This window comes from Trichocoleus sp. AS-A1 (assembly GCF_039962015.1).
Taxonomy (GTDB): Bacteria; Cyanobacteriota; Cyanobacteriia; order Cyanobacteriales; family FACHB-T130; genus FACHB-T130.
The window spans coordinates 1-53,812 of sequence record NZ_JAMPKG010000036.1; the positions used below are offsets into that span (position 1 = coordinate 1).

46 protein-coding genes are annotated in these 53,812 nt (G+C 44.9%); 29 read left to right on the forward strand and 17 right to left on the reverse strand.

What is annotated here, in order from left to right:
- The first annotated feature begins 185 nt into the window (after positions 1-185).
- The 3 genes from NC994_RS22145 to NC994_RS22155 all read left to right on the forward strand — a co-directional run bounded on the left by NC994_RS22145 (position 186) and on the right by NC994_RS22155 (position 876).
- Complete coding sequence (locus tag NC994_RS22145; RefSeq protein WP_190441347.1) at positions 186-368, forward strand: chlorophyll a/b-binding protein; 183 nt, start codon at positions 186-188, stop codon at positions 366-368.
- A gap of 91 nt (positions 369-459) precedes the next feature.
- Positions 460-657, forward strand: coding sequence for a chlorophyll a/b-binding protein (locus NC994_RS22150; protein WP_190411556.1), 198 nt, complete (start codon positions 460-462; stop codon positions 655-657).
- Positions 658-705: 48 nt separating this feature from the next.
- Positions 706-876 (forward strand): hypothetical protein, encoded by a 171-nt coding sequence (locus NC994_RS22155; RefSeq protein WP_190411555.1) that lies wholly within the window; start codon positions 706-708, stop codon positions 874-876.
- A 169-nt stretch (positions 877-1,045) separates the two neighbouring features.
- Here the strand turns inward: NC994_RS22155 and NC994_RS22160 are convergent, their stop codons facing one another.
- On the reverse strand, positions 1,046-2,380 hold the full coding sequence (locus tag NC994_RS22160) for a cytochrome P450 (protein ID WP_190441349.1): 1,335 nt from the start codon (positions 2,378-2,380) through the stop codon (positions 1,046-1,048).
- Positions 2,381-3,208: 828 nt separating this feature from the next.
- On the opposite strand from NC994_RS22160, the gene NC994_RS22165 reads away from it, so the two are divergent.
- The 3 genes from NC994_RS22165 to NC994_RS22175 all read left to right on the forward strand — a co-directional run bounded on the left by NC994_RS22165 (position 3,209) and on the right by NC994_RS22175 (position 5,998).
- A complete protein-coding gene (locus tag NC994_RS22165; RefSeq protein ID WP_190441352.1) occupies positions 3,209-3,625 on the forward strand; it encodes a XisH family protein in 417 nt (138 codons plus the stop codon).
- Complete coding sequence (locus NC994_RS22170) at positions 3,613-3,948, forward strand: XisI protein (protein WP_190441355.1); 336 nt, start codon at positions 3,613-3,615, stop codon at positions 3,946-3,948. Before NC994_RS22165 ends, NC994_RS22170 begins: the two co-directional genes overlap by 13 nt.
- A gap of 325 nt (positions 3,949-4,273) precedes the next feature.
- Positions 4,274-5,998, forward strand: a complete 1,725-nt coding sequence (locus NC994_RS22175; RefSeq protein ID WP_190441358.1) for an AIPR family protein — start codon at positions 4,274-4,276, stop codon at positions 5,996-5,998.
- Between the two features lie 109 nt (positions 5,999-6,107).
- Here NC994_RS22175 and NC994_RS22180 read toward each other — a convergent pair whose 3' ends face one another.
- The 3 genes from NC994_RS22180 to NC994_RS22190 form a co-directional block, all read right to left on the reverse strand.
- Positions 6,108-6,752, reverse strand: a complete 645-nt coding sequence (locus NC994_RS22180) for a Uma2 family endonuclease (protein ID WP_347276959.1) — start codon at positions 6,750-6,752, stop codon at positions 6,108-6,110.
- Positions 6,753-6,891: 139 nt separating this feature from the next.
- Complete coding sequence (locus tag NC994_RS22185) at positions 6,892-8,493, reverse strand: DUF4419 domain-containing protein (protein WP_190441362.1); 1,602 nt, start codon at positions 8,491-8,493, stop codon at positions 6,892-6,894.
- Between the two features lie 384 nt (positions 8,494-8,877).
- Positions 8,878-9,417: a pentapeptide repeat-containing protein gene (locus tag NC994_RS22190; protein ID WP_190441366.1), complete on the reverse strand. Its 540-nt coding sequence runs from the start codon at positions 9,415-9,417 to the stop codon at positions 8,878-8,880.
- Between the two features lie 804 nt (positions 9,418-10,221).
- Between NC994_RS22190 and NC994_RS22195 the strand changes: the two genes are divergently transcribed.
- Complete coding sequence (locus tag NC994_RS22195; protein ID WP_242032616.1) at positions 10,222-12,717, forward strand: glycogen/starch/alpha-glucan phosphorylase; 2,496 nt, start codon at positions 10,222-10,224, stop codon at positions 12,715-12,717.
- 61 nt (positions 12,718-12,778) lie between these two features.
- Here NC994_RS22195 and NC994_RS22200 read toward each other — a convergent pair whose 3' ends face one another.
- Positions 12,779-13,354 carry a DUF924 family protein gene (locus NC994_RS22200; RefSeq protein WP_190441374.1) on the reverse strand — a complete coding sequence of 192 codons (576 nt, stop codon included), beginning with the start codon at positions 13,352-13,354 and terminating at the stop codon, positions 12,779-12,781.
- Between the two features lie 229 nt (positions 13,355-13,583).
- On the opposite strand from NC994_RS22200, the gene NC994_RS22205 reads away from it, so the two are divergent.
- From NC994_RS22205 to NC994_RS22220, 4 genes are all read left to right on the forward strand, one after another.
- Complete coding sequence (locus NC994_RS22205) at positions 13,584-17,489, forward strand: PAS domain S-box protein (protein ID WP_190441377.1); 3,906 nt, start codon at positions 13,584-13,586, stop codon at positions 17,487-17,489.
- Positions 17,490-17,933: 444 nt separating this feature from the next.
- Positions 17,934-18,326 (forward strand): response regulator, encoded by a 393-nt coding sequence (locus tag NC994_RS22210; protein ID WP_190427114.1) that lies wholly within the window; start codon positions 17,934-17,936, stop codon positions 18,324-18,326.
- Positions 18,319-20,115 (forward strand): diguanylate cyclase, encoded by a 1,797-nt coding sequence (locus NC994_RS22215; RefSeq protein ID WP_190441388.1) that lies wholly within the window; start codon positions 18,319-18,321, stop codon positions 20,113-20,115. The genes NC994_RS22210 and NC994_RS22215 overlap by 8 nt, the downstream gene beginning before the upstream one ends.
- Positions 20,116-20,263: 148 nt before the next feature.
- Positions 20,264-20,665 (forward strand): fasciclin domain-containing protein, encoded by a 402-nt coding sequence (locus tag NC994_RS22220; RefSeq protein ID WP_190411546.1) that lies wholly within the window; start codon positions 20,264-20,266, stop codon positions 20,663-20,665.
- Between the two features lie 141 nt (positions 20,666-20,806).
- Here the strand turns inward: NC994_RS22220 and NC994_RS22225 are convergent, their stop codons facing one another.
- The 4 genes from NC994_RS22225 to NC994_RS22240 form a co-directional block, all read right to left on the reverse strand.
- A complete protein-coding gene (locus NC994_RS22225) occupies positions 20,807-22,108 on the reverse strand; it encodes a CO2 hydration protein (protein ID WP_190441391.1) in 1,302 nt (433 codons plus the stop codon).
- A 271-nt stretch (positions 22,109-22,379) separates the two neighbouring features.
- Complete coding sequence (locus tag NC994_RS22230; RefSeq protein WP_190441394.1) at positions 22,380-23,891, reverse strand: NADH-quinone oxidoreductase subunit M; 1,512 nt, start codon at positions 23,889-23,891, stop codon at positions 22,380-22,382.
- Between the two features lie 199 nt (positions 23,892-24,090).
- Positions 24,091-24,804: a carbonic anhydrase gene (locus NC994_RS22235; protein ID WP_190426520.1), complete on the reverse strand. Its 714-nt coding sequence runs from the start codon at positions 24,802-24,804 to the stop codon at positions 24,091-24,093.
- A 159-nt stretch (positions 24,805-24,963) separates the two neighbouring features.
- Positions 24,964-26,835: an NAD(P)H-quinone oxidoreductase subunit F gene (locus NC994_RS22240; RefSeq protein WP_190426524.1), complete on the reverse strand. Its 1,872-nt coding sequence runs from the start codon at positions 26,833-26,835 to the stop codon at positions 24,964-24,966.
- A 625-nt stretch (positions 26,836-27,460) separates the two neighbouring features.
- Between NC994_RS22240 and NC994_RS22245 the strand changes: the two genes are divergently transcribed.
- From NC994_RS22245 to NC994_RS22255, 3 genes are all read left to right on the forward strand, one after another.
- A complete protein-coding gene (locus NC994_RS22245; RefSeq protein ID WP_190441397.1) occupies positions 27,461-28,447 on the forward strand; it encodes a threo-3-hydroxy-L-aspartate ammonia-lyase in 987 nt (328 codons plus the stop codon).
- A 70-nt stretch (positions 28,448-28,517) separates the two neighbouring features.
- On the forward strand, positions 28,518-29,057 hold the full coding sequence (locus NC994_RS22250; protein ID WP_190441400.1) for a hypothetical protein: 540 nt from the start codon (positions 28,518-28,520) through the stop codon (positions 29,055-29,057).
- Positions 29,058-29,146: 89 nt separating this feature from the next.
- Complete coding sequence (locus tag NC994_RS22255) at positions 29,147-31,165, forward strand: family 10 glycosylhydrolase (protein WP_190441403.1); 2,019 nt, start codon at positions 29,147-29,149, stop codon at positions 31,163-31,165.
- A gap of 156 nt (positions 31,166-31,321) precedes the next feature.
- Here the strand turns inward: NC994_RS22255 and NC994_RS22260 are convergent, their stop codons facing one another.
- The 3 genes from NC994_RS22260 to NC994_RS22270 all read right to left on the reverse strand — a co-directional run bounded on the left by NC994_RS22260 (position 31,322) and on the right by NC994_RS22270 (position 32,991).
- A complete protein-coding gene (locus NC994_RS22260) occupies positions 31,322-31,582 on the reverse strand; it encodes a hypothetical protein (RefSeq protein ID WP_190411538.1) in 261 nt (86 codons plus the stop codon).
- Positions 31,572-32,048, reverse strand: a complete 477-nt coding sequence (locus NC994_RS22265; protein ID WP_190441406.1) for an SRPBCC family protein — start codon at positions 32,046-32,048, stop codon at positions 31,572-31,574. The genes NC994_RS22260 and NC994_RS22265 overlap by 11 nt, the downstream gene beginning before the upstream one ends.
- Positions 32,049-32,325: 277 nt before the next feature.
- Positions 32,326-32,991: a ferritin-like domain-containing protein gene (locus NC994_RS22270; protein ID WP_190441409.1), complete on the reverse strand. Its 666-nt coding sequence runs from the start codon at positions 32,989-32,991 to the stop codon at positions 32,326-32,328.
- A gap of 440 nt (positions 32,992-33,431) precedes the next feature.
- On the opposite strand from NC994_RS22270, the gene NC994_RS22275 reads away from it, so the two are divergent.
- A complete protein-coding gene (locus tag NC994_RS22275) occupies positions 33,432-34,346 on the forward strand; it encodes a histone deacetylase (RefSeq protein WP_190441411.1) in 915 nt (304 codons plus the stop codon).
- A gap of 19 nt (positions 34,347-34,365) precedes the next feature.
- Here the strand turns inward: NC994_RS22275 and NC994_RS22280 are convergent, their stop codons facing one another.
- Both NC994_RS22280 and NC994_RS22285 read right to left on the reverse strand, forming a co-directional pair.
- Entirely contained in the window at positions 34,366-35,808 is a 1,443-nt protein-coding gene (locus tag NC994_RS22280; RefSeq protein WP_190441414.1) for a bifunctional orotidine-5'-phosphate decarboxylase/orotate phosphoribosyltransferase, read from the reverse strand.
- Positions 35,809-35,879: 71 nt separating this feature from the next.
- Positions 35,880-37,751 carry a tetratricopeptide repeat protein gene (locus tag NC994_RS22285; RefSeq protein WP_190441416.1) on the reverse strand — a complete coding sequence of 624 codons (1,872 nt, stop codon included), beginning with the start codon at positions 37,749-37,751 and terminating at the stop codon, positions 35,880-35,882.
- Positions 37,752-37,945: 194 nt separating this feature from the next.
- On the opposite strand from NC994_RS22285, the gene NC994_RS22290 reads away from it, so the two are divergent.
- Both NC994_RS22290 and NC994_RS22295 read left to right on the forward strand, forming a co-directional pair.
- On the forward strand, positions 37,946-38,827 hold the full coding sequence (locus NC994_RS22290; protein WP_190441418.1) for an alpha/beta hydrolase: 882 nt from the start codon (positions 37,946-37,948) through the stop codon (positions 38,825-38,827).
- Between the two features lie 83 nt (positions 38,828-38,910).
- Positions 38,911-39,765 carry a rhodanese-like domain-containing protein gene (locus NC994_RS22295; protein WP_190441421.1) on the forward strand — a complete coding sequence of 285 codons (855 nt, stop codon included), beginning with the start codon at positions 38,911-38,913 and terminating at the stop codon, positions 39,763-39,765.
- Positions 39,766-39,850: 85 nt separating this feature from the next.
- Here the strand turns inward: NC994_RS22295 and ubiG are convergent, their stop codons facing one another.
- Entirely contained in the window at positions 39,851-40,606 is a 756-nt protein-coding gene (gene ubiG, locus NC994_RS22300) for a bifunctional 2-polyprenyl-6-hydroxyphenol methylase/3-demethylubiquinol 3-O-methyltransferase UbiG (RefSeq protein WP_190441424.1), read from the reverse strand.
- Between the two features lie 123 nt (positions 40,607-40,729).
- Positions 40,730-40,852, reverse strand: coding sequence for a hypothetical protein (locus NC994_RS22305; RefSeq protein ID WP_277877524.1), 123 nt, complete (start codon positions 40,850-40,852; stop codon positions 40,730-40,732).
- Positions 40,853-40,944: 92 nt separating this feature from the next.
- On the opposite strand from NC994_RS22305, the gene NC994_RS22310 reads away from it, so the two are divergent.
- From NC994_RS22310 to NC994_RS22365, 12 genes are all read left to right on the forward strand, one after another.
- Positions 40,945-41,256, forward strand: coding sequence for a carbon dioxide-concentrating mechanism protein CcmK (locus tag NC994_RS22310; RefSeq protein WP_190411530.1), 312 nt, complete (start codon positions 40,945-40,947; stop codon positions 41,254-41,256).
- Positions 41,257-41,470: 214 nt separating this feature from the next.
- Positions 41,471-41,806, forward strand: a complete 336-nt coding sequence (locus NC994_RS22315; protein WP_190411529.1) for a carbon dioxide-concentrating mechanism protein CcmK — start codon at positions 41,471-41,473, stop codon at positions 41,804-41,806.
- A gap of 459 nt (positions 41,807-42,265) precedes the next feature.
- A complete protein-coding gene (locus NC994_RS22320) occupies positions 42,266-43,513 on the forward strand; it encodes a nucleotidyltransferase family protein (protein WP_190441427.1) in 1,248 nt (415 codons plus the stop codon).
- 309 nt (positions 43,514-43,822) lie between these two features.
- Entirely contained in the window at positions 43,823-44,284 is a 462-nt protein-coding gene (locus NC994_RS22325) for a PqqD family protein (RefSeq protein WP_190411527.1), read from the forward strand.
- Between the two features lie 107 nt (positions 44,285-44,391).
- On the forward strand, positions 44,392-45,474 hold the full coding sequence (locus NC994_RS22330) for a serine kinase (protein ID WP_190441429.1): 1,083 nt from the start codon (positions 44,392-44,394) through the stop codon (positions 45,472-45,474).
- 3 nt (positions 45,475-45,477) lie between these two features.
- The gene (locus tag NC994_RS22335) at positions 45,478-46,248 is read left to right on the forward strand and encodes a glycosyltransferase (RefSeq protein WP_190441432.1); all 771 of its coding nucleotides are present in this window, start codon (positions 45,478-45,480) and stop codon (positions 46,246-46,248) included.
- 55 nt (positions 46,249-46,303) lie between these two features.
- On the forward strand, positions 46,304-47,011 hold the full coding sequence (locus tag NC994_RS22340) for a glycosyltransferase family A protein (protein WP_190441435.1): 708 nt from the start codon (positions 46,304-46,306) through the stop codon (positions 47,009-47,011).
- 8 nt (positions 47,012-47,019) lie between these two features.
- Entirely contained in the window at positions 47,020-47,910 is an 891-nt protein-coding gene (locus NC994_RS22345; RefSeq protein ID WP_190441440.1) for an SDR family oxidoreductase, read from the forward strand.
- Positions 47,911-47,986: 76 nt separating this feature from the next.
- Positions 47,987-48,901 carry an SMP-30/gluconolactonase/LRE family protein gene (locus NC994_RS22350; protein ID WP_190441455.1) on the forward strand — a complete coding sequence of 305 codons (915 nt, stop codon included), beginning with the start codon at positions 47,987-47,989 and terminating at the stop codon, positions 48,899-48,901.
- Positions 48,902-48,946: 45 nt separating this feature from the next.
- Positions 48,947-50,071 (forward strand): nucleotidyltransferase family protein, encoded by a 1,125-nt coding sequence (locus NC994_RS22355; RefSeq protein WP_206753547.1) that lies wholly within the window; start codon positions 48,947-48,949, stop codon positions 50,069-50,071.
- Positions 50,072-50,291: 220 nt separating this feature from the next.
- Positions 50,292-51,185 (forward strand): M48 family metalloprotease, encoded by an 894-nt coding sequence (locus NC994_RS22360; RefSeq protein ID WP_190441458.1) that lies wholly within the window; start codon positions 50,292-50,294, stop codon positions 51,183-51,185.
- An 80-nt stretch (positions 51,186-51,265) separates the two neighbouring features.
- Positions 51,266-52,021, forward strand: a complete 756-nt coding sequence (locus NC994_RS22365; protein ID WP_190441446.1) for a TIGR04283 family arsenosugar biosynthesis glycosyltransferase — start codon at positions 51,266-51,268, stop codon at positions 52,019-52,021.
- Between the two features lie 177 nt (positions 52,022-52,198).
- Here the strand turns inward: NC994_RS22365 and NC994_RS22370 are convergent, their stop codons facing one another.
- The gene (locus NC994_RS22370) at positions 52,199-52,903 is read right to left on the reverse strand and encodes a DUF547 domain-containing protein (RefSeq protein WP_190441448.1); all 705 of its coding nucleotides are present in this window, start codon (positions 52,901-52,903) and stop codon (positions 52,199-52,201) included.
- Positions 52,904-53,812 lie beyond the last annotated feature (909 nt).

The window sequence follows — 53,812 nt, forward strand, 5'->3', positions numbered from 1 at the left end:
GTATTTCATTAGCTTTACTTATGAATTACCAGGGGTGAGCGTAGAAGACAGGTGAGCGAGCGCATAATTTCAGACCTCATATTACCCCAGCGACGACTTTTGCAAGAGGTCTACTACTTTGGAAAGAACATTATAAGATTTGTTTCAAATAATATAGTTAAAGGAAAACCGTTTAGAGCGAGCTTATGCAGATTGTAGATAGAGAAGAAAGTTTGAGCTACAAACATTACAGCAGCGAATGGAAATGGGGTTTTACCCCTAGCGCTGAGATTTGGAATGGTCGTTTGGCAATGGTGGGCATTGTGATTGCTGTCCTTATTGATTTAGTTAGCAATCAGGGAGTCCTGCACTTTTGGGGAATCCTATAAGCAAGGCGATCTCTTGCTAATTTCTCTTACCGTTACCCGCCTTTAAATCTGACTTTCTTTTTTTTACAAAGTTGCGTTTGAAATTTAAATAATGCAAATTTCGCAAGATAAAACAGAACAACAATACACGGAAGCTGCTATTAACATAGAACAAGGCTTCACCCCAAATTCTGAAATTTGGAATGGTCGCTTTGCCATGCTCGGTTTTGTATCCATCCTCACTATAGAGGCATTAAGTGGGCAAGGCATCGTTCATTTCTGGGGCGATATCCTCAGCAATCTTTGGTAATTGTTCTAATCAATTAAACTCATTGAAATCTAAATTTGGAGCATCATTATGACATCTGAACAACCAAAAAATCCCAATCAAACTGACGCTGTGCAACACGATAGCGAAACCCCTTTTGCAAAGAAACCTTCTGTTCTATTTATCCTTAGCACTTCAATAGGAGTTATCACCATTCTCACGGTGGTTATAAGTGTTTATCGCGGAGTTGCTGGTTTCTAGTTCTACTCAATAGAAGTTCTAAAGGCTGGCATTTTCTGAAGGAAGTGTCAGCCTTTAGATATTTCTAAAAAATTAAGTCACTCAACTTAAGGTTGCTAACGCAAGGTAGTGATATTAAATCGGGCTAAACACTTTCTCACCAAAACTCTAAAATGTAGTGCGCGATCGCTTATCGCTGAGTCACCAACATCTTCATCCCATGTTTTGGGCGGAGTGTTAACGAGGGTTGCAGCACCACCGGATACTCTGGTTGTAGCGTCAGGCGAAACTTTTGCGCGATCGCTGCCAGTAGTAAACTTGCCTCCATCATCGCAAATGCCTTGCCAATGCAGATTCGCGACCCGCCACCAAAGGGAAAATAGGCAAAGGTAGGCAACTTCTTGATGAAATTATCTGCCCAACGATCCGGGTTAAAAACTTCTGGATTTTCAAAGAAGCGAGGATCTCGGTGCATCGCCCACTGATTGATAAACACAGTTGTACCCGCTTTGACCTCATACCCCCCCAGAACGCAGTCTTCTACGGCACGTCGGCTCATTCCCCACACTGGCGGATACAGTCGCATTGATTCCAACACCACTCGCTCTGTATAAGGCAACTGACGTAAATCGGCAACCGTGGGTGCGCGATCGCCCAACACTGTCTTTAATTCTTCTTGCAATTTCGCTTCTACTTCTGGGTGTTGTGCAAGTAGAAACCATGTCCATGTCATGGCGTTAGCAGTCGTTTCATGACCCGCCAAAAAGAGAGTCATTGCCTCATCTCGCACTTGGCGATCGCTCATCCCAGTTCCATCAGATTCATCCCGCACTTGAAGCAATAAAGAGAGTAAATCGCCTGTGTCCTTACCGCTAGCTCGCCGCTCGTTAATAATGCGATAGACAATCGCATCCAATTTTTCAATTGCTCGTTGGTAGCGTAAGTTACTAGGAGTAGGCACCCAACCAGGAAGGAAATATTGATTAGCAAGATTGGAATTAAAATCCATCACTGCATTTAGCGCCGCCTGCACTCCTTCCGCTTCATCTTTAATATCAACATCAAACAGTGTTTTTGACACAATTTCTTCGGTCAGCAACATCATATCTTGATGAATATCGCGGATTTCGCCATCGCGCCATTGGTCAATTAATTGCTCAGTATAGTCAACCATTACCTTCCCATAGGCGACAATTCGTTCCTGATGAAAAGCTGGTTGAACCAGGCGGCGTTGACGCTGCCAAAAGTCCCCTTCACTGGTTAATAAGCCATTGCCTACAACGCGCAATCCGCGTCGGTATACGCTACTTTTCACAAAGTTTGGGTATTGAGTAACCAACACTTGCTCGATCAAGTCAGGATGGTTGACTAAAAAAGCTGGAAATGGCCCAAACTTCCAGCAAACAAGATCGCCATACTCTCTAGCACATTTGCTAAGGAACTTAAGCGGGTCGCGGTTTATCTCTGGAAGATTACCCACAAGGAAATGAGCTTTAGGGCCAGGTGGTAAACGTACTGCGGGCATAAACAACTCGGTTAAAAATGCTTTTGTGAATAATCAAATGGTTTTATGGCTGCTCATGCCGAAAGGTAGCTATTATCTCGGTTTTGTTGAGTTCTAGCTGTAAAAAAACACTTTCAAGCCTTACCCGACAGAACAGCGACGATTACAGCGAGCGCTACTTTTTCTTAAAGAGCGCCTATCTAAATTTTAACCAAAACAAATTTGTCCCAAGTCAAATGGCACTTGCATCGAACGCGAACATCCTGGGGACGCGCTTTGCGATCGCTTCTGCCATCCCTCGTCTGCAAAAGTGCAGGTCAGCACAAGCGTAAGCAATAGTAATTAACCAAAGCAACCTAATTAAGGTAAGACTTTGGGACGGAATAATAAATAAAATTTAGCCCTTACACCGAAAGGGCTAAAGTTAACTATCGACAGGTTTTTTTGTGGGAAAACAAACTTAAATTAATGAACATCAATAATGGGTTGAAGAAGAAGCGCGATCGCTCCAACACTGACAAAAGACAAAGTTACCCAAAAGAAAATTCGCATTCTATTTTCCTACCTTGATTTAATTTCTGATGCTTTATACAGTTCAATTTACTGGGATCGTAGTTAAGAGTTACGATTTGCCTAATCCATCTAGGGACAGAGAAACGCTTCCATAAAAAGAAAGAGTTAATAGACTAGGAGCGATCGCACCTGCCACCCATTCTGCTTGCTCTACCTATCTGCAATGGTTTTAAAGTGAAGTTTTGGCGCTGGTGCCGCGTGACCAATCAGCCTTATGCAATGCTAAGCAAATTAAGCGATCGCTGTAAGATGGGGCGAGACGCTGTGTGACGAGAAATGGCTGCCAAAGACTTATTCCATAACGCTGTAAAACAGGCACTCCTAAAGGAGCAGTGGACGATTACGGCTGATCCTCTGACAATTAAAATTGAGGGCGTGAAGTTTGAGATTGATTTGGCGGCAGAAAAGGTCTTTGCAGCTGAGAAGGCAGGGCGAAAAATCGCAGTTGAAGTTAAAAGCTTTCTGAACAACTCTGTCATTAATGACTTTCATGTAGCTTTGGGGCAATTTTTGAACTATCGGCTTGCCCTACAAATGCGTGAACCAGACAGGACGCTGTATTTAGCGATACCGTTTGATACATTTGATTCCTTCTTTCAAGAGCGGTTTGTTCAAGAAGCGGTCAAGATTTATCAACTAAAGCTCGTCGTTTACGATCCAAGCAAGGAGGTAGTTATCGAATGGAAAGATTAGAACACTACCGCGAATGCGTCCGTAAACTGTTAACTGAACAGGCGACGCTAGAAGAGCGTAATCCAGACATTGAGTGCCAGCTTGTTTTTGATGCGGAACATGACCACTATCAGTTGCTGGATGTTGGTTGGGAAGGACTGAAGCGGATCTACAACTGTTTCATCCATTTGGACATTAATGATGGCAAGATTTGGATTCAGCGCAATATGACTGAGGTGGACATTGCGCGGGAATTAGTAAAGATGGGGGTGCCGAAGGAGGATATTGTCCTGGGGTTACATCCGCCGTATAAGCGTCCGTACACAGGGTATGGGGTCGCTTAATCGCTCCTGCCACCCATCCTCTACAAAAGTGCTTGCTCTACCAATCTGGACAAAATCTGGATAGAGTCAGGCTAGCGACTGCTCTTGGTTGCAATGGTTTCAAGGTGAAATTTTGACAGCGATCGCAGCGTGACTAATCAGAGGTTGTGGTGGGCAGCGATCGCCCTGCTAGCTGCTACAACTGGCTAGAAGGTTAATTGAAGCACCAGTAACCTCCTAATAGACGCGTTTACCTTTACGGGTGAATACTACATCTTATTTAACCTCATGTACTATAAAATAGAAGTTAAGGCTAGTACACTTAATAGACTCGGTAAACCAAAATATGCCTTCTTTACAAGATTTTTCCTTAATCCACACTAATGTTCAGAAATACAAAAAAGATTTTAAATTAGAGTCTGATTCCTCAGCTTTCTCATACTTTGTTTTAAATTTGCTTCTAGGATTACAGGACGACGAAATTGAAGATGCAATAACGGATAATAATCTTTTAAGAGAAATTGGTAAAGGCAGTGGTCATGATAGAGGGATTGATGCTGTTCATATAGATTATGAAGATGTGAGTGAAAAGCCTAAAATATATCTTTTTAACTTTAAATACACAAGTCAGTTCCAAAAAACAAAAAACAACCTGCCATCAGTTGAGATAGACAAGATAACTGGCTTCATCACCGATCTATTTTTACAGGAAGAATCCATTAAGGATACAGTTAATCAAGCTTTATATAGTAGAGTAGGGGAAATATGGAAAATTCTTGATGATGTTAATCCTAGTTTTGCGGTATATATGTATGCGAACTATTATCTTGGACTTGAAAAGTTAGAAAAAGAGAGGTTTGAAAGGGCTATCGGTAGACATTCAAACTTTGAAGTAAAATACTATCTAATTGAGGATTTGATAAATCTCATACAAAGAAAGAGTAGGAGAAAAATTAACGCTAAATTGAGAGCTATTAATAAAAACATTTTTGAAAAATCTGACGGCGATGTTAGAGCTTTGATAGTTAATGTTGATGCAAGGGATATTATACGTATTGTGCTTAATGACGAGTCCGTAAGGAATGATGTAAATCTTACTAATTATTCTGATTTAAAGAAGTACAGTCTTCTTGAAGACGCTTTTGAAGATAATGTAAGAGTTTATTTGAAGCAGAGATCCAAGATAAATAGAAATATAAAGAGAACAGCTTTATCAGATGAAAATCGTAGATTCTTCTACTTTAATAACGGAATCACTATTACTTGTGATAGATTTGAGTACCCTACAACTATACGTTCGCCAATAATTGAGCTTGAAAATATTCAAATTGTGAATGGAAGTCAGACAATTCATGCCCTTCATGAAGCTTTTTTGGAAGATTCAAGTAAGTTTGAGGACATTGAAATTCTATGCCGTATATATGAAACAAAAAATACAGTATTGAGTACGAGTATTGCAGAATATACTAATAGCCAAAACCCGGTTAAAAGTCGAGACGTTCGCTCAATAGATTTTATCCAACAGAAGTTGGAACAAGAGTTTCTTGCGAAAGGTTTATACTACGAGCGCAAAAAAAATCAGTATGCAGATAAGGACAAAAATCTTAGACTTGATGCGGAAAAATCCGGTCAAGTTATAATGGCTTTTTACAAGGAAATGCCTAGAGAAGCGAAGAATCGGAAGAAGTTCATTTTCGGTGAGAGATATGATGAAATTTTCAGCGATGAAATTACTGCTGACAAAGTGCTGTTACCGTACAAATTATTTGAAAGAATAGAAGAAGAAAAGACTAATCTTAAAAAAGACTTGTCTTCGTCTGAAGATAATTTTGTTTTATATTCTTCGTACTACATCCTATACATAATCGCAAACTTAGCCCAGAAAAGTTCTATTAGTCTTGAATTTAGTAAAATTGATGAAATTTGGGAATTATATCCCCAGGTTATTGAAATTCTTAAAAAAGTTATAGAAATTGAACAAAGAAATTTGGGTCACAAAGATAAATTTTCATATGCAGCTTTCTTCAATACAGATAAGCCTAAAAAGATTTTTGAGCAACATTCCTGGTAAATAGATCCAGGGGTAGTGCGATCGCCTAGCGCCTATCGGTTAGGTTAAAGCACGAATTTTCCTCTGTCAGCTAGCATTTTTCTACTTAAACCCAATCAGCAATCAGCACTTAAGGAAGCAAGTCCAGCACAGATAAACGGCTGACTATTTGCCCTGCGATCGCAACAGGCACTTCATCAGACAGTTGATAATCTTGACGATGCTGATAGATGGATTCGGATGTCACAACAGGGTCGGTATAGACCTCAATCTGCTTTTCTGGGAGGTTGATAATCCAGTAAATCGGAATCCCAGCACGGGCATAGAGACGCTGTTTTGAGGTGCGTTCGCGAAGCGTGTCCCCAGGACATTCGCGCTCTAGGGTAGAATCGGCAACTTCAATAATCAGAGCGATGTCAGAGGCACCGGGATGACGATCGAGATAATCGCGGGTACTTCCCCGAACGACCACCACATCCGGTTCTGGCTCACTATCGGCTAGGGTGATAGGTTCTTGAGTATCGACGTACCAGCCTTCTGGAATGACCGCTTCTAAGGCATTTAGAGTAAGTTTTGTGGTCGCACGATGGGGCGGATTTTTCGGCATTTTGTAGACCAACCATCCATCCAGCAGCTCTACCGGATCGTCGTCGCTTAGGATGCCAAGACGAATCATCTGGTGATACTGCTCAACACTCAAACGCCACACGGGTTCTGTTGGTACTGCCGCAATGGTTTGGGTATTTAGTGTATCAGATGGTATGGATGTGGACACTGGGTATGTGAGTTGAGCGCATTTACTGGCAATCGTAGCACTTGTGAAATTGCCTTTGTATGCGGAGAATGGGGCTGCTTAGGCGAATGCGCGATCGCACCTATCAGAGTCAGTTATGCCATTGAATCGGATGCCAAAACTATCTGGATGCCGACAATGAATCATGTGGTTGGAAGTCAGGATCGTCAAAGTAGTATTGTCCCTTAGCTTTCGCGATCCGTTCAAACAGTTGCGGAATTCCATTGGCAATCACCTTTACGTCTTCGGTTGTGAATGCCCAAACTTCTCGCCCAAAAATTGGATCGGTTCCTTCACAAACGAGTTTGCCTACAATGACCCACCATTCCCAAAGGCGATTTCTACTGTTGAGGCGGCGTACATAACCGTAGGCAATGCAGCGATCGCCCTCAATATCCATGAAACCAGTGAACTGATCGCCCTCAATATCGATAAAAGCAGTGAACTGTTTGGAAGTACCTTTCAACTCGTGATAAGTATAGTCCTGTAATGCCCGAATGTGCCAAGGATATTTGCTTTGACCAACGATTGTGCCACCGTCGAAATGGCTGTGGAGTTGAATCAGTTCCTTTGGCATTTCAGGTTGGCCTTGAGGCTGTGACCAATCAATCGGCAATCGCACGCCAGGTTTTTGCTTTAGCGTGTTTAGGAACTTGAGAAATCGATTTTGCTCCCGTACTGCCCAGCCGATTTCCGGTTGGAGATAACCATCTTGTTGTCGAACTCCAATAAAGCCTGCAACCACTTCTAAATCACCTTCTCCTTGAGGGGTAACGAGTGCGATTGGTGCTTTAGAGAGTCCCGTGGGTAATACTGTTGGTGAGATTCCGTCCTCGACCGTGAGTTCTGCACGAGGGATATCTAAAATCGGATTCTTGTCTGTAGGAGCATGAGTGACGGAATGATTAATGTAGGGAAATAGATCGGCTAACCATCCTGTAATCACCTCTCCACCGTATATCTCCTTTGGTTTGTAAATGTGCTGCCAAAATTTCAATGGAGGTCTACCAGCAACGGTGTCAATCAAAGCATCACAAATTGGCAACAGCCGTTGTGTCCACCAACCCAGATCGTAAGCAGCGATCGCTTCAACCCGGTGTCGGATACTGCGCCAGTCGGCTTCTGTTCCGCGCACTGTAATCCCAGGAATGCCGCAAATGGCATAGAGCATATAATCAAAATACTGCTGCAACGCATCCATCATCACCACCTGACTTGCAGTTTGGATGATGGATGTAGTGGTGCTGAAGTTGCACACCATGAGTGAGTGAATATCGGGCTGAACATTGTGACGAATGCGTTCTGACCATTGTTCAATCACTTCAGCCCAGTCACTCGGTTGAGCGAGTTTTTGAGTCTCAACCTTTAACTCCAGCTTGCCTGAATGACCCACAAAACGCGATCGCAACTCTTCGGCATGATTGTTGATGTGTTGTGCAAACCCTTGGGCAATCGTCAGCCAAATTGCATCTGGAGTCAGCAACAGCGGTCGATGTTCGCTGTGGGCAATATGAACAGCAGTGACTAGAGGATGATTCCCTGATTCCTGAATGACTTCAAATGAGTTACTGTGGCTGAATGCCAATAATGGAGAACCTAATCGCTCCTCAAATTTACTCCAAGCCTCGCTCACAGGAATGATATCTCGACATACCTGGACATCATCAACAAGAAAACTAATTTCTCCGTCCGATTGATGCAAAATCGACGCTACGGTTTCCATAAAAATTTCTGGTGGTGAGTAAATAGGATGGAGGCTAAGCCTACTTACAAGGGAGTGGCATCCTTCAAGAATATATCTTCCGAATCAAGGAACTAATCGTGTCTTTCTCTATGGTGTCAAGATGGTGTCAAGGTCAGATGCGATCGCCTATCGGTTAGGTGAAAGCACGAAACTCAGCCTAATCCGATTGATGCCCTAACGGTAATGCCAACAAGTGGCGTTTGAGGTCACAGCACCTACCAAGACTGCCGGATTTAGCGTTAGATTTCGTTTTAGCTAAATCCAACTGACAAGGTGAAAGTATATCGGTTATTTAATTAGGGCTGCTCACAAACGGTTTTTCAGAATGTAAAAAATGTTTTGCACTGAGCAGTATCGTACCGATTACTGATGGATTGTACCATCAGGCATCGTGACCTCTTCTAAGCGTGCTTCGCTCAAATCGGTTTCAATTACAGCCGCATTGGTCAAATTTGTCTTCAGCAAAACTGCCCCAGCTACATTTGCTTTGAGCAGAATCGCTCCTGTTAAAATTGCGCCAAACAGAATGGTTTCGCAGAGATTTGCGTACCTTAAATTAGTTTGACTCAGGTTCGCTCCACCTAATACGGCTCGGTTTAGATTTACCTTTTTCAAATTGGCTCCCGTAAGATTGGCTCCGCTGAGATTTGCTCCCGCTAAATTCGCTCCCTCCAGGTTGGCTCCCGTTAAATCTGCATCCTTCAAGTTCGCCCTCATCAAGTGTGCTTGTTGGAGGTCTACTCCACGCAGATTTGCACCCCTGAGGTTGATCATGCCTAGATTAGCTTGGCTGAACTTCGCTCCATCTAGACAAGCAAAGGTGAGTTTTTCTCGGTATAGATTCGCTTGCCGAAAGTCTCTTTGTCCTGCTGCATACTTGCTTTTGAGTGTCTCACCATTCATATTCACTACTTCTTCCTAGGTAACACTTAACAATCTTGTTCTTTCCCTATCGAATGTTAATGTCGTGCAATAAGTTCCCTAGTTGTTTTTTGCGGGACTCCCAGAAAGCCGTTTTTCAACCACGCAAAGCAAGACAGCAAGCTCATGCTATTTTCTCTCCCTGTAGTATTTAGTAAATCTTTCATTTTACTTTTACATCTAATTTAGGGAATAAATCGTGAAGATTCTGTGTTGATGCTGAACCAAAAATTTTTAAATTGGACATTAAACTTTAAAAAGTTGTTACTTTTTAATAAAAAAACGGCTTAGTCTGCATTTATTTACAGATGAATTGTAACAAAATTTATTATATCTGTTTTTTTTTAGGGCACGGTACTGCTGGAACCCTGTGAAAATTCACCATCAGCCGCTATAAAGAGTTATGTTTATTTCTCTGAGTTTGCTTAATAAAAAACTATAAAAATCATTAGCCAAAATATAATAATTTTGGGTTTAAATTAAAGATTTACACAATTCGCTTAGGCACGGGTTTTGTGAAGATGCGTTCGTGCAGCGTGCCGGAGGCATATTGCCAATACTTCCCGCCAATACTTCCCGCCGTGCCAGCCTAAAGCCGGTTATGACAGGATTGGGACTAGCAACAGACTGCTGTTAAACGGAGATTGATACATGACAGAAAGTAGTCATCAGCCCTCGCAGGGGGGGCGTTTTGAGCCGCCGTATGACGGGCACGCCGACCACTTGGAGACACCCATTGAACCCATTGAACCCGTTGAAGTTCAGGTGGAAGACGATCGCACTGGGATGACGGTCGTGACCCTGAAACGGGCGTTTGCAGATAACCTGTATTACCTGCTGGCAAAAGATGAGTATTGGGCGACGCCCCATGATTACTACATGGCTCTCGCTTATACTGTGCGCGATCGCTTGCTGCACCGATGGATTAACACCAGCAGAACCTACATCGACAAAGATGTCAAAGCCGTATATTACCTATCGGCAGAGTTCTTGATGGGTCGTCAGTTGGACAATAACCTACTCAATTTAGGTTTGTACGAACGGGCACGCCAAGCTCTCCACGAGTCCGGACTCGACATCAACGACCTCAAAGTATTAGAATCAGAACCCGGACTCGGCAATGGGGGTTTAGGACGTCTGGCGGCTTGTTTTCTCGACTCCCTCGCCACCTTAGAAATTCCGGCAGTTGGCTACGGCATTCGCTACGAATTCGGGATCTTTGATCAATGGATTCAGGATGGCGCTCAAGTCGAACACCCCGACAAATGGCTCCGGTTTGGCAACCCTTGGGAAGTTCGCCGCTCAGAATTAACCGTTGAAGTGAAGTTCGGCGGCTATACAGAAGCTTACAGCGATGGACAAGGTCGTTATCGAGTGCGTTGGATTCCCGATCGGAAAATCTTAGGGACGCCCTACGATACACCCGTATCTGGGTACAACAACAATACAGTGAATACGCTGCGTCTCTGGCGGGCGGGGGCTTCTGAAGAGTTCGACTTCCAGGTTTTCGACAGCGGTGATTATGCCGGTGCCGTTACCAACAAGATATTTTCTGAAAATATCTCAAAAGTTCTCTATCCCAACGACAACACCTCTCAGGGTCGGCAACTGCGCCTAGAACAGCAGTATTTCTTCGTCAGTTGTTCTCTCCGAGACATTATCAATTCGCATCAGCGCATTCACCGGACTTTCGATCGGTTCTACGACAAAGTCGCTATCCAGCTCAACGACACGCACCCATCGATTGGGGTTGCCGAACTGATGCGGTTGCTGGTGGATGAGTACGAATTAGGCTGGAACCGAGCTTGGTACATCACTCGGCGCGTCTTCGCCTACACGAACCATACACTGCTCTCTGAGGCTCTAGAACGCTGGCCTGTGAGCTTGTTTGAGCATCTGTTGCCTCGGCACTTAGAGATTATCTATGAAATTAACCGTCACTTTCTCGATGAGGTACGTGCCAAGTATCCGGGAGATGAGGCGCGGATCGGGAGATTGTCAATTATTGAGGAAGGTGCCCAGAAGTACGTCCGCATGGCGCATTTAGCTTGCGTGGGCAGCCATTCCATCAATGGGGTAGCAGCACTGCATACCGATTTGCTCAAAGCGGATGTCTTGCGAGATTTCTACGAATTGTGGCCCGAAAAGTTTAATAACAAAACGAACGGGGTGACACCGCGCCGGTGGTTGTTGCTGAGCAATCCCCATCTGTCTGAGCTGATTACTGAGAAAATTGGCAATGATTGGGTAACACAACTCGATCAATTCAAGCAGCTAGAAGCGTTTGTTGATGATGCTGAGTTTTGTTCTCGCTTCTCGTCGATTAAGCGCAAAAATAAGCAATCCTTGGCAGAGTACATTCTGCTCTACAACGACATTGAAGTAAATCCAGATTCTCTGTTTGATATTCAGGTGAAGCGGATTCACGAGTACAAGCGTCAGCTGTTGAATGTGCTGTACATTATTACGCTGTACAACCGGATCAAAAAAGATCCCAATGTTGATATCTTGCCCCGGACTTTTATTTTTGCAGGCAAGTCCGCTCCTGGCTACTACATTGCCAAACTGGTCATTCAGTTGATTAATTCGGTGGCGAAAGTCGTCAATAATGACCCGGATGTGCGCGATCGCATTAAGGTCGTTTTCTTGGCAAATTTCTCGGTTTCTCTCGGTCAGCGAGTTTATCCAGCCGCCGATCTTTCCGAGCAAATCTCCACGGCGGGCAAAGAAGCTTCCGGGACGGGCAACATGAAGTTCGCCATGAATGGGGCGCTTACCATCGGAACGCTGGACGGTGCCAACATCGAGATCCGCCAAGAAGTCGGGCCTGAAAACTTTTTCTTATTTGGCTTGACAACTCAAGAAGTATATGCGCTGAAGGCAAGGGGATACAACCCGCGAGACTATTACCATAGCAACGCCGAACTGCGACAAACGATCGACGCGATCGCTTCCGGCTACTTCTCACCCGACAATCGCGACCTTTTCAAACCAATTGTGGAATCGTTGCTAGACAGGGATGAGTATATGCTCTTTGCCGACTACCAAGCGTATATTGACTGCCAGCAAGAAGTCAGCCGAGCTTATCGAGACGCAAAGCACTGGACTCGAATGTCAATTCTCAACGTTGCTCGCACGGGGAAATTTTCCTCAGACCGCACGATTAAGGAGTATTGCCAAGAAATTTGGAACGTCCAGCCAGTCAAGATCGACTTGAAAGAGTATCAACCGCATACAGCGGGTTTGCAGGTGAAGGTGCAAGCCAAGCGCCCTGTCCTTTAACGAGCAACTCGTAAGTAGGGGACAGCGCGACAAGACAGTCAATGCAGTTGCATCTTAATCGTTAAAATGACGACCCAGGCTGCTGAAGAAACTCTGCCTCCTGGGTCGTTGTCTCTCGACCGAGAATCTGATTGCGATGGGGAAATCGCCCAAAGCGTTCAATTACCTCGAAGTGTCGAACTGCGTAGGAAATGTAATCAATACAGTCAGGATCGTCGCCCAATTGCTGAAATAACTCCACTGACTGACGCTGATGTTCGAGATTTTCACTATGTTCAAAAGGTAAATAAAAAAAGCATCGCTGGACTGGCAGCAATTCTCGATCGAAGCCATTGGCAACTGCGTGCTGTGCCACAGACAGAGCAAGGCTGTCGGTTGCGAAAGCTTGGGCACTCCCGCGAAACAAATTGCGTGGAAATTGATCTAATAGCAGTATCAGTGCTAAACAGCTTTGGGGCGATTCCTTCCAGGAATTTAACTGACCCGCTGCGGCTAGTTCGTAGTCTCCTAAGAAGCGGGTTCGGATCTCCTCATCAAACTGCGGTTTTTTGGTAAACCAGACTTTACGGGGTTTCCCATAACCCGCCTCATCGGGTTTGCCAAACCAAAAATTCAAAATTTCATGGACTTGTGACATGAGTTTTGGCTCCAACGCCCTCAATTTCGCTCTCCCCAATCCTCCGATCTAATTCCCGCTTAAAAAAGGGGCTAAGGAGGGATCGGTTCCTGCACTGAGCCGGATTGTCAGCGCCCGGAAGCAGCGATTTGGTGATGCCGATGATAGCTAAAGATTGCATTTGGGCACCCTTGGAATAGAAGTGTTTAGCTGCGTCACTTTAACTTCCCGCTCACCCCCAGCCTGACTCATGAATTACACCGATAACCAAGAGTTGCTTCAACTGTTTATCCAGCAAGCGCCAGCAGCCGTTGCCATGTTCGACCGCAAGATGCGTTACCTGCTGTTCAGTCATCGATGGCTGACGGAGCAAAATCTTGGTGAGGATATTATCGGGCGCTCTTACTATGAAATTGAGCGTGGAGTAGCAGACCGTTGGCAGGCAATTCATCAGCGCTGTTTAGCGGGAAGCATCGAGAAGGTTGAAGAATCTTTACCCCGTACTGATGGAACTATGGAGTGGGTAAGGTGGGAAGTACAGCCGTGGCGCACTGGCACAGGTGAAATCGGCGGATTGATCGTGTCGAGAGATGCGATCGCTGAGCGCCATCCATCACAGGAACACCTACACCTGTTGGAGAAGGCGATCGCTGCTAGCAATAACGGCATCGTGATTAGCGACGCGAGCTTGCCAGACAATCCCTTGATTTATATCAATCCCAGTTTTCAGGAAATGACCGGGTACTCCGAGAGCGAAGTTTTAGGGCACAACTGCCGCTTCTTGCAAGGAATCGATACAGAGCAACCGGCGATCGCTCAATTGCGAACAGCGATCCGGGAGGGAAAAGAGTGCAATGTCACCTTGCGGAATTACCGCAAAGATGGGACGCTTTTCTGGAACGAACTGCGAGTTGCGCCAGTAAAGAATCCCCAAGGAAAACTCACAAACTTTGTGGGTGTCCAAACTGACATCACCGACCGAGTGGAAGCCCAAGAACATCTGATTCGGATTAGCAAAGCCGTTGAAAATGCGAGCGATGCCATCATCATTACGAACGCCAAAGGGCAGTCTCTGTATCACAATCCGGCGTTTGTGGAATTGTTTGAATACACCACAGACGAAATAAATGCGGCTGGGGGGCCAGCTATCCGCTACTGCGATCCGAATGTCGCTCGTGAAGTCATCAGCACCATCAAACAAGGCAACTCCTGCTGGAGTGGTGAAGTCGAGATGCGTACCCAGAGCGATCGCACTATATCGATTTTGCTTCGGGCTGATGCCATCGCCGATGACAATGGTAATGTAGTCGGGTTGATTGGGATTCACACCGACATTACCGCCCGCAAGCAGGCTGAAGCCGTTTTACGGCAGCTTCTGCGACGGGAGCAGCTCTTAGGAGCGATGCAAGAGCGTATCCGCCAATCCTTGAAGCTGGAGGATGTTCTCAACACTGCCGTGGAGGAAGTGCGGCAGTTTCTTCAGACAGACCGAACGATCTTGTACCGCTTTGAGCCGGATGGAAGTGGCACCGTCGTTGTAGAGTCCGTGAGTGCCCAGTGGTTGGCGGTGCTGGGAAGCAATATCAAAGATCCGTGCTTTGGCAAAACCTACGCTGCGGCTTATCAACAAGGTCGTATCCGTGTCATTGAAGATATCTACACGGCTCAGCTCAACCCCTGCCATATTGAATTGTTAGAGCAATTTCAGGTGCGAGCGAATCTAGTCGTACCGATTTTGCAAGGAGACCACTTGTGGGGGTTGCTAATTGCCCATCACTGTCGCTCGTCGCGGCAGTGGCAATATGAGGAAGTCGAACTGCTAGAGGCACTGAGCGTGCAAATCGCGATCGCCATTCAACAAGCCGCTTTGTTCGAGCAAGTAGAAGCGGAACTAGCGCGATCGCAAGCCGCTCAGACTGCATTGCGCGATAGCGAGGAACGTCTGCGGACTGTGGTGAAAAGTGCGCCCATCGTTCTATTTGCCTTAGACGATCGGGGTGTCATTACCTTTTCCGAAGGGAGCGGTCTGGATACTTTGGGACTGGAAGCGGGTAAGGTGGTTGGTCAATCCATCTTTGAGGTGTACCGCCGCTTCCCACAGATTCTCGAAGAGGTTCGGCAAGCGCTATCCGGCAAAGCCTTAACATCCCTGGTAAAAATGGGCAAATTGACCTTCGAGGTTCGCTATTCGCCCCTGCGAAACGCCAACAACGAAGTCATGGGCGCAATTGGCGTCGCCACCGACATCACCGAACGCATCCAAGTAGAGGAAACCCTCCGCCAAAGCGAAGTGTTGCGCCAAAGTGAAGCCAAAACTCGCGCCCTCCTCGACGCGATCCCAGATTCGATGTTTCGCATCCGTGAAGATGGCACCTTTCTAGACTTCAGAGCCGCTAAAAATGACGTTCGGGCGATCGCTCCCGCTCAAGTCATCGGTCAAACTGTGCAGGAGCTTTTGCCAACCGAGGTAGCGCAGCAAATGCTGCATTATGTAGCCAAAGCGCTGTCTGCTAACGAGATCCAAGTTTTTGAATATCAACTGCTCGCCCCCTTGAATCCCGCTTACCCAACCGGAGAGATAGGCTCTGTGCGCGATTATGAAGCTCGCGTTGTTGTCAACGGAGCGGATGAAGTGCTGGCAATCGTGCGCGATATTACCGAGCGCAAGGAGATGGAGCGACTGAAAAACGAATTTGTCTCCATCGTCAGCCATGAATTGAGGACGCCGCTCACTTCGGTGCGAGGCTCCTTGAGTTTAATTGCTGGAGGTGTGACGGGTGAAATTCCCAATGAGGCAAAGGCGCTCGTGAATATTGCTTATAAAAATACCGAGCGTCTGATTCTCCTGATTAACGACATTTTAGATATTGAAAAGATTGAATCCGGCAAAATGGATTTTCATCTCCAGCCGCTGGAACTGATGCCCCTCGTAGAGCAGGCGCTGGAGGCGAACCGGGGCTATGGCGAACAGTTTGGGGTGCAGTTGGTACTGGAGTCTGAGTTGTCCGGTGTTCAGGTGAATGTCGATCGCGATCGCCTGATGCAGGTACTAACGAATCTACTCTCCAACGCCGCCAAATTCTCTCCCCCCAATGGTACCGTCACCCTCTCCGTTTCCCGTCCAACTCAATCGCCAAATACCATCCGAGTTGCCGTTACCGACTGCGGTTGTGGGATTCCCGAAGACTTTCGCCCTCGGATTTTTCAGAAATTTGCTCAAGCAGATTCCTCAGATACCCGTCAAAAGGGAGGAACTGGCTTAGGTTTAAGTATCTGCAAAGCGATCGTAGAAAAACTCGGAGGACACATTAGTTTTGAAACTCAAACGAATGTCGGGACGACTTTCTACTTCGATTTACCAGAATGGCAAGAAGCACGGATCTCAAAGATTATGACTTCCCACTCGCCGGAAAGTCTCCCCATCCTTATCTGTGAAGACGATCCCGATATTGCCACGCTGCTGTCGCTGATGCTGAAACAAGAAGGTTTAAGTGCAGATATCGCTTACAATGCAGCCCAAGCCAAGCAGCTTTTGTCAGAAAATTGCTATGCAGCGATGACTGTAGATTTGGCGCTACCCGGTCAAGATGGCATCTCTTTGATCCGCGAACTGCGGGAGGATGAAAATACTCAGAGTCTCCCGATTGTGGTCGTTTCTGCCAAAGCCCAACAGGGGCGCGAACAACTCAGTGGCGGTGGATTGCCGGTGATAGACTGGCTGGATAAACCAATCGATCAGGCGCGATTGATGGCATCTGTCCGCCAAGCAGTTCGGCAGAACTCAGACAGTAAGCCTCATATTTTGTATGTTGAGGACGATCCGGATTTAACTCAGGTGGTCTCAACAATTTTGCAGAATATCGCCGAAATTGATTCAGCTAAAAATCTTCATGAGGCAAGACACAAGCTGTCTTCTAAAACTTTTGACTTAGTGATTCTTGACCTCAGTTTACCGGATGGTTCTGGTCTAGAATTGCTAGCGGATCTCAACAATCAGATTTTTTCCTCCATCCCCGCAGTCATTTTCTCCGCCAATACCGTTGGCATGGAGGCGGCACATCACGTAGCTGCGGCACTCGTCAAGTCCCGCACCTCCAATCAGCAGTTGCTAGAAACGATTAAATCCCTAATTGGACGCGGTAATTCCGCTTCTTAATTCTGTTTTTTTAAGTTTCAATAAATTAAACGTTTATTGAAACTTAAATTTGATTGAGTTTAAATAGTTGTTATTAAATTTTTAATTTATAAACTAAAAATCAAAATATTTAGTAAGATGACCGAATTAAACCATGTCATATTGTAGACTGGGGAGCCATTCCCATCCTGCTTGGTTCTCCGCGTTGAGAGGCGTGGAGCTTGAGGTAAGGAACTCAACATGGCAAGGGTAAAATGGAGAGTAAAAAGTGCTTTTCCGATATTACTAATAATTTAGTCTGACTACTTTCTGGAGATAGGGAATGAGTTCGTTATTCGTAGAGATAAGAACAATAAACCCTAAACTATCGCAATCTCAAATGAATTGTAGAATCTTCTCTTTTTTTATAGATATGCTTTTTCTTCCGACTCAGTTTAAATTAATGAGTAATCAATCAAAAGCAATATGACAACTCCATCTTTAACTCGTATCTTGTTGGTGGAAGATGATCCGGACATTCAGACCGTTGCCTGCTTGGGTTTGAAAGTAGTCGGCGGTTTCACGGTAGAAGTCTGTAGTTCTGGGAGCGAAGCGATTCAGAAAGCGCCGATATTTGCCCCAGATTTGATTTTGCTGGATGTGATGATGCCTGGGATGGATGGGATGACCACCCTAAAGGCACTGCGGGAACTCCCGCAAACTTTAAGCACTCCGGTAATTTTCTTGACAGCCAAAGTGCAAACCCATGAAGTAGCTTATTATAAGCAACTTGGTGTATTGGATGTGATTGCGAAGCCGTTCGATCCCATGACCCTTTCTGCAACTCTCAATCGTATGTGGTTTCAGTACCATGATTGATGCGCTTCAAGATCCGCAAGAACAACTCAATGCCTTACGCCTTGCCTATAGGCAACAACTGCCGAGTCGAATTGAGCAGATTGAAACAATTTGGAATCAGCTGCTGGGAAGCCTTGAGGAAAGAGGGACCGTAGCTGGGGAGTCAGGATGTAGGGGCGGGGAAACCCTGCCTGGAGCAGGAGAGAATCAAGAACATCAACCCCTCAGCACCTCAAAGGTTCAGCCCCTTTCGTCTTCTCAAAATCCGCCTCAGTCCCTGCTAGAAGCCGCTGCCTCACCTTTGGAAACGCTACACCACCTGATGCACCGTTTGGCGGGTTCTAGTGCCACGTTTGGGTTGCTGGGGTTAGGGAATGCGGCACGAACCTTGGAACTGATATTCAAAGCGATTTTGGATAGTGGAAAGTTGCCAACCGCAGAAGAGCAAGCACAAATCTGCGTGCTGGTAGGAGGATTGAAACAGGCGATCGCAGTGGAGGACACTTGTGTACTGGATCTAAACCTCCCCCCGTTGCAGTCTCAAGAGCCTTGGACAGAGAATCGGCTGATTTTTTTGGTGGAAGACGATCCGCATCTATCGCAGGATTTGGCGTTGCAAATCAGTTGTTTTGGTTATCAGGTTCGCACTTTTGACAAAATTGCTGAACTGGAGGAGGCGATCGCGCAAACACCACCCGCCGCTGCAATTGTGGATGTTGTTTTCCCCCAAGACAGTCTCGCTGGCCCCAAAACAATTACTGCCATCCAGCAGCACCGCGAGCAACCGCTGCCAGTTTTGTTTATTTCTGCCAGAAACGATCTCATGGCTCGTTTACAGGCGGTGAGAGCGGGTGGAAAGGCGTATTTTCCCAAGCCAATTAACATTGGAGAATTGATTGACGCGCTGGATTTGCTGACAGTGCCGCAAGCACCAGAGCCGTATCGCATTTTAATTGTTGACGATGATGCGCCTTTGGCATCTTTCTATGGTTGGACTTTGGAACAGGCGGGAATGACCGCTGTGGTGGTGACAGATCCGTTGCAGGTGATGCCGCCGTTAATTGAGTTCAGACCGGATCTAATTTTGATGGATATGTATATGCCGGGATGCGATGGAGTGGAACTGGCAGCGGTGATCCGTCAGCAACCAGCTTATGTGGGCATTCCGATTGTGTTTCTGTCGATGGAGACGGATCTGAATAAGCAGCTAGCGGCGATTCAGCTAGGCGGGGATGATTTTTTAACCAAGCCGATTCAGCCAAATCATCTGATTGCGTCGGTGATGCCGCGAGTGCAGCGATCGCGTCTTTTACGTTCGGTGATGGTGCGCGATAGTCTGACTGGGCTGCTCAATCATACGACGATTAAAGAGCAACTCAGTATTGAGGTGCAACGAGGTCGGCGGGAAAAGACGAACCTTGCCTTTGCCATGATTGATATTGATGATTTTAAGTCAGTCAACGATACTTATGGTCATCTCACAGGCGATCGCGTACTGAAAAGTTTATCCCGTCTGTTGCAGCAGCGTTTGCGAAAAACTGATATCACGGGTCGTTATGGCGGGGAAGAGTTTGCGGCTATCCTCCCGAATACAGATGGTGCAACAGCCGTGCAAGTTCTCAACCGAATCCGCGAAGGTTTTGCACAAGTTCGGCAGCAGTCTGACGGCGCTGAGTTTTCGGTTACTTTTAGCTGTGGCATCGCTGTCTTTCCCAACGTAGATGAAGCGACCCAACTCAATGAAGCCGCAGATAAAGCTCTCTATGAAGCCAAACGACGCGGACGCAATCAGGTGGTTCTGTCTACGTGAACAAATTTCTGCGATCAAGAGATTACAACTGCTTTTAACGAACATTAAAGATTTAAAGCGATCGCAAATAGCCAATCCAATAATATTGGCAAGGCTCACCCTACACTGTTATCAGAGCTTTTCCATACAATCTATTAAGTGAGAACAGATGGCTGACATTGTTGATATTGCCGTTGGTGCGGGTTCTTTCAAAACTTTAGTAACTGCTGTCCAAGCGGCAGGGTTGGTGGACACGCTGAAAAGTCCTGGCCCTTTTACTGTCTTTGCGCCGAATGATGATGCCTTTGCCAAACTTCCACCCGGAACGATTCAAACCTTGGTGCAAAATATTCCCCAGCTTGCCAGAATTCTCACCTATCATGTCGTTCCTGGCAAGTTAATGAAAGCCGATTTAGAGAAAGTAAGTTCTGTCACCTCAGTGGAAGGTTCACCCATCAGAATTGATTGTTCTGATGGTTTTGAGGTGAAAAATGCTACAGTTCTCGCACCAGATATCGAAGCGGATAATGGCGTGATTCACGTTATCGACACGGTAATTTTAATGGGTTAAATAAAAAAAAGGGAGCGCTCGCTCCCTTTTTAAAAACCCTATTTGAGGTGTGTTGGAGGAATCAGAGTGCGAGCGCTCCTTTTAAAAGCCCCCCTTTTTTCTAGCGAAGCGGCGCGTTAGCGCGGGGTTTGGGGGGATCTCCTATCGATAATCCGACTGCTGAATATCCCGCAAACGAGCTTCAGGACGCTTAAAGCGATCCATCTGAGCTTCAAAAAACTCCCGATTTGCTTGTAAATGCTTCGGATTGGAGTCATCTAAAGGATACAGAAGTGCCGTCCGCAATGCTTGGATAACAGCAGAAGTAACGCAGTACATCGAGCGTTGGAAAGTAATCCCTAATTGGATTAACATATCATCTTCACCGCGGCAGTGTTGGCGATAGTAATCCACGAGATAGGGTGGGAGGAAATGCAGCATATCCTGCATTAACAATGTCGGCGGAATGCCAGCAGTTCCCACCGGAAATACATCAGCATAGAGAATTCCATAGTGGAAATCTTTCTGATTTTCCGGAACTTGCTTTGCCTGAGCATTGTAAGATTTTGTACCCCGGAAGGGAGCCGTGCGGTAGAATACAGCTTCCACATACGGTAATGCTGCTTCGTACAGCCATGTGAAACCGCAAGATTTGGGGATAATTTCATACTTTTCACCCCGAATGTAAACGTGATGATAAATTGGACGACCCGCGATCGCAAAAATTCCATTTACCAGAAAATTCATCGCTTCCGGCACACTGGTAATTTTCCCCTCATCGTAGAGGTCGGACATCTCAAAGAAAACTGGAGCCATCACTTCCCAGAACAAGCCTAAATTACTGTAGTAAGACAGTTGGCGCACCTGTTCTAAGAACATATCAGGGAACAGTTTATACAATCCCAGCATCGCCGGATTGCCTTGGAAGTAAGCCTTAATTGCTCTATCTGCATTCGCTTTATATTCATCGGTATCCAGATAGGCATCGAATTTACCCCAGCCCATATCTCTGCCGTGCCAAAGCATTGCTTGCATACAAGCTTCGGCAAATTCCATATTAATTCGGTCATGCCCTAAGTGATGGAATAACTTGGGCATTTTAGAAGTTTCGCCCTTCTCGATAAACTCTAGAAGTTCGGGATGAGCGGTAGCTTCTCCGCGCCAGATCCGCAAATCTGCATCGTCTCCAGCGTAATGATTATGTAACTCTAAATACTCTTTGGGCAAGAAGTATTTAAAGAAGGGAAAGGGATTTAAAAAGACATGCTCGGCAATATAAAGCAGGTCGCGCCAGTAGAAATCCATCGGTACTGCATACGCTTTATAAATACCGATAATTTGCATGAGATTTTCCGGCGTATCTGGCAGCATGGCACCACCAGCTTCTAAGCGGTGAATAATTTCGGCAAATTCATGGTTAGAAGGAGGTAATTTTGTTGAAGGCTTAGATGGAGTTTGTACCATTTTTAGTCCCTTTAGATGAATTATTGAATGTTTTTTGATGAGTCGTTATTTAATTGTGCGGGCAGTGTTTTTGACGTTTTTGACCTTTCCCCCAACCCCTTCCCTGGCTTTTAAGGGATCTGGGGGCTTAGGTTTCTCATTTTCCGCCTGAGCTTAGATTTAGCTCTATAGGGGTTGCTGGGTTTCGTTCCTCAACCCAGCCTACGAAATTTTAGCTGAGGTTTTTCGTTTCCAGGCTGAGCAAAGGAACGAGAGGAATGAAAGTAATTTTCTACTCCTGAACTGAAGCTTGGTAGTTGATAGCAACTTGCTGAGTAGTAGTCGTGGGCATGGTAGCAACCATTGCAGCGGTTGTCGGTTCGCTCCAACGCACCAGCCAATTGGGGAAGATTCCTAAGAAGAAGATTAAGGCTGCTAAAACTAAAGCTGGGGTGCGCTCAACCCATTCAACTTTGGGATAGTAGGCTGCGGCATTGTTCAGTTTGCCAAAACAGGTGCGGTTAATGAGAATCACAAAATAAACTGCCGTTAAACCGCTACAAATTACACAAATTAGGGTTGGAATTGGAAATACGATGAAACTACCTTGCAGCACTAAAAATTCAGCGATAAAGCCTACCATACCGGGGATACCAGCACTCGCCATTCCGCCTAGAACTAGCAAAGCAGTGGTAAGCGGTAAGCCGCGTTGGGGACTCAACAAACCATTCAAGACATCTAAATCGCGGGTGCCAACTTTGCTTTCGATAACACCCACCAAATGGAAAAGGATGGCTAAGATGATGCCGTGACTAACCATTTGCATGACGGCACCGAGTAAACTAAGCGGTGTAGCGGCGGCGGCGGCTAACAGAACATAGCCCATGTGACCAATAGAGCTATAAGCGACCATGCGCTTGATATCTTTTTGAGCGATCGCACTCAGCGCCCCGTAAGCGGCACTAAACGCTCCGATAATCGCTAACCCTGGTGCCACAATTGTCCAGGTTTCGGGAAACATTCCTAGACCAAACCGTACTAAACCATAGGTTCCTAACTTTGCCAGGATGCCACCTAAAAGAATGGCTACGGGTGGTGAAGCCTCGACATAAGCATCTGGCAACCAAGTATGCAACGGAACTAGGGGAATTTTGATTCCGAAACCCACTACCAGCATTGTTAGCAGGATTAGCTGCGCTTGTAACGGTAAACCTTGAGCAATGTTGGCATTGTAATCAAAATTAGGAGCGTTACCCAGCCAAGTTATACCCAAAAATGCCGCCAGAATTAAAATTCCAGAAAGCGCTGTATAAATGAGAAACTTCATCGCTGCGTAGCCACGCTTTTCAGTTCCGCCCCAGATGGCAATTAACAAGTACAGCGGAATCAGTTCTAGTTCGTAGAACAACACAAACAGCATCAAATTCTGCGACAGGAAGGCACCCGCAATTCCAGCATTGACCAGCAGCACTAAAGAATAGTAAAGCTGAGGACGAGTAATCTGCTTTGAGGTGCTGTAAATAACAATCCATGTCAGCAGGCTATTCAAAGCCAACAGCGGTAAAGACAAACCATCAACACCAAGGCTGTAATTCAATCCCAATTTTTCAATCCAGGGCATAAATTCAGAGAATTGCATCCCGGCATTGTTCAGGTCGAATTGGGTTAAAAGAAATCCTGTCTCTAATAAAATTCCACTGATAATCGCTAATGCAAGTAAACGGAGCTGACTAGCAGATAAGTTAGGTAAGAATCCGACGAGAGCGGCACCTAAAAAGGGTAGCCAAATAAAAGTGCTGAGCATGGTTTGTTATTTGCTGATTCCTGATTGCTGATTTCTGTTGACCGGCTGAATGAGAATCATAGAAACGGCGGTTTGGCTATATAGCAATCCCAATTTATGTAGGAGATATTCTTCTCTCTTTTTTCCCTCCGTTAACGCGCGATCGCGCTTCGTTAATCGAAGACATCTCACCACTTAAATAGGATTGCTATAGCTCTACCTAACTCAGTAAGGTGACTTTGCCAGTGTCCAAATCGTAATAACCACCTACAACTTTCAGTTTATTTTCCTGAATTAACTGAGAAATGACAGGAGAGGTTTTCAATTTTTCTACTTGAACCAAAACATTCGCTTTGCTAGCATTCTCTAGCCGATCGCCGGGTTTGCCTTTTGAATTTTCTACACCAGGTTTTATTGCCTCAATTAAGCTACCAATTTGACCGGGTACTTGGGCACCTTTAATGGTGGCATCTACCGCCCCACATCTTTTGTGCCCCATGACCATGATTACCTTGGTTCCTAATATTAAACCCCCAAATTCTAGGCTCCCGGTTTCCTCCGGAGTTGCGATATTTCCTGCCACGCGGCATACAAACAAATCTCCAAATCCCCGGTCAAAGATAATCTCAGAAGGAACCCGCGAATCCGCGCAACTGAGAATCGCCGCAAATGGCTTCTGAGTTTTCGCAACGGCGGTCAAACGTTGAAAATCTCGGTTGATATTTTTAGTTTTTCTGGTAATAAACCGTTGATTCCCCTCCATTAAACTTTGCAGCGCTTGATCGGGGGTCATGTCATTCTCTGCAACGGCTTGGTCGGGGAAAACCAACTTGGTTCCGAGTCCGGCAGTTACGACCCCTGCTCCTACTGCGCCTGCGCTAAATTTCAGCAAATTCCGTCTGGAGAATTGTCCTTTCTGCTTTTTTGAATTCATTGGTTCGTAGCTTCCTTCCTAAGGGTTAAAGACTTGCTCTCTTTGTATTTTGTCATTAGTTATGTATCCTTTGCAATTTAAAAAGGACTAATGACAAAAAGTTCTAAACCAACCGGGTTTTCAGTTAGTTTCGTAGGGCAGCGATCGCCCACTCTCGACCTATTGAGCGAGTGCTACAAAGAGTGGTGAAGCGGCATGAAAGAAGCGCCAGTATAATAGCATTCCTAAGACAATTATTCCCATTACTATCGTCATCGCATAAGCTTGGGATTGTCCGGAAGTGCTGTATTTCAAACTTTGCCCGCCGAAAAGGGAAGCAACGCCGACAAAATTAACGAAGCCATCCACTAAGTAGCGGTCAAAGGCAGAGATGAAGCGGGAAACTAAAGCAACGCTGAAAACAATACTCACGCGGTAAATTTTGGCGGTGTAAAAGTCATAAGCCAACAAATCTTGCAGGGGTTTCCAAGGAAGTTGGACGGGTTTTTTCCACATTTTATTCAGATAAATTATCCCGCCAAGGCTGCAACCAAAAATACTAGACCAAATCAACAGCAGCGCCATATCTTTATTGAGAGTTGCCCAACTCGGCAGTAGCGACAAGCTCTGTAACACTAAGGGGAGGTGGAGGGTGAAGGCGGCCAAAACTATCATGGGGAAAGTTAAAGGCCAAAATGCTTCTGGCGATCGTACAGTCATTGGCTTGGGTTCTCCACCAAAAATCAGCCCAAACACTCTCGTTAAACTGAAGGCTGTCAAACCATTGACCACCAGCAATAACCCGACTAGCCAAGGTTGAGTTGCCCACAAACCATCTGCCAATTTCAGCAATGCCCAGAAGCTGCCTAAAGGCGGAAAAGCGATTAACCCCAGCGTCCCAACCAGAAAGGCTAACCCGGATATGGGACGGCGCGACCATAAACCGCCGAGTTGGGTTAAGTCTTGGGTGATGTTGTTCCAAATAATTCCACCAACACTCATTACCAACAGCGCCATTGCGATCGCATGAGTCAAGATCAACAACAAAGCTGCATCATCTTGTTGAGTGCCTACAGCGATAAATACCAATCCCATGTAGGTGCTGACGGAATAGGACAAAGCGCGTTTGATATCAATTTGCGCGATCGCAATCAAGGAAGCGCCAACCGCCGTCACACCACCGATCGATATCAGCGCCAGCGACACTATCGGAGAAAGCGCTAACACAGGTTGCAACTTAATCAACACCCAGGCACCTGTTGCCACGACGACCGAGTTCCGCAAAATCGTGCTGGGAAGCGGCCCTTCCATTGCCTCATCCAACCACAAATGCAACGGAAATTGAGCGCATTTACCCATCGGGCCAGCAATTAAACCTAAACCTAATAGCGCGGCTAGTGTAGGGTCTAAATCAGCGGTTTTTGCCCATTCTGCTAGATCGTTAAAATTCCAACTTCCTGCCAGGGGATACAAGGCAATGACTGGCATCAGCATGATTAAATCCCCAACCCGCTTGGTTAAGAAAGCATCCCGCGCCCCCGTCACCACTAGCGGTTGGCTAAACCAAAGCCCTACCAGCAAATAAGTCCCCAAGGTGAGGATTTCCAGGATTACATAGCTAAAGAACAAGGAGTTGCACAAAGCTAAAGCACACATCCCTGCCTCAAAAAGCCCCAGCAAGGCATAAAAGCGTGCCCAGCCCCAGTCCATCTCCATGTAGCCGATCGCGTATATCTGGGCTAGCAGGTTTAACCCGGTTACTAAAGCGATCGCTGCAACGTTAATTACTGAGATTTCTAGGGGAAAATTTAAATCCAAACCCGCTGCCGACAGCCATGTAAACGTTATTTCTTGAGACGGCTGGTTCCAAATCGCTTGCAGAGTCACTAAGCTATGAACGAATGCCAAAAAGGTCATCAGCAAGTTAATGTAACCAGCGGGGCGCGGCCCTGTGCGGCGGATGACACCGGGCGACCATAATAGCCCGGAAATAGCACCAATTAAGGCATAGCAAGGGACTAACCAAATAGTATCGATGAGAGCCTGAACCACTGAATTCCCTCCAAACTTGCAGCAAAGCTAGGGTTGCTTTCAGCCAACCCGTAATTTCCCTAACCAACCTATGCAGTAAGGCGAATGCCGAATTAATAATTTCTTAAGCGTTCTGCTTATCTTAATGGTTCAAGTAACCAAAAGGGAATAATTGATTTAAAGAATTAAGCGATAAATCATCTAAAAAAAACTTATATAACTCTTTGCTATCATAGGTTTTTATGCCTAGAGCAGTTGTCATCAAGAATTTATATGGTACTGATAGATAAATGTCTATAGGTAAAAATATTTTTTAACAAATAAGTTTTTTGATTTTTAAGTGTATTTTAGAAATTACCATCAAGGCTTTATATGGCATCTATAGATAAACATCTATAAGCAATTCTACTTAGGCTACTATAACAGTTCTATTTGAGTTGAAGGCAAGATATCCAATTTCGAGAGAGAAATTGGATATCTTGCCTTCACGAATCAAAGAGAACGCTCCAGAGACACAAGGGAGAGAGTTTTACAATCCATTTAGGATTGGTATCGGTGGGATGCAAGGATGTTGGATGATGCAAAGTGTTTAGCGAATCCAATGAAGACTATCCTGAAGCATCTTTACAGGCGATAGGATTTTGTTATGGCAGAACACAACCCGTCTGCGATTCATTTCACTGCCCTACCTGTTACGAGCGCCGATGTGGAAGCTGCGGCGGTGCGGTTGGCTGGAATTGCCCGTTGCACGCCGGTTTTGACCTCCAGAACGGTCAACGAGCGCACCAATGCTCAAGTATTCTTGAAGTGCGAAAACTTTCAACGCACGGGTTCGTTTAAGTTTCGGGGTGCTTACAATGCACTGGCACAGCTATCTGAGGAACAAGCATCACGCGGGGTTCTGACGTATTCATCAGGGAATCATGCTCAAGCGATCGCACTCTCCGGACAATTGCTGGGCATCCACACCACGATTATCATGCCGGATGATGCCCCAGTCGTGAAGCAAGCGGCAACTCGCGGTTATGGTGCTGAGGTGATTTTGTACAATCGTCAGGAAACCACGCGGGAAGCCTTGGCGCAAAGTCTGGTAGATCGGCGCGGTTTAACTTTAATTCCCCCTTACGATCATCCTCATATCATCGCCGGACAAGGTACATCTGCTTTAGAACTCTTTCAAGAGGTCGGTTCCCTCAATTTACTTCTCGTTTGCTGCGGAGGCGGTGGTTTACTATCAGGATGCGCCCTCGCTGCCAAAACCCTTTCACCGAATTGCCGAGTGATTGGGGTAGAACCAGAACGCGCCGACGATGCGACACGCTCTTTTCACAGTAAAACGCTGCATACTACGAACAATCCTGACACGATTGCTGATGGGGCACGCACTCCTTGCCTGGGAAACATTACTTTCCCACTCGTATTGCACTACGTCGATGATATGGTGACGGTATCGGAAGAAGCCATCCGCACCACGATGTTTTTCTTGTGGGAACGTCTGAAAATCGTAGTGGAACCGACGGGTGCCTTAGCCGCCGCCGCTTTACTATCGGAAGTGGTGAAAGAACCTGGTGCCCGAATTGGTGTGATTATCACCGGGGGGAATGTAGATATTCGGCAAATCTGTAAATTGTGAATGCGATCGCTTAACCTGGTACAACTCTAAATTGGCTATCATCGCATGAGAACGATTTTCAGGCACAATCATGAGTGGATCTGCGTTTACAGTTCCAGAAAAAGTAAGCTTTGAGAGTGCGATCGCGCTGACTCAATCTTTGCTTTCCCAGATGCAAGCGGGGGAATTATCCGAAGCAGAAATAGAAACAGCCATTGCAGAATTAGTGAAAAGTGAAAATGGTGCGAGAGGCTTTTTCGTCACCTACCTGACATCAGAAGGGACAATCGCAGATAATCCCTCTGCTGCTGTTATACGGGCATTGCAGTCAAATCCAGACACCGTTTCCGAATTATTAGTCAAAAATGTAGCCATGTCTGCGGTGATGGCGGTTGCCCATCATCGCAATGGTAACGAAGAGATGGCGCAATCATCCCAAAGAGTGCGATCGCGTACCACTCGAATTATCGAACAGGTGGAACTTCCTTCTGTCTACGAAGTGTCTCAAAAGTTATTGGAAAGTGCCGTCACTGGCGAAGGTAGCTACAAAGCATTTTTAGAACGCCGTGGTTACGATTCCGAACAACGGCAGGTTCTCTCTGAGGCATTGGAACAACTTATCAAGCGGTAATGGTTAATCGTCAGTAGTCCTTAATCCTTGGTTTGTTGCTAGTGACCAATTACCAATTACCAATTACCAATTACCAATTACCAACAACTATGGTAAATTCCCCTACTCAGTTTTCTGATATTCAAACTCATTGGGCACGCTTATTCATTCAAGCTTTAGCCCAACGTCGCATTATTAACGGATTTCCAGATGGGACTTTTCGCCCAAATCAATCTATCACCCGCACTGAATTTGCAGCCCTCATCAGTACAGCATTTTCCAGACCGGCAAAACGACCGTATATCCCCTTTATTGATGTTCCTTCTACTTACTGGGCGGCGAGTGCCATTCAAAAAGCTTACGAAGCACTATTTATTAGCGGTTTTCCCGATAACCGCTTCCGTCCAGCAGAGAGGATTACCCGAACGCAAGTTTTGGTTTCTCTAGTCAGCGGCTTGCAAATTGCCGCGAACGTAAAATCTGACCTAAAAACGGCACTGCCACAGATATATCAAGATGCCGCTGGAATTCCTAGCTATGCCACCGACGAAATCGCAGTCGCGACGAAAGCAGGGCTGGTAGCAAACTACCCGAATCTAAAATTATTCAATCCCAATCTGGCAGCAACTCGTGGCGATGTTGCAGCTTTTATTTATCAAGCTTTAGTCTATCTAGACGAAGCGCCTCGGATTGAATCTCCCTACCTCGTAGTGCCTCCAAAAACCATTCCACCCAGTCAGCCTCAAACTGTCAAAGTCAATCATCAGCGGGAGTTTCGGGGTGCCTGGGTGACAACGGTTTGGAACAGTGATTGGCCTTCTAAACCGGGGCTGACGGCTGCACAACAGCAAGCCGAACTTATCGGTATCCTTGACCGGATGCTAGCGATGAAAATGAATGCGCTAGTCTTGCAAGTACGACCGGAAGGGGATGCTTTTTATGCTTCGCAATTAGAACCTTGGAGTTATTGGCTGACCGGAAAGCAGGGAAATGCACCAGAGCCATTTTACGATCCGCTGGAGTATGCGATCGCCCAATGCCACAAGCGCAATATTGAACTTCATGCTTGGTTCAACCCTTACCGCGCCAGAGTCTCTATTAACAACTCCTCACCAGCCCGTCCTCACATCGCCGTCACTAACCCCGAAGCAGTTTATGTATGGGGTAATCAGATGTGGATGGACCCCGGATTGAAAGTGGTTCAGGACAGGGCATACAACGTCATTCTTGATGTGGTGCGTCGCTATGACGTGGATGGTATCCATTTAGATGACTATTTCTATCCCTATCCCATCGAAGGCAAATCTTTTCCCGACAATAAAACCTACGCCGCTTATACGGCGGCTGGCGGGAAACTTTCTTTAGGTGAGTGGCGGCGGGACAATGTAAATCAAATGGTTCAGCGCCTATCGCGGGGAATTCAGGCAACCAAGCCACACGTCAAGTTTGGCATTAGTCCTTTTGGCATTTATCGTCCCGGACAACCATCTCAAATTCGGGGACTAGATGCCTACAGCGTACTTTATGCCGATTCCAAAAAATGGCTAGAGCAAGGCTGGGTTGATTATCTCGCCCCGCAACTCTACTGGCGCATCGACCAAACTGCACAAAGTTACCCCGTGTTGCTGAAGTGGTGGACGGAGAATAACCCCAAAGATCGACATATTTACGCCGGTAATAATCTGGGGCAGTTGGATGGCAAGGCTTGGACTCTTACGGAGATAGAAAAGCAAGTTGACATTACTCGCAACTTGAGCGGGAATTTGTCTTTAGGGAATATCTTCTTCAGTATGGAAGCCTTCGTTGAAAATCGTCAGGGCATCTATGAAAAATTCAAAACCTCGACTTATACTAAACCCGCACTAGCACCCCCGATGCCCTGGCGAGATACGACACCACCCCCGCCCCCAACAGCACTGGGGTTGAGAAATGGCAAGCTGACATGGAATCTTGCTAGCACTCCCGATATTCGTTCTTGGACGCTTTATAAGCAAACTGGTACAACTTGGACGCTGCAAAGAATCCTTTCAAGAGAGACCACGTTTGCCACAGTTGAGCCGGGAACTTATGCTGTGTGCGCGGTAGATAAGATGGCAAATGAAAGTGGGGGAGTCGTCGTCACCGTCTAACTTGTCATCGTCTAGGTATCCGTGGAAAGCACTTTTTTGAACCATAAAGACACTAAGGGAAATAACAGGGAAGTAACTTTGTGTTTCCTTAGTGCCTTTGTGGTTAATCCGGCGTGTTTTAAACCACCCAACTCAATAAGTTTGTGTTTCCAGTCCTTATAAGTCTAAAGACTCGGTTTTAGAGTTCAGGCGCTTGGAGATTTGGCTAATTATCCCACTCAAAATTGCCCCTCCCATGAGAACTCCAAGCGCTGGGGTAAACAAGGGTTGCCAGAGTTTGTACCACAAATCGAGACCGAGGGGAATGCCGACCGAGTGACCGACAACAGCGATCGCTAGCCACCCAAAACTGAGCAAAACTAGGAACACATCCGCGACTAAAATCAGATTGAGCCAATTGAGGAGTTTATCTTTCATCAGAGTTCTTCAAATTTGTCCGAAAATTTTCGTTTAACAACGTTTGTTTGAGGTTGTTCATCCGTATCTGAAACATTGTCTCTAAACCCCAGCGGATTGCGGTACTGTCCAGAAACGGGTTCAGTTCAAAATTAATGACATCAACTAGGCGTGTCTCTGTGTCAGAAATGGGAATGAACTGATGGATATGTTCCCAGAATTGGAATGGGCCGCGCAATTGTTTATCAATAAATCTTCTCGGAGGTTCCCAGCGAGTAATTTGCACTTGCCAGTCGATTCCTATCTGCTCGAAAAGTTCTACCCGGATTGTAAAGCGCGTCCCTAAACCACAAATAATGTTTGAATCCAATACCCTGACGACTGGAAACGGTGGAGAGATGCGTTCTAGCAGATGTACATCCTCGTGAGCTTCCCAGACGGTTTCTATGGGGAGGGAGACGGTTTCGCTAACCTCAAAGTGTTCCAATTCTCTTCACCACCCAAGTCATTTGCTCGTTGGTAAATTTTTTTTCGCAATTGACGCTTCGGAATCTGCTTGCTTTGAAATTTTATCAATTACAAGACGTTTTTGATGATTTTTACTAAAAAATTAAAATTAAAGAAATTTTTTTAAGGGTTTATATTACTTTGGGAATTTCTTAAGTTGAATATCGAATCGCTTCCTATACAGCCTGAGTGCGGATTGTGGAATCGCACTCAGGCTAACAGATGAAGCCTACAGGCTTCATGAGGCTACGGTTGAATTAGACTTTCAGCACCCAGGCTTTGCGAGTATCGGCACTAACGAAGGATGCGGGAACGATTTCGATATCAACGCCGAGTGACTTGAAAGCGGCGCGAATTGCCGTTGCGTGGGCAGATTCATCGGAACCAATGCTTGCGCCTGCGGTAATCAAGGCGGGGGTTTTGAGCTTCGCAATTTCTCTGGTATAAGCGATCGCTGCGTCAGTCTCCAGAGCGAGTGCTAGCTTGGCAATATTCACATCTGAGTCGATGTTGCCTTCTCCTGCCTTGATGTAGGACGAGAGATCGTAGCTAGATTTTGCCGTCACCGGGGTAGCTCCCAAACTTTTCACCACCGATGCCAGAGTATCCCGATGCGTCTTGTGATCGGCTTGGTTGCGGAGTGCCAACGCCAAAACAGCTTTGCCTACATCGGTGTCACTCAGCTTCGTTGCCGCAAAACCATACGCCCAGATGGCTTGATGCTCGAAAAATAGCGCTTTGTTGAGGATGGCAGCATCATTTCTTTTATCGTCTCTAGAGGCAGCACTGGCACGGTCAGCGATCGCGGTCAACCCTAAGGCACTCGCTACGCCAGTTACAGTCCCCGCCACCATAATCCCACGCCGTGAGAATGTTTTGCTGGGACGCAAGAATCTTTTGGCGAAGGTATTTTCCCTCTCCATGTTGGTGTCTCCTCATTCATAAATCAGTAACTTACAGTTAATACGCGCACCTCATTCGATTGGATTTCAGTAGGATTACGGATGAGAAAATTATTTACAGGACTTATATACTGAAAGCTTGAAACCTATATCCTCACTCACCCCCAATTTATCGGGGAGTTAGTGGGATCTCTGCGTTAGTCCTAATTTAAAAGCTTTCAAAATTTGAGAAGGGACTAATTCTTCTGGCAAGTTATTCGATGTGCATACCGGAAGAAAGGTGAAGTACAAGTCAAATGAGAAAGTTTGAGAGACGGTGAGCTTGACTAAGCCTCAACACCGTGTATAACAAGTAGTGGGATTGCCAATCAGCTAGCCTCTCATAGATTTGGTATGCAGGCGGTCGTTCAACCCCAACCTGAAGGGTCTAGCGGTAATTTCAAAATTGTGGAAACAACTGAATGATTACCATCTTCTATTCAGATAAATTTCTTCAGCATGAAACAGGATATATGCATCCTGAACAGCCAGAGCGACTCACTGCTATTGTCGATAAATTGCGAAGCTCAACGATAGCCGATCAAATCCGATGGCTGAGTCCTTCTAACTCAAGAAATGTTATCACAGCGATCGAACAAATTCATTCCTCTGATTACATTCAGGAAGTTCGTACTTATTCTGAGCGGGGTTGGGGGTGTTTTGAATCAACTCAAATCTCGCCTCAAAGCTTTGATGTTGCTTGCCTTGCAGTCAGTGCTTGGTTAGATGGTATTGATGTGGTTTCGCAGTTAAAACGTCCAGCTTTTGTTCTGGCAAGACCACCTGGACATCATGCCCTCAAAGATGAAGGAATGGGTTTTTGTATTTTCTGCAATGCAGCGATCGCTGCCATTTACGCTCAATCCATCGGAATTCAGCGAGTTGGAATTCTTGATTGGGATGTACATCACGGGAATGGAACCCAAACAGCCGTAGAAAATATCCCTAACATGGCTTTCTGTTCCATTCATCAATCACCAGGCTATCCCCGTACTGGAAAGCCTGAGGAACGGGGTAAGTATAACAATGTGTTGAATCTTCCGATTGCTCCAGGCAGTAATATACAGGATTACTGTAAGTTATTCGAGGAGAGCGTCATTCCCTTTTTCGAAGATTTTTGTCCTGATATATTAATCACCAGTGCTGGGTATGATGCGAATCAAACAGACTTGCTTTCTAAAATCAATTTACAGCCCCAAGATTACAGCATCATCACTGATTATTGTTTAGAGATTACACCCAAAATATTATTTGGTTTAGAAGGCGGCTATGAATTGGAGAGCCTTTCTTCATCGGTACTTGAGACTGTTAAACGATGCGTAGACGCATTTGTATGATGACCTCCAATGGGCGGGGCTAATGGCTCAAAATTTGGAATTGCTCGGAATTGATCCGCCCTGCCTCGTACAGCGTTTCGGCAACTTCCCCCATCCGTAGCACTGAATGACCCCGATAGCCGTTTTCCTGAAGCCGATCTTTGACTCCTTTTTCATGGTCGATCAACACCACGATATCTTCGACATTTAATCCAGCATCTTTGAGTTTCGTTGCTCCCTGCATGGCGCTCTTGCCGCTGATGAGGATATCATCGACGACGACAATGGTTTCTCCCGGCTGGAAATGACCTTCGATGACTCGTTGGGTGCCGTGAGATTTTACCTCCTTGCGCGGGAAAATCATCGGACGGTCTAGGCGTAGCGCTAACCCTGTAGCGGTGGGTAAGGAACCGTAAGGGATTCCAGCTATTCGGTCAAAGTGCAAATTTTTGAGAATCTCGGCGTAAGCACTCAAGATTTGATGGAAGATTTGCGGTTGGGAGATGATGACGCGCAGGTCGATGTAGTAGGGAAAAATCGCTCCAGAGGCTTGCACGCGATCGCCAAACATAATGCAACCCAGGTCGTAGAGTTGCAAAATCAAATCTCGGTTGGGAGAATGTTGCAAGAAGCAGACATCCGGAAGCCACAAGTCACAGGTGGGGCTTTCCTGGACAATTCTGAGCCGTTCTTCATTAACACTGTCGCGTAAGGCTTGGACAGCCTCAGCGGGGTGTTCGGCAGTTAATAAATCTAGAGGAACTGGCAGGAGTAGCCCTTCTCCATAGGTGTTTAAGCCAGCCTCTAGCATTTCAGTTAAGTTTTGGTCTTCTGACCATCCCTGCACGAATATGAGGCGTTCTGGTGCGATATTGCGGATGCGAGTCAGAATTTCTGGCATTGCAGCGCCCACTTCCAGCCCTAGTTGTTCTTGGGTGCCCCAAGTTTGCGCTTCTTTTATCAAATGGATGTAAAAGGGTAGCCCGGTGTCTGGATATTCTTGCAACACGGCGGCTGATGGGTTGTCAGTGGTACAGACCACAAAGACGGCTTTGCCAGGATAGACCAAAAAGGGAGCCGCTAAGTCAAGTCCTGGGTAAGGATTCAAGGTGACAGCATCCACTTTCCAGTCTTCAAAGACGGTTTGGGCAAACAGGGTGCTGGTGTTGAGGTCGCTGTGCTTGGCGTCTAAAATTACTGGAATGTCGGCGGGGATAGCTGCTAGGGTTTGCTGAAGGAGTTCTAAACCTGTTGCCCCCAGTGCTTGATAAAAGCCAAGCGTGAGTTTATAGGCGCAGACTAAATCGGCGGTTTCTGCAATGACAAATTGTAGGCGATCGCTGAAAAGATTTCGATCGACCGAAGAGAGAATGGCGCTAGCCCCATCGCGCTTGGCGAGATTCTCAATGTCTGGGTTGAGTCCTGCGTACAGTAAGCTTTGATTGCGCTCGATTGCTTTAAGTAGCTTATCGAAGAAGTTCATAGGTGTTTTTTTTAACGCAAAGATACGCAAAGGTTAGCGCAGAGGTACGCAAAGGAAGACGGGGGAGATGGTTACATGGATTGTTTGTATTGTTCTAAAATTTGGGGAATATAATCGTAGCCATCAACACCGATAAGGGCGATGATTTGTGGGCGCGATTGTTGCAATTTTTTCTGGAAGGCTTCTGCTCCCAGTTGTCCCTGTAAGATGGTGAGTAAGCCTGCGGTTTTCCGCCACTCTTCCGCAGCAATTTGCTCTAGGAGATACATTCCCAGGCTACCTGTAAGGATTGTTTTATCGATGTTTTGCAGACTATGGTGAGCTTCAGATAAGTAAGCTAAGTTTCTTCCTTGCAGGTATAAATCGCCGGAAAATTGAGCGGCTTGCAAGCCAGATTCTAGGTATTTAATTGCTTCTTGGGGTTGTTCTACTATCAACAAGGCAATTCCCAAACTACTGCAACAAAGGGCTTTACTTTGACCGTCGCCTAATCGTTCTGATAACTGCAATCCTTGTTGCAAATAGTTGATGGCTGTCTCGTAAATTTCGGGTTCTACTTGTTCTAATTGTTGAGCTTGAAAGACTTCACTGTAGCCGAGATTGGCGAGGGCGTTGGCTTCTCCTAATCTATCTCCCGTTTGACGAGAGAGAATTAATGCCCGTTGGCTATAGCTAATCGCTTCGGCATAGTTTTTTTGCGCGACGCAGGTGCGGCTGAGGTGGTTGAAATTGGCAATTTCACAAGGGCGATCGCCTGCATTTCTGGCGATTTCTAAGGCTTGCTCGTGAAATGCGATCGCGTCTGCATATCGACCTTGCGCCCGTTGGGAATAACCCATTAATGTCAAAATCCGAGCTTTTTCTTGGGTACCTTCCACTTGTCGCAGCGGTGCATCTAGATAGTCAAGGGTCGTGCGGAGATATGCGCCGGAAAATGAGGCGAAAATGCCACCGTAGAGGGGGAAATACTGGCGCTGGGAAAAGGTTCTGAGGATTTGTAGGGTAATTTGAAAACAGCCATTCACTAAGCGATCGCGCGAAGTAGAATTGAGAATCGTCGCCTGATTCAACCCATTCGCTAACTGCGACCAAATCACGGCAAAAGTCAGAAAAGTGGAAATCGACAGCCTTGCGCCCACTTTGGAGTCGTAAACCAGTTTGTCAAACCAGTTCACTAGCCCCCGCTGCAAGTATTGCAAAATTACTGCTAACTCAACGAAGGAAATCAAGTCAGACGGTTGTTTTGCGACCAATTCGGTTACTGATTCGTTGAGGGCAAGCGCGTGGAATAATGCCTGAGGATAAGGGCTATTGACTTGTTTTTCCCAAACTCCCCAAGGGCCACTTTGCGCCGGTGTGCCTTCAAATCCTAAGGAGCGATTTTGGTCGTAGATCCAGCTTACCAGGTGCCCTTCCAGGCGTTGCCAAGATTCCAAGCCACGGGCAAGACCTTCAGCAAGTTGCTGCACATCTCGATCTTGTTCGGGATGGGTAATTTCCGGCGCTTGTTGCTTCAGTGCAGATGCCAGCTGCGGTAAGTTCAAAGCTTGCGCTAAATTAGGGTCGATAACCCGTAATAAAGCTGCTAGCTTGTCGTCTGATGGGGAAGCGATAATTTGTTGAACAGCTGTCGCGATCGCATCCGTCGCCCGATTTTTTTCCTGCGCCCGTTCCCATTCTCCCCGAATCGTCTGCATTGCCCTCAAGGTACGAGTCGCCTTGGCAAGCTTCATTTCATCCTTTTGAGTGTCCACCTGTTGCTGGGTGGCGCTTAAGGTTTCTTCCAAAACTCGCTCGAAAATTTCGCCCGTACCCGGAGTCACATCCTTGACGAGCATTTTATACACCTGCTCTTTCGAGCGAATCTGCCCTTTGAGGGTGGTTTGTACAATTTGGTCGATTAATTGTAGATAGCGATCGCGCAAAGGCAGAGAGTCTGTCATGGGAAGTGGTTAAGTGGAATTGTAGGCAATACTGTTCGGTTCGCTTCTCCCCTGTTTTGCTCCCGCTTCCCTTGCAGGGAGAGAGGTTAAGCTTTTCTTTTTTAAGAGAGAAGAAAATAACTTATTTACTTTGCAGTGTACTGAATAAGTTACTGAGTTCGCATACTACAAAGTGTGGAGAAACACTAACGCTGATGTTTGCCGATTTTTTACCCTCCCAAGTTCAGCAGTTGCGCGAGTCCGCATCCATCGCCCTTGCTCAAAAAATTGAACGTCAGGCGATTAAAACTCCTCTCTCGCCACAACCGATAGCTACAGCTTACGTCCATCAGGGGAACGGTGGCACCCCAATTCTATTACTACCCGGTTTTGATAGTTCGGTGCTGGAGTTCCGCTGCTTGCTGCCACTACTCGCCGCCCAAAATGAAACGTGGACGGTAGATTTGTTGGGATTTGGCTTTACAGATCGAGTGCAGGGAATTTTGTATAACCCCGACGCCATCAAGACGCACCTGTATTACTTCTGGAAAACTTACATCCAAGTGCCAGTCATGTTGGTAGGCGCTTCGATGGGAGGTGCAGCGGCAATTGACTTCACCCTCACTTACCCGCACGCTGTCAAAAAGCTGGTGTTAATTGACAGTGTAGGTTTCAGCGGTAGCTTCCCGCTTGCCTCCTATCTCTTTCCTCCCTTAGATTTTCTGGCAGTCGAATATTGGCGTCAGCGCAAACTCCAAGCGCTGTTATGGGGCAGCACTTTTGGCAACTTGGAACCGACTGCTATTGAGGCGATTCGGTGTGCGGCGCTGCACATGGAAATGCCCGGTTGGCACGAAGCAATCATCGCGTTTATGAAAAGTGGCGGTTACTGGAATTTGGCAGATAGAATTCCTCAAATCGATAAGCAGACGCTGATTCTATGGGGAGAGGCGGATGATATGTTGGGTACGGACGATGCCGAGAGGTTTAAGAGAGCGATCGCTCATTCTCAACTCATTTGGATCGAGAATTGCGGGCACGTTCCTCAATTTGAACAGTCAGAGATTACCGCTAAGCATATTTTGGCTTTTAGGTAATTGTAGGATTTATTGTTAACGCAAAGGTACGCAAAGGTTAGCGCAAAGGTACGCAAAGGAGTTTTCAGGGTAGCGTTAAAGTTATGAATCAGGATTCTCTTGCCCATCGATGGGTAGTCAGTGCAGAAGAAGCGAAGGAATTGATTAAGCTGGATGCGACACTTCTGGATGTTCGCAATTCAATTTCCTGGTTGCTTGGGCATATTTCTGGTGCTGTTCATGTCACTTGGCAGCAATTCTCGCAACAACAATCTCCGAATAAGGGAAAGTTGATTGAGAATACAGAAAATTTGCAAGAAAAACTTCGCGCTGTCGGCATTTGTAACAATCAACCTGTCGTTGTCCTTGGCAATCCAGCGCACAATTTTGGTGAAGAAGGGCGCATTGTTTGGATGTTACGCACGCTAGGACATTCACAAGCAGTCTTTGTCGATGGGGGACATTCAGCACTTGTTAAAGCAGGTGTCCCGATTGTTTGGGGAGTGACTCAACCCAAACCTGGTGATTTTCTTGTACAGCGAACTTCCTTATGGGAAATTCAGCGCGATGAACTCAAAGCCAATCTTTCCGCTAAAGAGATATCCCAAGATTTGATTGTCATTGATACCCGCGAAGCGAGGGAATATGCAGGAACTCCCGCTTACGGCGAACATCGGGGAGGACATCTCCCTGGTGCGGTTCATTTCTACTTCCAAGATTTGAAAGATGCCAAGGGGAATTTGCTGCCTCGCGACCAGATTATTGATAAGTTGGAAAGATTAGGAATTCAGCATCATACTCCCATCATTACTTATTGTACGGGCGGCATCCGCTCAGCTTTCTTCACGGCTGTACTTGTTGATTCAGGATTTAATCATGTAAAAAACTATGCAGGTTCGACGTGGGAATGGTCAGCTTCGCCAGAAAATCATTATCCTCTAGAATCTGAACCTAAGTAGGAAAATAAATTAAACAAAATCAGTAACTATTTTACAAACAATCAAGCTTCTTTTAATTGCCCATAAATTCAATAATAAACAGCAATTATTTAGGCGATTTTATTGCTTTACCAATATACATAACTGAAGTATTGTTACTAATTTCTACTTGAAATTTTCCCGTTTTTTTGTAGTGAATATAAGCAAGCAAGTTTTGGTAAATGCTTTCACCAAATATATTAAACCCTTTAATTTCTATACTGTTAAATCCCTGGCTATGCATTAAGCTTGTTAATTCTTGCGGCTCAATAAACTTATTCCAATCGTGAATACCACAAGGAATTTCCTGCAAAATATTTTCTAATAGCCAAATCATTATTAATTTAGAGGCAAAAGTTTTATTAATTGTGTCAAAAAGAAACAAGCCGTTTGGCTTTAAAATTCTATAGATTTCAGAAAGTGTCTGACGTAAATCTGCAATATGCTCCAAAACATCAACACAAACAACAATATCAAAAGTATTGGCACCATAAGGGAGGTTTTCAGAAGATCCATGTTGATAGTCAATCTGAAGTCCGGTTAGAGATGCGTGATCTTGGGCTTGTTGAATACATTTAGCCGATTGGTCGATTCCTGAGACTTTTACTCCTCTTTTCGCCATAAATTCGCAGGTAAATCCGCCGCCACATCCAACATCTAGGGCTTGCAATCCCTGCCAATTTGAAACATAACGATCAAAAAAATCAAATCGGGGTTGATTGAGATGATAGAGAGCATAGATTTTCTCATCTTCCTGCCACCACCTATCTGCACTCAAATCATAAAATTTTAAGTCGTTTTTTTTCAAGTGTTTGCTTTGCATTGTGTATCTAGGAAGGTTGATAGGACAAACGCATCTAAGGTAATTTTAGCTGCGGTAATTTTAGTCGCTGCTTCAGTGGGAAAATTATGCTGACATTGCGAACTCAATCATTCCACTTCTAGCCTATCGGCATCTAGTAGGATGTCCTTTATGAAAGGTAGCGATCGCTATCTTCGCTGCATCTGAGCGATAATAGCTAGCGTATACTGCCCGCAGCCACGCTTCTCGCTTTGTCTCCAGAAGCATAAATCTTATAATCTAAAATCAAAAATATTATCACAAGCCTCGTACAATGAAATATTGCTGGGAATATTGCTGGGACTCAAGGAGCTGATTTTATGCCACAGGCAGTGGGAACGATTGAAACGTTAGGGTTCCCAGCTGTACTAGCAGCAGCAGACGCAATGGTTAAAGCTGGTGCAGTCACGCTGGTTCATTATGCACTTGTAGAAAAAGGGAACTTTATGGTCTCCGTTCGGGGAAAAGTTTCTGAAGTCAACATCGCTGTTGAGGCAGGGATTAAAGCCGCAGAGACAGTCTACGGAGGTCAAGTGATCTCCCACTACATCATCCCCAATCCTACGGAAAATGTTGAAACTGTTATGCCCATTCATTTCACCCAAAAAGTTGAACAGTTCCGTATGTCGTAGTTGGTTAACAATCGGAACTTAATTGCGAGTAGACATTGCCAGCTATCCCAGCAATTATTGGGATTTTGTTTACTCGATTGTTTGGTCTTTTGTCAAGTCAAAAAGTGGGAAAGTAAAGGCAAGGGGCATTTCCATCCAAAGGTGCATCGAAAATTCGTACAATTAGTTCTTAGCTCTACGTAACTCAATTAAATTCAAATTCAGGAGATAGCCAATGCCACAGGCAGTTGGATCGATAGAAACGAAAGGCTTTCCTGCTGTCCTAGCAGCGGCAGATGCGATGGTTAAAGCTGGAAGAGTTACCCTAGTCGGATATATCCGAGTTGGTAGCGCCCGTTTTAATGTCAATATTCGGGGGGATGTTTCAGAGGTGAAAACCTCAATGGAGGCGGGAATTGCCGCAGTAGAAAAAGTTTATGGTGGCGTTGTAGAATCCTGGGTGATTATTCCCCGTCCCCATGAAAATGTCGTCAGTGTACTGCCAATTGGCTTCACTGAAGACGTGCAACAGTTCCGAGATGCTGTCGAACAGCCGATAGTCCGCAGGTAGTGGAAACATCTGTTAGCGAAAGGCGCGTAAGCAGCGCCTGCTGAGTAGAAAGACTGCCTGCAAGAGAGCGTCCAAAATCATAGCTGCTGTTACAACCCGTTTTCTTCAAGAAAATGGGTTTTTTTAGCAATATTTTTTGAATAAGACTCACTTTCCCTTTAAACCGGAGAAAACATCTCTCTTACAAGTGGTTAATGATGTTCGTTTTTCACCTCACCCTAAAGGTAATTTCTTAAACCCTTGATTCGTCAGGGTTCTAAAATTTGGAGTTTCTCGTCTCGTGAAAATTTCGTGACGCTAGCATCGTACAAATACTGACAAAAACTAGAAATTACTAAATCTTTACTAAAATTCCCTATATTTTTATCAGAACTATACAAATAATGCCGTAGTTGTATATAAAAATTGATGAATTGTGAATATTACTACCAGACTTAGCTAAATTAGTGGAGCCAGATATTGCAAACATTACTTGCTAAAGCTTCATCGGTAGGTACTCGCCCTGAAATCGAAGTGCTGCTAATCTGTGCCAGTACTCGGATGGAATTGGAAAGAGTTGAGCGGCTAGTCACTTTACTCCAGGAAAATCATATAGATTGGGCAGAACTGATGCAAATGGCGACTGAGCATAGGGTGATGCCACTTTTGTATTGGAACCTAAACAGCACCTGTCCGGAAGCGGTTCCGAAGAATATTCTGGCTAAGTTGCGGGCTGATTTTCAAACCCTCACGCGACGCAGCCTATTTTTGAGCGGCGAACTGGTTAGACTCGTAAATCTATTTGAAGCACAAGGAATTCCGGTTCTACCTTTCAAAGGGCCAGTATTAGCCGCTTCTGCCTACGGTAATTTGTTGAGAAGACAGTTCTGGGATTTAGACATTCTGGTGCAAGAAAGAGACATCGAAAGGGCAAAGGCGCTGTTTTTGTCTCAAGGATACCAGATGAAAATCGAGCGCATCGAAGTGACTCAAGAACAGGAAGCGGCTTTTGTGCGATCGCCTCATATTCATCAATTTGTACGCGAAGCCGCCTATCCATTTAGAAACCACCAGAAAGGAGTGTTGGTGGAACTGCACTGGGGAGTAATGCCAAAGTATTTTTCTTTTCCCATCGATTCTAAAGAATTGTGGGATGACCTGGAGCCAGTCTCCATTGCTGGAACGACAGTTCCCAACCTCTCGCCAGAGAATTCGTTGCTAACGATTTGCGGACACGGAACCAAAGACTGTTGGACGCAACTGGCAAGAATCTGCGACGTAGCCGAACTTATCCGCAGCCATCCGCAGCTAGATTGGGTCAAACTGATGCAGCAAGCTAGCGCCAAGGGCGGTCAGCGAATGTTGTTTATAGGTTTAAGGCTGGCACATCGTCTTCTAGGAACTGCCCTGCCAGATGATGTTTGGCAAAAGATTCAGGCTGACCCAGCGGTAGAATTGCTGGCGGCTGAAGTATGCGAACAGCTTTTCCGTTCGTCGGACGGATCTGTTAAAGACGGGACAACCACCCGCTTCCATTTAAAAGCCAGAGAACGCCTAATTGACAGGGTGCGGTATTCTCTGAAATTAGCAATCACGCCGACTACTACCGACTGGTTGCTACTACCCTTGGCGGAATTTCCAGCTTTCCTTTACTATTTGCTGCGACCACTCAGGCTAATAGGAGAGCAAATATTAAAAAGATTCAAGGTGAGTAAAAAAAACTTATGATTTTCATGCTTAAACTATAAAATTTATTCCTTAATCAAAATGGTAGTAAGTAAGGAATAAATCTTTTTCAATTTTAAACCGGATACATATTATGAGCTTTAAATTTAAACTAAATCAAAAGTTCATAATATGTATTTTGTAATAACTAATATTATTTAAAATCGTTAATTTATAATATAAGCGGAATCATTATAAAGTCTATAAGTTTAGTAATAAACCTAATTAGTTATACCTTGACATTAGAATATCTCAAGGTTAGCTTAGGGTTAAGAAAAGCGAAACAAAGCTTGGTAGTATAGCAAAAAAATCATGAATCATTCAGAGATATTTAAGGCGAATGCTCCTAAAGTTGTCCACGAAACGATTGATGGTGAAGTTGTAATCGTCAACTTGGATAAGGGAGATTATTATAGCTTAGTAAAAGTTGGAGCTGATATTTGGGAAGAAATTATTAAAGGGACTTCCAAAAGCAATATTATCCAAAAAATAATCCAGTGCTATGATGGCGATCGCCAAAATATTGAAAATACTGTCAATGATTTTATTGCCAGATTGCAGCAAGAAGAACTCATTACTCTTGATGGCACAGAAGATCCTAAAAATTTAAATATAGACAGCGCACCAAGCACCACAAACGACAATCCTGAAAAGCTCAGCTTTTCACCCCCAACTTTAGAAAAATATACAGATATGGAAGAATTGCTAGCTTTGGACCCCATTCACGAAGTGAATGAGGTGGTGGGCTGGCCTAATGTTAAAGTTGAAGCCTGATTAAATCAGCATTTGGCATCATTATCAGCAGCTTCAAAGTGTGTTGGGAAGGGGCAGTCGTCAGGATTTGCCCCTAGGTTTCAGCTAATTCCTTAAGTTTTTTCAACATGATGACTAACGAGTTGGCATCTGAGATTGCCACTAAAACAGAAGCGAAAGACCCTTTAGCCTTTTTTAATACGGTTTATGAATTATACGAAAAAGCTGAGGCTGCATCTGGTTCTATTGACCGTTTTTATTGCTTAGGCGGGTTTAAAATTCGGTTGCGTTTTGCTGGTTCAGCTTTAATTTCCTACATGACACCTGCTTTAGGACATTTAGCGACAGAACCCGTTTCAGATCCAGCGCTGACAGTTTGTTTGTGGGATAGCGCCTCGACAAACACCGTAATGCCACCTCCACCTTGGCAAATAAATCATCATCATCCAAAGCGTGGGGAAATTATCGGGTTTACTAATGAGCGCATTCATACCAGTTTCCAATGGGGAGCGTTTGCGTTAAGTATTTTAGATAGCGATCGCAACCTGGGAATCTATTGGGTTGAGACAACCGAACAACTTCCTTACTGGGAGGCAGGTTCTCCGCTACGGACAATTTTTAACGTCTGGATGAGTAAGCGGGGACTGCAACTGGTTCATGCGGGTGCAGTTGGAATGCCCAGTGGCGGCGTGTTGCTAGTCGGAAAAGGGGGGTCTGGTAAATCAACTACAGCTTTAACCTGCCTTAACTCTGAGCTTTTCTATGCCAGCGACGACTATAGTTTGATTACTTCCGACCCCACTCCAACTGTTTTTAGCATTTACAGCACTGGCAAAAAAAATGCCGATGATGTTCAAAGATTACCCTTTCTGGCTAAGGCGATTAGCAATAGCGATCGCTTAGATTCGGAAAAAGCGCTTTATTTCATCAACGACCATTTTCCCGAAAAAATCTTGCCCAGTTTTCCTCTACGAGCGCTTTTAATCCCACGCATTACTGGGGGAAGCAATACCACCTTGAAAGCTACCTCATCAGCAGCAGGATTGGCAGCACTTGTTCCCAGTACAATCCTGCAATTACCGGGTGCTGGCAAGGAAGCTTGCGAGCTGATGACAAAAACTGTTAGCCAGCTAGCTTGTTATTATCTAGAACTCGGCACTGACCTGAAGCAAATTCCTGAAGTCATTTTAAGCTTACTTTCAAAGCAATAGCCCATGAATAATAAGGAATTCTTCGTTAGTGCGATCATCCCTGTCTATAACGGAGAACAGTTTCTAGCAGAAGCTATTCAAAATATCCTCAATCAAAACTATCAGCCTCTAGAAATCATTGTTGTTGACGATGGCTCAACAGATAAAACGGCGGAAGTTGCTGCTCGCTATAAAGATAGTATTCACTATGTTTATCAGCCTAATAGCGGGCCATCAGCAGCTCGTAACCGTGGTTTAAAAATGGCAAAAGGGGATGCGATCGCTTTTCTAGATGTCGACGACTTGTGGTCTGAAAATAACCTAAAATTGCAAACAGATTACTTAGTAGATAACCCATCAGTAGAGATTGTTCAAGGATTAATCCAAAACCTGAAAATTTCTCAGTTGACACCAGAAGGTGCAATCTTTGAAAAACATTATCAGCCTTATAATTACATCAACTTGGGAAGTGCCCTTTATCGAAAATCCGTGTTTGATAAAATTGGCTTATTTGATGAAAGTTTAAGTTTTGCTGAAGATGTTGATTGGTTTGTAAGAGCCTGGGAAAATAGGGTGTCAAAGGTGGTGCTAGAACAGGTGACACTTTTTTATCGAAGGCACCAAGACAATATGACTGTCGGGAAAAATTTAATTGAATTGGGGTTTATTAAAATTTACAAGAAACATCTCGATCGGTGCAGGCAAAAAGGGCAGTTTGCTAATAGTTCGCTACCAGGAATGCCTAAAATAAACGAATATCTGGGCGCGCCTCCGAATACGCCCAAATTTTTTTGATGAAGAGCTAATTAAACAGCAAATTTTAAAAAATCAAGTAGAAGGAGGTATCGGAATGGAAAATCATCTACTAATCAGTGTCATCATCCCAGTATATAACTGCGATCGCTATTTAGCTGAAGCGATTGAAAGCGTACTAGCTCAAACCTATCAATCCATAGAAATTATTGTCGTAGACGATGGTTCAACCGATGGTAGTGCAGAAGTCGCAAAACGCTTTGGCTCATTAGTGCGATACTATTTTCAAACTAACAGTGGTAGTGCTGCTGCCCGCAATCACGGCATAGAATTATCACAAGGTAACTTCTTTGCTTTTCTCGATGCTGATGATTTGTGGGTAGAAGATAAACTGGCAAGTCAAATGACAGCTTTTGAAAGCGAACCTGAACTAGATCTAGTATTCGGATTAGTCGAACAGTTTTATAGCCCAGACTTAGAGGAGAGTATGAGGGCAAAAATCCACTGTCCTACTGAGTTAGTACCGGGACATATCCCCTCAGCCTTACTGATAAAACGAGATGCTTTTTTCCGTGTAGGCTCTTTTGAACCTAACTGGACTATAGCAGAATTTGCCAGTTGGTATGTGCGTGCTGTTGAGTTAAAACTTCGGATGAAGATTCTACCATATTTGGTTGCAAAGCGACGTATTCATAAAAAAAATAAGGGAATTACAGAGCGCCAATTCCAAACTGAATATATTAAAATTCTTAAAGCTTCTCTTGACCGACGACGCGCCGCAGGTGATCGGGTAAACAACTCATAGTTATTGCCATGAAAATCAATTTTAAAATTCGTTTAAAAGCCGCCTTAAAATCCTTCATTAATCCATCTCTATCTATCCCTCCAAAGCCAATTATTCAGCTTCAAGAAGTAGAGCCTTCTAGGGTAATAGATAATCAACTGTTAGCAGGGAAAAATGTTTTGATAACTGGGGCTGGTAAAAATATTGGCAGAAGCATTGCCCTAGAGATGGCTAAACAAGGTGCAAATGTTTTTTTCACTGAAATTGATCGGGAAAGATGTGAAAAATTAGAACAAGAATTAACTAGCTATTCAGTTCAAGTTAAAAGTTTTATTTCAGATATTACAAACAATGAAGATGTAGATGCTTTAAAAACTTTTTTTGTGCAGAGCAATATTACTATTGATATACTGATTAACAATGCAGGTATTCAATTTGAAACAATAGGCATAAAAAATCTAAATTTAGATGAATGGCATAAAACTTTTAATACAAATGTTTTCGGTCCCATGTATCTAACGAAGCTGATCTCAATCATGATGATAGATAAGCAAATTCAGGGAACTATTATATTTATTACTTCTTTACACCAAGAGACACTTGTACGTTGGCTTAGTTATAGTTCTTCAAAAGCTGCCTTAAAAATGATTATAGAAGAATTGGCTATCGACTTAGCAGCCTATGGGATCAGAGTGAACGGAATAGCTCCCGGTTGGGTAGCGGAAGATGACCAGGGAATTCCCCTCCCTCATAAATATACGCCGCTGCATCAAAGTTCAATAAGTCCTCGTTATATTGGTCGAGCGGCTGTTTATTTAGCCTCAGACTATTTTTCTAAATTTACTACGGGAACAGTGTTAAAGATTGATGCAGGACTATCATTATATAATTATCGTGTTAGCCAACATCCATCTCAGTAGAAGAACCATATTATTTTTTATTTTCTTACTTGGATTTGGATTTTTCATAAGTATATTCAGTCAAAATAAAAGAAAAATGTTTTTGATAGAGAAATGGATAAAAACTCTATTAGCTTCTGGTTGTCTAAATGCAAAATCTCAATATTTTAAAACTATTTTCCCTGAAAAAGTAAAGCTCGAACGGGTGGCAACCGGATTTAAATTTACTGAAGGACCCATTTGGTTTGCTGAAGAAAAGTATCTCCTCTTTAGTGATATTCCAGCTAACAAAATCTTTAAACTGACTCCCAGTAGTGACGTAACAGTCTTTAGAGAGACTAGCCATAATTCCAATGGTTTGACTAGAGATAAGCAAGGACGACTCATTGCTTGTGAACACGGAACGCGCCGCGTCACCCGCACCGAAAAAGATGGTTCGATTACCGTCTTAGCTGATAAATTTCAAGGTAATAAACTGAATAGTCCTAATGATATTGTCGTGAAAAGTGACGGTTCTATCTACTTCACAGATCCGCCTTATGGCATCAAACCCGAACAGCAGGAACAACCAATCCAGGGGGTTTACCGCCTCTCGCCTGATGGCAAAGAAATTATAGTCGTAGCCGATGATTTTGATAAACCTAATGGACTAGCATTTTCACCGGATGAAAAAAAGCTTTATATCGACGATTCTGAACGCCGTCATATTCGCGTGTTCGACGTTCAAGCTGACGGTAAACTTGCTAACAGCCGCATTTTTTACAAGATGAATGGTAAGAAACCTGGTTTACCCGATGGGATGAAAGTAGATGTGCAAGGACATCTGTACTGCACAGGTGCAGGAGGCGTGTGGGTTTTCGATCCAGAAGGGAATCATTTGGGAACAATTGTGACTCCGGAGGTGCCAGCGAATTGTGCTTGGGGAGATGATGATTTGCAAAGTCTTTATATTACTGCTGGCACTTCTGTTTACAAAATTCGAGTAAATGTTCCAGGCATCAAAGTGCCTTAATTGATTACCATCGTTTAAAATTTTCAATTACAAAAGATGCGTAAAATGAATCTATATAATAAGGATAGCTGTGACTGGCTTAATTCCGAGCAAAAATTGCTTTTGCGGGCAGCACTGTTGCAGGGAGAAGAGGCAATTGATTCTTGGAATCAATGGAAAGCATCTGCCAATATTGAGAATCTCGATGTAGAATCCTATCGATTGCTGCCTTTACTTTATCGCAACTTATCCGCACATGGCGTGACGGATCTGCATATGGCAAGACTGAAGGGAGTTTACCGACGCACATGGTGTGAAACCCAAGTTTTGTTGCAACAAATCGCAGCTATTATCAGTTGTTTTCAGAATGATGGTATCACAACAATGCTGCTCAAGGATGCAGCTTTGAATATACATTATTACAAAGATTATGGCTCCCGAATGATACATAATTTTGATCTTTTAGTTCATCCAGCAGATGCTTTAGCAGCCATAAGTTCGTTACAAAAAATTGGCTGGAGAGCTAAAGGAAAAATACCAGTTAAAATTACGCCTTTCTCTCATAATCTAGGATTTGAGAATGAATTAAAACAACAGTTTAATCTTCGCTGGCATCTGTTCGCAGATGGTTTTCAAGAAGATGCTGAAAAATATTTTTTGGATAGTGCGATATTAACCAAGCTGGATGACTTATCAACTTATGTTTTAAATCCTACCGATCAGCTATTGTACGTTTGTGTATATGGAGGAATGAGTAATTTTGTTTTTCCAATTAGTCGGCTAGCTGATGCCGCAATACTTCTCAACTCATACCAAGCAGAAATTGATTGGAACCGACTGGTAACTCTGGCACAAAAATATCGCTTAATTTTGCCCATACAAAATATACTGACAAAATTACATAAAATCCTATATTCCCCAATCCCTCTGTCGATTTTACAAGAAGTACAGAGTATACCCGTTTCTAAATTTGAGTGCAGCGAATATCAGCTCACGAGTAGAAAAAGAAAATCATTTTCCGAGGGTTTGATAATGAGATATATACAATATTCAAGAGCAGTAAATACGGATAATTCTAAATTAGAATTTTTAGGTTTTCCCAGATATCTACAATATATCTGGGGTTTAGAACATTTATGGGAAGTTCCATTGCAAGCAATGATTCGGGGTATAAAAAGGCTCGTTTGGTAATCGCGATCGCTTTCACCTGAAAAGAGATGAAGAAAACCAGGGTTGGAAGCGATCGCCATCAATGCACTAGCAGATAACTATAAGCGTCTCCTAAAGCCCTTTACACATTTCCCTACCAGCCGGAAGAGGCAAGTTTCATACATGAGATAGAGCCTAGACACTCCAGAATCTGAGAACTTAAGAACAAATAAAGAAAATTCTCAACAACTGCTTTCTAATAATCATGATTGAAAATCAAATCAAGACAGCAGCATTGCTGGGACTCCTCAGCGGTCTTCTGGTTCTGGGTGGCTATTATCTGGTCGGCAACGAGCAGGGGCTATATTTAGGTCTGGCTTTTGCTGCATTCAGTAGTTTTAGCTCCTGGTACTATTCTGACCAAGCGGCTTTGATGGCGTATCGCGCCCAACCGCTAGAGCGTCAGGAGGCTCCAGAACTCTACGATATGGTAGCTTCTTTAAGCCAAAAGGCGGGGATTCCCATGCCGAAACTGTTTTTAGTGCCAACCAAATCCCCCAATGCTTTTGCAACCGGACGAGATCCGGATCATGCTTCTGTGGCAGTGACTCAAGGGATTATAGAATTACTCTCCCGCGAAGAACTTGAAGGTGTTTTGGCTCACGAACTTACCCACGTCAAAAACCGCGACACTTTAACTCAGGCAGTTGTAGGCACCATCGCTGGAGCGATTACTTTTGTCGGACGGATTCTCACTTTGGGAGCGCTCTACGGCCCTGTCACCCGCGATGACCGCAGAGGTGGAAACGCTTTGGGTGCCTTGTTTCTAATCGTTTTGGCTCCTATTACTGCGGCGCTAATCCAGTTTGCGATTTCCCGCACCAGGGAGTATTCTGCTGACTTGGGTTCGGCTGAAATCACGGGGAATCCTTTGGCGCTTGCCAGTGCGTTGGAGAAGCTTGAGGCAATGGGTCATCAGATTCCGATGAACGGCAATCCCACGATGTCGCCGCTACTGATTGTCAATCCTATCTCGACAAAAGGGTTGCAATCTCTTTTCCGTACCCATCCCCCGACTGAGGATCGGATTCGTCGTCTCGTAGAATTGGCTCAGCAACAAAAGCAACAAAAGCAAATGACTCCAGCGATCGCATAATGTGCAAGCAGTGCTGGTGATGCTTGATTTTAGCCGGTGGTAACGCCGGTTTTTTATTGAATGAGGATGCTAAACCGGAGATGTCTCGCGTTTCGATTATTATTCCCACGCTGAATGAGGCGACGTGCTTGGAACGCACGCTGCGCCAGTTGAATTTGCTAGATCCTCCAGCTTGGGAAGTGCTGGTGGTAGATGGGGGAAGTGACGATGAGACAGTTGCGATCGCCCAGCATATCTTACAAGCGATCGCACCGTTATCTCAAGCTCGCGTCCTCTGTTGTGATGTTCGCGGGCGTTCGGTGCAGATGAACCGAGGCGCAGAGGCGGCGACGGGGGATATCTTGTGCTTTCTGCACGCAGATACTTCGGTTCCAGATGACTTTGTGGCAGTGGTTGAGCAAACTTTAGCCGACCCAGCCGTTGCTGGCGGCGGGTTTATTTCTCTGATGACAGGTTCCCAGACGACACGCTGGGGAGTTTCGCTGCATAATTACCTGAAAACTTACTACGCGCCGCTGCTTTTCCGACCTCGTTTGTTTTTTCAGGGGTTGCGATTGTTATTTGGCGATCAGGTGATGTTTTGTCGTCGCGCCGATTTCTGGAAATGTGGCGGTTTCGATCCAGCATTGCCAATTATGGAGGAAGCGGATTTGTGCCTGAAGCTGGTGCAACGAGGTCGGATTCGTCAAGTAAACCGAGTTGTGCAGAGTAGCGATCGCCGTGTGGCAAAATGGGGTTCGCTGAAGGCTACCGCGATATATCTCTACATCGGCTTTCTTTGGGGTATTGGAGTTGAAGCAACTTACTTGAAAAAGTTTTATGAGGAAATTCGCTAATTCGTTATTAGTTATAGAATCTGTTTAATTTCCCATAGTAAAAGAACCCCACCCCCAACCCCTCCCCGCAAGCGGGGAGGGGAGCCAGAGCCGCAGGCGTTGGCGGGGTGGGGTTCCGGGGAGTGGGTAATTACTGAATTTGATATCAAAGTGCATCTGCTGTCGCTCAACTAACAACTAATAACTCTTTTTTTCATTCAGATTCCAGTCGTAATAGAGATAGGAAATCGGCGTTGAAGCGTCAAGAGGCACGTCGGTTTTTAAATACAAGCGGATGTATTCAGGAATTGAAGGTGCGACTTTCAGTAAATCGCTCTTGTACCACTTGAAAATTTTGCTACAGTAAAGCGTTCCCGTTTGGAAATCGTAGCGAACTTTATCGGGATTATTGATAAAACGGCTGGCGTCATCCTCTAACTGAGTCCGCACCGATTCCGGAAAGTATGCACCGTTTCGCAACAACGGACAACCGATGGATGCACAAACAAGGGCGAAGTGGATGAGGGGTTCGTCAAATTCGCGGCGGAGGATGCCATGTTCGATTTGGTTGAGGCTGTAGCGTTTACCTGCAAAGGAATAGACGGGACGGATGAAGAACAACAGGAAGGCAAGCCAGTTGGGAATTCCTAAAATCTTCGGTCGGATGGAGGGGATGGGATAGCGTTCTAGAACTTGATTGAGCGCGATCGCATTATATAAATTCAGCCACAGCGCTAACCGTTCATCTAGGTTGGGATAATCCCCCAAATCTACTTCCTGCAAGGAATTCAGCCATTGTGAAAGCGCTTGCGATCGCTCTGAAGACCAAGCATGATAATCGACGCGACCTTCTAGATCGACGTATCGGCGCAGTAGCTCATCCCAAACTGTAAAGTCGATCATGGCTCAATACTTTCTCCGAGCGGACAAATCTAACCCCATATTAGAGTTACTCCCAAAACCCGCCAAGAAATAAATTTCTACAGCTTATATCCAAAGTTTTTTTTAATGGACTGAAATCTTTATCTAGTCAGTATGAGACTCCTATGCAAAAGGAATTTGGCTATTAGCCAGAGATTTTTATCTCTGGAGGTATTGCGACTGATGCAAGATGTGTGGTTCCCTATAAGTGAAGGAAGAACAACTAACCTTTCCTCTTCTTTTAGAGGATGTTTTGAAAGGTAGGGTTAGTTGGAAAAAAGCTCACAAAGCGGAAGCTGAAATTGCAAACATTAACACCACGCGCACGCGAATGACTAGCGCATATTAAGCGCAATCTAACGTGTGTTTATCTGGCGATTATCAAAGAATACTCGAAACATCGGAGGCTTTTATCTATATAGCTATTACTCGGATTATAACTGCATAATAAACATTGTCTTTGACTTATTTAAATTTTAAAAAAACCTTTCTTGGTTTGATGTTTAACAATCGCTTAAGTGTTCAATCCTTTATTTTTGGTAATTAATCTATAAAAATAGAAATCATAGCCAAACAATAAGTTTTATTATTAACAATTATTTAAGCGATAAAAAACTGATAAAAACATGGGTTAAGCTATCGAACAGTAAAAGTATCTCCTTGTAAGGGGTTCAAAATTTGCTCTGCTGCAAGGGACAAAAAAACCTTATAGTGCTTCTCGCTTGAGTGAAGCACACTCAAGCCCTAACTTCCAATAGAGTTCCTGGAATCGAGAAGCGGGCTAATTTGAAAGCCTCTCTCTGATTTTAAAGAAAGAGCAAAACTTTACCGTATATACGTGAGAACGGCTATATTATTTTTCTTCTACCTAGAGTGAACCAAAAGAACTAC

Coding starts and splice junctions, on each gene's coding strand:
- NC994_RS22370 (WP_190441448.1), bottom strand. CDS start 52,903: ATGATCGACTTTACAGTTTGGGATGAGCTACTGCGCCGATACGTCGAT.
- NC994_RS22295 (WP_190441421.1), top strand. CDS start 38,911: ATGAATCAGGATTCTCTTGCCCATCGATGGGTAGTCAGTGCAGAAGAA.
- NC994_RS22280 (WP_190441414.1), bottom strand. CDS start 35,808: ATGAACTTCTTCGATAAGCTACTTAAAGCAATCGAGCGCAATCAAAGC.
- NC994_RS22290 (WP_190441418.1), top strand. CDS start 37,946: ATGTTTGCCGATTTTTTACCCTCCCAAGTTCAGCAGTTGCGCGAGTCC.
- NC994_RS22305 (WP_277877524.1), bottom strand. CDS start 40,852: ATGCTTCTGGAGACAAAGCGAGAAGCGTGGCTGCGGGCAGTATACGCT.
- NC994_RS22310 (WP_190411530.1), top strand. CDS start 40,945: ATGCCACAGGCAGTGGGAACGATTGAAACGTTAGGGTTCCCAGCTGTA.
- NC994_RS22155 (WP_190411555.1), top strand. CDS start 706: ATGACATCTGAACAACCAAAAAATCCCAATCAAACTGACGCTGTGCAA.
- NC994_RS22175 (WP_190441358.1), top strand. CDS start 4,274: ATGCCTTCTTTACAAGATTTTTCCTTAATCCACACTAATGTTCAGAAA.
- NC994_RS22150 (WP_190411556.1), top strand. CDS start 460: ATGCAAATTTCGCAAGATAAAACAGAACAACAATACACGGAAGCTGCT.
- NC994_RS22145 (WP_190441347.1), top strand. CDS start 186: ATGCAGATTGTAGATAGAGAAGAAAGTTTGAGCTACAAACATTACAGC.
- NC994_RS22185 (WP_190441362.1), bottom strand. CDS start 8,493: ATGGAAACCGTAGCGTCGATTTTGCATCAATCGGACGGAGAAATTAGT.
- NC994_RS22220 (WP_190411546.1), top strand. CDS start 20,264: ATGGCTGACATTGTTGATATTGCCGTTGGTGCGGGTTCTTTCAAAACT.
- NC994_RS22235 (WP_190426520.1), bottom strand. CDS start 24,804: ATGAATTCAAAAAAGCAGAAAGGACAATTCTCCAGACGGAATTTGCTG.
- NC994_RS22225 (WP_190441391.1), bottom strand. CDS start 22,108: ATGGTACAAACTCCATCTAAGCCTTCAACAAAATTACCTCCTTCTAAC.
- NC994_RS22335 (WP_190441432.1), top strand. CDS start 45,478: ATGAATAATAAGGAATTCTTCGTTAGTGCGATCATCCCTGTCTATAAC.
- NC994_RS22340 (WP_190441435.1), top strand. CDS start 46,304: ATGGAAAATCATCTACTAATCAGTGTCATCATCCCAGTATATAACTGC.
- NC994_RS22160 (WP_190441349.1), bottom strand. CDS start 2,380: ATGCCCGCAGTACGTTTACCACCTGGCCCTAAAGCTCATTTCCTTGTG.
- NC994_RS22355 (WP_206753547.1), top strand. CDS start 48,947: ATGAATCTATATAATAAGGATAGCTGTGACTGGCTTAATTCCGAGCAA.
- ubiG (WP_190441424.1), bottom strand. CDS start 40,606: ATGCAAAGCAAACACTTGAAAAAAAACGACTTAAAATTTTATGATTTG.
- NC994_RS22190 (WP_190441366.1), bottom strand. CDS start 9,417: ATGAATGGTGAGACACTCAAAAGCAAGTATGCAGCAGGACAAAGAGAC.
- NC994_RS22275 (WP_190441411.1), top strand. CDS start 33,432: ATGATTACCATCTTCTATTCAGATAAATTTCTTCAGCATGAAACAGGA.
- NC994_RS22165 (WP_190441352.1), top strand. CDS start 3,209: ATGGCTGCCAAAGACTTATTCCATAACGCTGTAAAACAGGCACTCCTA.
- NC994_RS22350 (WP_190441455.1), top strand. CDS start 47,987: ATGTTTTTGATAGAGAAATGGATAAAAACTCTATTAGCTTCTGGTTGT.
- NC994_RS22260 (WP_190411538.1), bottom strand. CDS start 31,582: ATGAAAGATAAACTCCTCAATTGGCTCAATCTGATTTTAGTCGCGGAT.
- NC994_RS22285 (WP_190441416.1), bottom strand. CDS start 37,751: ATGACAGACTCTCTGCCTTTGCGCGATCGCTATCTACAATTAATCGAC.
- NC994_RS22170 (WP_190441355.1), top strand. CDS start 3,613: ATGGAAAGATTAGAACACTACCGCGAATGCGTCCGTAAACTGTTAACT.
- NC994_RS22195 (WP_242032616.1), top strand. CDS start 10,222: ATGACGGTCGTGACCCTGAAACGGGCGTTTGCAGATAACCTGTATTAC.
- NC994_RS22315 (WP_190411529.1), top strand. CDS start 41,471: ATGCCACAGGCAGTTGGATCGATAGAAACGAAAGGCTTTCCTGCTGTC.
- NC994_RS22250 (WP_190441400.1), top strand. CDS start 28,518: ATGAGTGGATCTGCGTTTACAGTTCCAGAAAAAGTAAGCTTTGAGAGT.
- NC994_RS22205 (WP_190441377.1), top strand. CDS start 13,584: ATGAATTACACCGATAACCAAGAGTTGCTTCAACTGTTTATCCAGCAA.
- NC994_RS22215 (WP_190441388.1), top strand. CDS start 18,319: ATGATTGATGCGCTTCAAGATCCGCAAGAACAACTCAATGCCTTACGC.
- NC994_RS22245 (WP_190441397.1), top strand. CDS start 27,461: ATGGCAGAACACAACCCGTCTGCGATTCATTTCACTGCCCTACCTGTT.
- NC994_RS22365 (WP_190441446.1), top strand. CDS start 51,266: ATGTCTCGCGTTTCGATTATTATTCCCACGCTGAATGAGGCGACGTGC.
- NC994_RS22255 (WP_190441403.1), top strand. CDS start 29,147: ATGGTAAATTCCCCTACTCAGTTTTCTGATATTCAAACTCATTGGGCA.
- NC994_RS22200 (WP_190441374.1), bottom strand. CDS start 13,354: ATGTCACAAGTCCATGAAATTTTGAATTTTTGGTTTGGCAAACCCGAT.
- NC994_RS22325 (WP_190411527.1), top strand. CDS start 43,823: ATGAATCATTCAGAGATATTTAAGGCGAATGCTCCTAAAGTTGTCCAC.
- NC994_RS22345 (WP_190441440.1), top strand. CDS start 47,020: ATGAAAATCAATTTTAAAATTCGTTTAAAAGCCGCCTTAAAATCCTTC.
- NC994_RS22210 (WP_190427114.1), top strand. CDS start 17,934: ATGACAACTCCATCTTTAACTCGTATCTTGTTGGTGGAAGATGATCCG.
- NC994_RS22270 (WP_190441409.1), bottom strand. CDS start 32,991: ATGGAGAGGGAAAATACCTTCGCCAAAAGATTCTTGCGTCCCAGCAAA.
- NC994_RS22330 (WP_190441429.1), top strand. CDS start 44,392: ATGATGACTAACGAGTTGGCATCTGAGATTGCCACTAAAACAGAAGCG.
- NC994_RS22230 (WP_190441394.1), bottom strand. CDS start 23,891: ATGCTCAGCACTTTTATTTGGCTACCCTTTTTAGGTGCCGCTCTCGTC.